Origin of the sequence: Streptomyces sp. NPDC048584 (genome assembly GCF_043199595.1) — a bacterium.
Classification (GTDB): Bacteria; Actinomycetota; Actinomycetes; order Streptomycetales; family Streptomycetaceae; genus Streptomyces; species Streptomyces edwardsiae.
In genome coordinates, this window is the sequence record NZ_JBICWF010000004.1 from 56,784 (window position 1) to 114,454 (window position 57,671).

General features: G+C 69.3%; 53 protein-coding genes (1 of these 53 only partly in view). 48 read left to right on the forward strand and 5 right to left on the reverse strand.

Annotated elements, in window-relative coordinates; all coding sequences use genetic code 11:
• The first annotated feature begins 138 nt into the window (after nucleotides 1-138).
• The 16 genes from ACGFR9_RS10645 to ACGFR9_RS10720 all read left to right on the forward strand — a co-directional run bounded on the left by ACGFR9_RS10645 (nucleotide 139) and on the right by ACGFR9_RS10720 (nucleotide 8,768).
• A complete protein-coding gene (locus ACGFR9_RS10645; RefSeq protein WP_393205393.1) occupies nucleotides 139-330 on the forward strand; it encodes a hypothetical protein in 192 nt (63 codons plus the stop codon).
• A 4-nt stretch (nucleotides 331-334) separates the two neighbouring features.
• Nucleotides 335-604: a hypothetical protein gene (locus tag ACGFR9_RS10650; protein ID WP_393205396.1), complete on the forward strand. Its 270-nt coding sequence runs from the start codon at nucleotides 335-337 to the stop codon at nucleotides 602-604.
• A gap of 164 nt (nucleotides 605-768) precedes the next feature.
• Nucleotides 769-1,680 carry a hypothetical protein gene (locus ACGFR9_RS10655; protein WP_393205398.1) on the forward strand — a complete coding sequence of 304 codons (912 nt, stop codon included), beginning with the start codon at nucleotides 769-771 and terminating at the stop codon, nucleotides 1,678-1,680.
• Between the two features lie 4 nt (nucleotides 1,681-1,684).
• Nucleotides 1,685-2,320, forward strand: a complete 636-nt coding sequence (locus ACGFR9_RS10660) for a hypothetical protein (protein WP_393205401.1) — start codon at nucleotides 1,685-1,687, stop codon at nucleotides 2,318-2,320.
• Nucleotides 2,321-2,361: 41 nt separating this feature from the next.
• Nucleotides 2,362-3,003, forward strand: coding sequence for a hypothetical protein (locus ACGFR9_RS10665; RefSeq protein WP_393205404.1), 642 nt, complete (start codon nucleotides 2,362-2,364; stop codon nucleotides 3,001-3,003).
• Nucleotides 3,000-3,242, forward strand: a complete 243-nt coding sequence (locus ACGFR9_RS10670; RefSeq protein WP_393205407.1) for a hypothetical protein — start codon at nucleotides 3,000-3,002, stop codon at nucleotides 3,240-3,242. The genes ACGFR9_RS10665 and ACGFR9_RS10670 overlap by 4 nt, the downstream gene beginning before the upstream one ends.
• Nucleotides 3,239-3,499, forward strand: coding sequence for a hypothetical protein (locus tag ACGFR9_RS10675; RefSeq protein ID WP_393205410.1), 261 nt, complete (start codon nucleotides 3,239-3,241; stop codon nucleotides 3,497-3,499). The genes ACGFR9_RS10670 and ACGFR9_RS10675 overlap by 4 nt, the downstream gene beginning before the upstream one ends.
• Entirely contained in the window at nucleotides 3,496-4,161 is a 666-nt protein-coding gene (locus ACGFR9_RS10680) for a hypothetical protein (RefSeq protein ID WP_393205413.1), read from the forward strand. Before ACGFR9_RS10675 ends, ACGFR9_RS10680 begins: the two co-directional genes overlap by 4 nt.
• Nucleotides 4,158-4,421: a hypothetical protein gene (locus tag ACGFR9_RS10685; RefSeq protein WP_393205416.1), complete on the forward strand. Its 264-nt coding sequence runs from the start codon at nucleotides 4,158-4,160 to the stop codon at nucleotides 4,419-4,421. The genes ACGFR9_RS10680 and ACGFR9_RS10685 overlap by 4 nt, the downstream gene beginning before the upstream one ends.
• Entirely contained in the window at nucleotides 4,418-4,876 is a 459-nt protein-coding gene (locus tag ACGFR9_RS10690) for a hypothetical protein (RefSeq protein ID WP_393205419.1), read from the forward strand. Before ACGFR9_RS10685 ends, ACGFR9_RS10690 begins: the two co-directional genes overlap by 4 nt.
• Nucleotides 4,873-5,187: a hypothetical protein gene (locus tag ACGFR9_RS10695; RefSeq protein ID WP_393205422.1), complete on the forward strand. Its 315-nt coding sequence runs from the start codon at nucleotides 4,873-4,875 to the stop codon at nucleotides 5,185-5,187. The genes ACGFR9_RS10690 and ACGFR9_RS10695 overlap by 4 nt, the downstream gene beginning before the upstream one ends.
• 65 nt (nucleotides 5,188-5,252) lie before the next feature.
• On the forward strand, nucleotides 5,253-5,402 hold the full coding sequence (locus ACGFR9_RS10700; protein WP_393205425.1) for a hypothetical protein: 150 nt from the start codon (nucleotides 5,253-5,255) through the stop codon (nucleotides 5,400-5,402).
• 54 nt (nucleotides 5,403-5,456) lie between these two features.
• Entirely contained in the window at nucleotides 5,457-5,738 is a 282-nt protein-coding gene (locus ACGFR9_RS10705) for a hypothetical protein (protein WP_358278789.1), read from the forward strand.
• A 168-nt stretch (nucleotides 5,739-5,906) separates the two neighbouring features.
• Entirely contained in the window at nucleotides 5,907-7,910 is a 2,004-nt protein-coding gene (locus ACGFR9_RS10710) for an FtsK/SpoIIIE domain-containing protein (protein ID WP_393205428.1), read from the forward strand.
• Nucleotides 7,892-8,224 carry a hypothetical protein gene (locus tag ACGFR9_RS10715; protein WP_393205431.1) on the forward strand — a complete coding sequence of 111 codons (333 nt, stop codon included), beginning with the start codon at nucleotides 7,892-7,894 and terminating at the stop codon, nucleotides 8,222-8,224. The genes ACGFR9_RS10710 and ACGFR9_RS10715 overlap by 19 nt, the downstream gene beginning before the upstream one ends.
• An 88-nt stretch (nucleotides 8,225-8,312) precedes the next feature.
• Nucleotides 8,313-8,768 (forward strand): hypothetical protein, encoded by a 456-nt coding sequence (locus ACGFR9_RS10720; protein ID WP_358278793.1) that lies wholly within the window; start codon nucleotides 8,313-8,315, stop codon nucleotides 8,766-8,768.
• A 42-nt stretch (nucleotides 8,769-8,810) separates the two neighbouring features.
• Here the strand turns inward: ACGFR9_RS10720 and ACGFR9_RS10725 are convergent, their stop codons facing one another.
• Genes ACGFR9_RS10725 through ACGFR9_RS10735 form a run of 3 tightly spaced genes read right to left on the reverse strand, consistent with a single transcriptional unit; the run spans nucleotide 8,811 to nucleotide 11,213 of the window.
• Nucleotides 8,811-9,305 carry a gamma-glutamylcyclotransferase family protein gene (locus tag ACGFR9_RS10725; RefSeq protein ID WP_393205434.1) on the reverse strand — a complete coding sequence of 165 codons (495 nt, stop codon included), beginning with the start codon at nucleotides 9,303-9,305 and terminating at the stop codon, nucleotides 8,811-8,813.
• Between the two features lie 13 nt (nucleotides 9,306-9,318).
• Entirely contained in the window at nucleotides 9,319-9,864 is a 546-nt protein-coding gene (locus ACGFR9_RS10730; RefSeq protein WP_358278795.1) for a GNAT family N-acetyltransferase, read from the reverse strand.
• A gap of 23 nt (nucleotides 9,865-9,887) precedes the next feature.
• On the reverse strand, nucleotides 9,888-11,213 hold the full coding sequence (locus ACGFR9_RS10735; RefSeq protein WP_393205437.1) for a hypothetical protein: 1,326 nt from the start codon (nucleotides 11,211-11,213) through the stop codon (nucleotides 9,888-9,890).
• Between the two features lie 233 nt (nucleotides 11,214-11,446).
• Between ACGFR9_RS10735 and ACGFR9_RS10740 the strand changes: the two genes are divergently transcribed.
• The 7 genes from ACGFR9_RS10740 (at nucleotide 11,447) to ACGFR9_RS10770 (ending at nucleotide 16,916) form a co-directional block, all read left to right on the forward strand.
• Nucleotides 11,447-12,046, forward strand: coding sequence for a hypothetical protein (locus ACGFR9_RS10740; RefSeq protein ID WP_280843887.1), 600 nt, complete (start codon nucleotides 11,447-11,449; stop codon nucleotides 12,044-12,046).
• Nucleotides 12,046-12,540 carry an ATP-binding protein gene (locus ACGFR9_RS10745; RefSeq protein ID WP_393205440.1) on the forward strand — a complete coding sequence of 165 codons (495 nt, stop codon included), beginning with the start codon at nucleotides 12,046-12,048 and terminating at the stop codon, nucleotides 12,538-12,540. Before ACGFR9_RS10740 ends, ACGFR9_RS10745 begins: the two co-directional genes overlap by 1 nt.
• A 50-nt stretch (nucleotides 12,541-12,590) precedes the next feature.
• On the forward strand, nucleotides 12,591-12,968 hold the full coding sequence (locus ACGFR9_RS10750) for a DUF6415 family natural product biosynthesis protein (protein ID WP_280843889.1): 378 nt from the start codon (nucleotides 12,591-12,593) through the stop codon (nucleotides 12,966-12,968).
• 296 nt (nucleotides 12,969-13,264) lie between these two features.
• Nucleotides 13,265-13,675, forward strand: a complete 411-nt coding sequence (locus ACGFR9_RS10755; RefSeq protein ID WP_393205443.1) for a hypothetical protein — start codon at nucleotides 13,265-13,267, stop codon at nucleotides 13,673-13,675.
• A 192-nt stretch (nucleotides 13,676-13,867) separates the two neighbouring features.
• A complete protein-coding gene (locus tag ACGFR9_RS10760; RefSeq protein WP_393205445.1) occupies nucleotides 13,868-14,812 on the forward strand; it encodes an endonuclease/exonuclease/phosphatase family protein in 945 nt (314 codons plus the stop codon).
• Nucleotides 14,809-15,732: an endonuclease/exonuclease/phosphatase family protein gene (locus tag ACGFR9_RS10765; protein ID WP_393205448.1), complete on the forward strand. Its 924-nt coding sequence runs from the start codon at nucleotides 14,809-14,811 to the stop codon at nucleotides 15,730-15,732. The genes ACGFR9_RS10760 and ACGFR9_RS10765 overlap by 4 nt, the downstream gene beginning before the upstream one ends.
• 281 nt (nucleotides 15,733-16,013) lie before the next feature.
• Entirely contained in the window at nucleotides 16,014-16,916 is a 903-nt protein-coding gene (locus ACGFR9_RS10770; protein ID WP_393205451.1) for a TauD/TfdA family dioxygenase, read from the forward strand.
• Between the two features lie 139 nt (nucleotides 16,917-17,055).
• Here the strand turns inward: ACGFR9_RS10770 and ACGFR9_RS10775 are convergent, their stop codons facing one another.
• Nucleotides 17,056-17,829: a glycosyltransferase family 2 protein gene (locus tag ACGFR9_RS10775; RefSeq protein WP_393205454.1), complete on the reverse strand. Its 774-nt coding sequence runs from the start codon at nucleotides 17,827-17,829 to the stop codon at nucleotides 17,056-17,058.
• A gap of 66 nt (nucleotides 17,830-17,895) precedes the next feature.
• Here ACGFR9_RS10775 and ACGFR9_RS10780 point away from each other — a divergent pair, with 66 nt between their 5' ends.
• The 7 genes from ACGFR9_RS10780 (at nucleotide 17,896) to ACGFR9_RS10810 (ending at nucleotide 25,401) form a co-directional block, all read left to right on the forward strand.
• Complete coding sequence (locus ACGFR9_RS10780) at nucleotides 17,896-19,146, forward strand: nucleotide sugar dehydrogenase (RefSeq protein WP_393205457.1); 1,251 nt, start codon at nucleotides 17,896-17,898, stop codon at nucleotides 19,144-19,146.
• A gap of 117 nt (nucleotides 19,147-19,263) precedes the next feature.
• Nucleotides 19,264-20,580 carry a hypothetical protein gene (locus ACGFR9_RS10785; RefSeq protein ID WP_393205460.1) on the forward strand — a complete coding sequence of 439 codons (1,317 nt, stop codon included), beginning with the start codon at nucleotides 19,264-19,266 and terminating at the stop codon, nucleotides 20,578-20,580.
• Nucleotides 20,577-21,743, forward strand: coding sequence for a glycosyltransferase family 4 protein (locus ACGFR9_RS10790; RefSeq protein ID WP_393205463.1), 1,167 nt, complete (start codon nucleotides 20,577-20,579; stop codon nucleotides 21,741-21,743). Before ACGFR9_RS10785 ends, ACGFR9_RS10790 begins: the two co-directional genes overlap by 4 nt.
• 76 nt (nucleotides 21,744-21,819) lie before the next feature.
• Entirely contained in the window at nucleotides 21,820-22,329 is a 510-nt protein-coding gene (locus tag ACGFR9_RS10795; protein ID WP_393205466.1) for a hypothetical protein, read from the forward strand.
• 41 nt (nucleotides 22,330-22,370) lie between these two features.
• Nucleotides 22,371-22,724 (forward strand): hypothetical protein, encoded by a 354-nt coding sequence (locus tag ACGFR9_RS10800; protein WP_393205469.1) that lies wholly within the window; start codon nucleotides 22,371-22,373, stop codon nucleotides 22,722-22,724.
• The gene (locus ACGFR9_RS10805) at nucleotides 22,724-25,183 is read left to right on the forward strand and encodes a phage portal protein (RefSeq protein ID WP_393205472.1); all 2,460 of its coding nucleotides are present in this window, start codon (nucleotides 22,724-22,726) and stop codon (nucleotides 25,181-25,183) included. Before ACGFR9_RS10800 ends, ACGFR9_RS10805 begins: the two co-directional genes overlap by 1 nt.
• 5 nt (nucleotides 25,184-25,188) lie before the next feature.
• Nucleotides 25,189-25,401, forward strand: coding sequence for a hypothetical protein (locus ACGFR9_RS10810; RefSeq protein WP_393205475.1), 213 nt, complete (start codon nucleotides 25,189-25,191; stop codon nucleotides 25,399-25,401).
• A 9-nt stretch (nucleotides 25,402-25,410) separates the two neighbouring features.
• On the opposite strand, the gene ACGFR9_RS10815 is transcribed toward ACGFR9_RS10810, so the two are convergent.
• Nucleotides 25,411-26,187 (reverse strand): DUF5677 domain-containing protein, encoded by a 777-nt coding sequence (locus ACGFR9_RS10815; RefSeq protein ID WP_358278979.1) that lies wholly within the window; start codon nucleotides 26,185-26,187, stop codon nucleotides 25,411-25,413.
• Between the two features lie 100 nt (nucleotides 26,188-26,287).
• On the opposite strand from ACGFR9_RS10815, the gene ACGFR9_RS10820 reads away from it, so the two are divergent.
• The 18 genes from ACGFR9_RS10820 to ACGFR9_RS10905 all read left to right on the forward strand — a co-directional run.
• Nucleotides 26,288-43,315, forward strand: a complete 17,028-nt coding sequence (locus tag ACGFR9_RS10820; RefSeq protein WP_393205478.1) for a hypothetical protein — start codon at nucleotides 26,288-26,290, stop codon at nucleotides 43,313-43,315.
• 11 nt (nucleotides 43,316-43,326) lie between these two features.
• A complete protein-coding gene (locus tag ACGFR9_RS10825) occupies nucleotides 43,327-43,596 on the forward strand; it encodes a hypothetical protein (protein WP_393205481.1) in 270 nt (89 codons plus the stop codon).
• A gap of 833 nt (nucleotides 43,597-44,429) precedes the next feature.
• The gene (locus tag ACGFR9_RS10830) at nucleotides 44,430-45,035 is read left to right on the forward strand and encodes a hypothetical protein (RefSeq protein ID WP_393205484.1); all 606 of its coding nucleotides are present in this window, start codon (nucleotides 44,430-44,432) and stop codon (nucleotides 45,033-45,035) included.
• Nucleotide 45,036: 1 nt separating this feature from the next.
• The gene (locus ACGFR9_RS10835) at nucleotides 45,037-45,246 is read left to right on the forward strand and encodes a hypothetical protein (protein WP_358278826.1); all 210 of its coding nucleotides are present in this window, start codon (nucleotides 45,037-45,039) and stop codon (nucleotides 45,244-45,246) included.
• Nucleotides 45,247-45,386: 140 nt separating this feature from the next.
• Complete coding sequence (locus ACGFR9_RS10840) at nucleotides 45,387-47,225, forward strand: NUDIX domain-containing protein (protein WP_393205487.1); 1,839 nt, start codon at nucleotides 45,387-45,389, stop codon at nucleotides 47,223-47,225.
• A gap of 226 nt (nucleotides 47,226-47,451) precedes the next feature.
• Nucleotides 47,452-48,741, forward strand: coding sequence for a phage major capsid protein (locus tag ACGFR9_RS10845; protein WP_280843910.1), 1,290 nt, complete (start codon nucleotides 47,452-47,454; stop codon nucleotides 48,739-48,741).
• An 83-nt stretch (nucleotides 48,742-48,824) separates the two neighbouring features.
• A complete protein-coding gene (locus ACGFR9_RS10850) occupies nucleotides 48,825-49,100 on the forward strand; it encodes a hypothetical protein (RefSeq protein ID WP_388535615.1) in 276 nt (91 codons plus the stop codon).
• On the forward strand, nucleotides 49,082-50,344 hold the full coding sequence (locus ACGFR9_RS10855) for a hypothetical protein (protein WP_393205492.1): 1,263 nt from the start codon (nucleotides 49,082-49,084) through the stop codon (nucleotides 50,342-50,344). Before ACGFR9_RS10850 ends, ACGFR9_RS10855 begins: the two co-directional genes overlap by 19 nt.
• Before the next feature lie 115 nt (nucleotides 50,345-50,459).
• Nucleotides 50,460-50,921 (forward strand): IPT/TIG domain-containing protein, encoded by a 462-nt coding sequence (locus ACGFR9_RS10860; protein WP_393205495.1) that lies wholly within the window; start codon nucleotides 50,460-50,462, stop codon nucleotides 50,919-50,921.
• Nucleotides 50,922-51,313: 392 nt separating this feature from the next.
• On the forward strand, nucleotides 51,314-51,847 hold the full coding sequence (locus ACGFR9_RS10865; RefSeq protein ID WP_393205498.1) for a hypothetical protein: 534 nt from the start codon (nucleotides 51,314-51,316) through the stop codon (nucleotides 51,845-51,847).
• An 11-nt stretch (nucleotides 51,848-51,858) separates the two neighbouring features.
• Nucleotides 51,859-52,725, forward strand: coding sequence for a hypothetical protein (locus ACGFR9_RS10870; protein ID WP_393205501.1), 867 nt, complete (start codon nucleotides 51,859-51,861; stop codon nucleotides 52,723-52,725).
• A 19-nt stretch (nucleotides 52,726-52,744) separates the two neighbouring features.
• Nucleotides 52,745-53,077: a hypothetical protein gene (locus ACGFR9_RS10875; protein WP_393205504.1), complete on the forward strand. Its 333-nt coding sequence runs from the start codon at nucleotides 52,745-52,747 to the stop codon at nucleotides 53,075-53,077.
• Nucleotides 53,077-53,607, forward strand: coding sequence for a hypothetical protein (locus ACGFR9_RS10880; protein WP_393205507.1), 531 nt, complete (start codon nucleotides 53,077-53,079; stop codon nucleotides 53,605-53,607). The genes ACGFR9_RS10875 and ACGFR9_RS10880 overlap by 1 nt, the downstream gene beginning before the upstream one ends.
• 40 nt (nucleotides 53,608-53,647) lie before the next feature.
• A complete protein-coding gene (locus tag ACGFR9_RS10885) occupies nucleotides 53,648-53,914 on the forward strand; it encodes a hypothetical protein (RefSeq protein ID WP_393205510.1) in 267 nt (88 codons plus the stop codon).
• Entirely contained in the window at nucleotides 53,914-54,339 is a 426-nt protein-coding gene (locus tag ACGFR9_RS10890; RefSeq protein WP_393205512.1) for a hypothetical protein, read from the forward strand. The genes ACGFR9_RS10885 and ACGFR9_RS10890 overlap by 1 nt, the downstream gene beginning before the upstream one ends.
• A gap of 72 nt (nucleotides 54,340-54,411) precedes the next feature.
• Nucleotides 54,412-55,008 (forward strand): hypothetical protein, encoded by a 597-nt coding sequence (locus ACGFR9_RS10895; RefSeq protein WP_393205515.1) that lies wholly within the window; start codon nucleotides 54,412-54,414, stop codon nucleotides 55,006-55,008.
• A 101-nt stretch (nucleotides 55,009-55,109) separates the two neighbouring features.
• Nucleotides 55,110-55,634, forward strand: a complete 525-nt coding sequence (locus ACGFR9_RS10900) for a hypothetical protein (RefSeq protein ID WP_393205518.1) — start codon at nucleotides 55,110-55,112, stop codon at nucleotides 55,632-55,634.
• A gap of 300 nt (nucleotides 55,635-55,934) precedes the next feature.
• On the forward strand, nucleotides 55,935-57,671 hold the 5' end (the start) of the coding sequence (locus ACGFR9_RS10905; RefSeq protein WP_393205521.1) for a hypothetical protein. The gene runs 2,310 nt beyond the window's last position; 1,737 of the gene's 4,047 nt are visible here — the first part of the coding sequence; it begins with the start codon at nucleotides 55,935-55,937; the stop codon falls past the right edge of the window.

Here is a 57,671-nt window from a genome sequence, read left to right on the forward strand (position 1 = left end):
TCGTGTTGTGGTTCTGACGCGCCGCCAACTTTACCGACAACAATCACAGTTGTTGTCGGCTACTCACTAGTAACCCCGTAGAGTCTTCCTCGAAGGGCGGAGAGCACCGCCCTGAGTCCCGAACGAAGGAGCACCGCCATGGCGGGCTGGATCAGCACGGGCCAGCAGAAGCGCGACCACGAGGGCCTGCGGAACATCTGCGCGGCGGACGGGCACCCGGGCACCGACGAGGACCCGCTGGTGAAGACGACGGACGGATGGCGCGTCCACCTCTCCGACACCACCGACCCGAACAACGGCTTCTACGGCCAGCAGCAGACGGAGGGCTGAACTCATGCTCTCCATTGCGAAGTTGAAGCTCCTCGCGTACGCCTGCGCCCTCCTGGCCCTCGCATACCCCACCCTCGTCCCGCCCGTCCTCGGCACGCTCGGTGTCGTAGTCGCCGCGGTGATCGGCGCCGTCGGATGGGTCCTGGAGAACCTGTCGCTCGCCCTCACGATCGCGGCCGGCCTGCTCCTGGTTCGCGTCTTCCCCGGCGTTCCGCGGTGGTTGGGCCGCGCGCTGATCGCTTCGGTCGCTGCCGTGGCCCCCGTCAAGGCGTAACAACCCGCCCCGTTCGAGCCGTTCGATTCTTCGCTCAGAACGATTCTCCGCTCAGCCTCAGTTTTCGCCGTGCCCTGTCCGCGCGCTCTGGAAGGTCCGTGAGCGCGCCCGTACGGCGCCGTCCGGCGTAGAGCACCGCCGGAGTCCCGAAGGAAGGAACCGCGATGTCCCGTCGCAAGGTCGTCACCATCCTGCTCCCTCCGCCCGAGCCGGAGCCGGAGTACGAGCTGTACCAAGAGCTGAGGCACGAGGCCGAGTTGAGGAGCCGTCCCCCGCTGGGGCCGCACGACCTTCGGCGCATGACGGAGGTGTCCGCGCGCCGCGGCCGCGACTGGTGCACGGCCGTACTGGGGCGAGGCTTCCCCGGGATCGACCGCGTCTCCAGCGTCGACGGCTGGATGCTGGTCGCCGCCGACGAGCTGAACCTCGACCCGCCCCTCCCTCGCCGGATCGTCGAGGAGCGGGAAGCCGCGGAGCAACGGCACAAGGCCGAAGCGACGCTAGCCGCCGTGAAGTTGGAGACGGAGAAGCGCCGTTGGAACCTGGTGGCCGGTAGTGCGCCAGTCGCCCTTACGGTGCACGAGAACACGCGGCACACGGGCCCGAATGGCTCTACCCGGCACGCCGTGCCCCCGGCCGACGTCGTCTCCGGAAAGGCGCGTAAGCATCCCGCGGACAGGGGGCTGTGTGAGACTCCCGGCCGCGCTGACCCGCTGCACCTGGGCGATGCCGTCGACCTCCCGCCCAACTGCGTGCGCTGCCTGGACTACGCAGCCAAGATCCGCGCCGCAGACGCTCCGGCCCCGCCGACGGACGCCGAGGCGGCCCTGCTGCGGCTCATCTCCTCCGGCATGGTCTTCACCTTCAGCGTCCGTGGCTGCATCACGATCCGGGACACCAGCCAGCGCAGCCGCGCCGCCTGGGGGCACCTGGGCCGGAAGGTCGACGTCGCGGTGAAGAAGCTCCAGAAGAAGGGCTGGGTGTCCCAGGACCAGGAGTACGGCGCGACGCAAAAGGGAGTCCGCGGCCACCGTTGGCGACTCACCGAAGCCGGTACCGCCGCACTGGAGGGCTGACGCCATGGTCCGCATCACCGCCAAGCAGTACCGCGAAATCCTGGCGCAACGCCGCCGCGGGGCTCAGCCTCCCGCGGCGGCGGCCGCCGTCCCGAAGAAGCCGGCAGCGGCCCCGGGCCCACCGTCCACCCCGACGCCGCCCGCGGTCGAGCCGCTCCTCGCCGGACTTCCCCACCCGGGACGGCACTGGACCCTGCTCATGCCGTACGCCGAGGAGATGCTGACCAGCAACAAGCGGTACCGGCATTGGAGCGTTGAGCACAGCATCCGCAAGCGGCTCCGCTCGGACGCCACCGGCCTCATCCGACCCATGCAGGTCCCACAGCTCCAACGCGCGGCCATCTTCTACGTGCTGCACCCGCGGAAACTCAACCGCTCCCGAGACCCCGGGAACTGGGCCCCGACCGCGAAGGCGTACGTCGACGGCTTGGTGACCCCCAACCCGGATCTGCCTCGCCTTCGTCACCTTCTCCCGGACGACGACCACGAGCACCTGCTCGGCCCGAACCCCCTCATGGGTGCGCCCGTAGAGACCGGCTTCGCCCGGATGTCCCTCGTCATCGTCGAACTGCACGGCCCGCTGACCAGTGCGAACGGCGAAACCGTAACGGGAACCGGCACTTCGACGTACAGGAACTGAGGGCTGGCCCGCCCTCGCCCTAACCCAGGAGATGCCCCTCCATGAGCACCAGACACCCCGTGTCCCTCCAGATCTACGACCGCAACGGCGTGCCCGAGCACACGCCGATCTGGGACCGGGCGCGCTCCGTCAACACGGTCATCGCCGCGTTCGCCCGCGGCGGCACCCTCCTCGACCGCGACGGCGTCGACGAGCACCTCGCCGAGATCGCCGACAAGGCCGCGTGCTCGCTCCTCCGCGACCGCTGGAAGGACGACTTCCCGGTCGCCGCGTACGGCAAGCTGCTCTGTACCATCGCAGCCCTGCGCGGTCTCCTCGGCTACTCCCCCACGCCCACGGCCGTTGAGGTCTTCGACTGGGCGCGGCAGCAGAAGCAGAAGGCCGCCGAGGCGATCGACGGCCCCGTGCAGGACTTCGTCATCCAGTTCCTCAACGGGCCGTACTCCGGGGTGATCCTGACGTTCCCGGGCGAAACGCAGGGGCCGGGCGGAGGGCCGGGCCTATCCCTCACCGTCCCGATCGCGTGGGGGGACGACAGCGACCCCGGCCGCGGTGAAGCCCGGTACGCGCGGACCGAGGAGCCCACCGGCGAAGGACTGTGGCTGTACCGGCTTGCTGAAGACGTTCCCGACGGCGCCCGCCCGCACATCACCGTCCCGGACCGGAAGGGCGTCCGCGCGTGATATCCCTGCTTACCGCCGTCATCCCGTCCCCGGCCGCCGACGCCGCTCACGACGCCGCGCACGCGACGGCCGCCCGCTTCCGACAGGGCGCCTACTCCGTGCCGTGCCCGGAGTGCCACGTCCCGGCCGGCGTGCTGTGCCTCGCCCGACGCGACGTGCACACCGCCCGTCGGAACGCATACCGGCAGAACCCCGAGACCACCGGCCTCGTGCCCCTCCTCGTGGCGCGTGTCCGATGAGCGAAACCACCGCGGCCGAAGCCGCCCGAAAAGCCGCCACCTGGGCGCACTGCGCCGAGGACGCCAACAAGTACGCGCACGACCATGAGCAGCAGGCGAGGGAGCACGCGGTCCAGCGGGACAGCGGCCAGGCCGCCGCCTACACGTCGCGGGCCGAGGAGTGGGTGCGGCTTCGCGGCACGGCTGTGGACATGGCGAACATGTGGGCCAACGTTGCCGGCGCCCTGCAACTCGCTGACCTGGGTGAGCACTCGTGACGGCCCTCGCGGTAGAGGCCCCAGCAGCCCGGCCCGAGTGGGACGGCCGCCTGGTCGTGCGCGCCGCGGGCCGCCCGCTCCTGCACATCGGCGCCGAGGGCGTCAACGCGCCCACGGTGCCCATGTTCACCGTGGCACTGGAGTGCGCGCCCGACGCCGAACGGGCCCCCGGCGTACGGCCGTGGGACGGACCGGTCACCGAAGCGAACATCTGCCCGGCCTGCCTGCGCTCCCTGCGCGGTGAACCGGAATCCGAGGCGCCCCGCCTCGTCCCCGCCGGCGTCGCCGAGGCCCTGCCCCAACCTGTTCCCGAGCCAGCCCGCGACAACCGCCACCTGCAGGCAGTTCCCGACCTTCCGGTGTACGCCGAGGCGCCTCTGCCCGCCGAGCACGGCGGCCGCCCGATCACCTGGTCCGGTTGGACGACCGCGCCCGTCATCACCCACCACGATCCCTCGTGCGAGTGGTGCGGTGACCGGGGCCCCGGCGAGATGGCCGGCGGCCGCCAGGGCAACCCGATGTCGCGGACCGACCCCTTGCGCCGCTACATCGCCTACCGCTGCACCGCATGCCAGGAGATGACCGCGTACGAGCAGGTCGGCAGCGAGCTCAACACCATCGCACACCACAAGTCGCGCGCCCCGAAGGACTGCAACCGATGAGCACCGCCCTCACCCTCGTTCGCGACACCAGCGCCCTCGAGCAGCGCGTCGCCCTGATCGCGTGCGGTCAGCGTCCCGGTAAAACCCAGGCGTGCGTCACCCACCGCGGCAACGGCGCCGCCCTGCTGAACATCGCCTCCACGGGCGCCGCGGACGCACTCGCAGCGGCGATCTGCGGAACCGGGAAGGGGCCCGCCTGCCACGACTGCAAGGACAAGGCCGCGGAGATCATCAGCGCCTACAACGAGGAGATCCGGTGACAACGGCCGTAGCGCTCCAGGACGCAGAGATCTTCGACGCGGACGGCACGCTCGTCGACGTCGAACCCATCCGCCACCTGATCAAGGGCCCCGGCGGGTTCACCGCGTTCCACCGCGCCAGCATCGACTGCCAACCGCACCAGTACGTCGTCGACGCCGCTCGCGAAGCCCACGCCAAGGGCCGGGCCGTACTCATCGTGACCGGTCGCGATCGACGCTGGGAACGGCTGACCGCCATGTGGCTCGCCCTGCACGGTGTGCCGTCCGACGGGCTTTGGATGCGCGGCCGCGGCGACTACCGCCCGGACTACGTCATCAAGCGGGAGCTGCTGCGCTCCATCCGCCGGAGGTACAACGTGGTCCGTGCCTGGGACGACAACCCAAACGTCATCCGCCTGTGGCACGAGGAGAACATCCCCGTCGAGGTGGTCCCCGGATGGGTGGACGAGCAGTGAGCCAGCCCGGAAACCACGAGATCACCGCCGCCGATCTGGCGACGGGCGAGCTGTCCTACGTGCTCCCCCTCGAAGGCTGGAGCGGCATGACACTGCACTGCCAGGTCGACGCCATCGGCCCGTCCGACCGACACGCCGACCTCGTGAAGCTCGAGGTGTCGTTCCCCCCGGTCGCGCGCGTCGGAACCAACTGCCCGACGTGCGGACCGACGACCCCCGAACAGCATCCCCGACGCCCGGGAGTGCTGCGCTGCTCGAACTGCAAGGAGCACCTGGGGCCAAACCCGCTCGTCGACGGCGCAGCCCTGTGAGGGGCATCTACCACCTGGTCACCGACGGGCTCACCCAGACCACCCCATGTAGGAAGCTGCACCAGGTGCATGAGGTCGTGATCTGGCAGCCGTGGCCGAGCGAACTCGCCCGCGACTGGCTCGGGCTGGAGCTGCGGCCGCTGCCTCTCCTCCCCCCGTATGTGCGGACGCTGATGGAGACCGCCCACCCCCTCCTCTCATCTCGCCGAGATTGAGTAATCTCGGCGAGATCTTCCAATCTCCCCAAAAGATCGTCACAATGAGGGCTGTTGCTGATCACGATGGGAGTGCCGATGCCGGCCGACACCGACTCACCACGAGTCCTACGGCTCACGTTCGAGTTCCACGTCCCGCGCGGCCTGCGGGTCAACATCCGGAACGACCGCCGTTTCACCGCCGTTGAAGCCCTGATCGCCGCGGTGCAGAGCCTCGCCGGTCAGGTCTTCCCGTGGGCCAGCAAGATGACGGTCCGGCACGAGTGGTCCTACGCCTGGTGGGACGAGACCGTGGAACGCGAGTTGCCGACCACGGAGAAGAACACACCGAAGTAGTCGCGGCCGCGCGGCAGACCCACAACCAAACACCTGGCGTCATGGCCAGACCTCACCGGCGGAGAGCACCGCCGGAGTCCCGAACGAAGGATCACCGCGATGCCCTCGCGCACTTCAGCCGCAGCCCCCCGTCGTCCCTCCACCCTCACCCTGTCGAGGTGAGGTGACGTGTTCCGACCTGTAGATACGCACGATCACGTCACCTCGCCCGTCGAGAAGATCCCCACGGGGAGCCGTGTTCGACAGGCCCTGGGCACCGTGTGCCGCCTGTGCGGCCGCCTCCGCTACGAGCTGATCCCGGCCGCGGCCACCGCTGGCATGACGTGCCTGGGCTGGCTGCACCACACCGTCGGCGTCGGCCTGGAGGGCTGGGGTGGCTACGGCCTGGGCCTCGCAGCCGCCGGCGCCCTGACGTACGGCGGACTCAAGTTCAAAAACGCGCCCGCCGCATCCCTCGGCGTCGCCTCCACCGGTGCCCTCGTGAACACTGCGGTCGGCGCCATGACCGGCCCGTCCGTCCCGTCGCTCATCGCGGGCGGAGTCGTCACGATCGCCTCGTACGGCGTCTACGTCCCGTGGCTCATCAAGACCCGCCACGAGCGGATCGCCCTGCAGATTAAGGCCGCCAAGACCGCCCCTCTGCCTGACGGAATGGGCGTCAACGTCACCCAGCCCGGCGTAACCGGCGACAGCGTCGAGGAGACCGCCCTGCGGCGTGCTCTGGTTGCCCTCGGCGTCCCCGCTCAGGACGTCTCCCGCATCGTGTTCACCGACACCGGCTGGCACGCCGCGGTGACGCTCCCGCCCGGCAAGAACACCTCCGCCGAGACTGTCATCGCCAAGCAGACCCAGCTCGAGGCGAACCTCGACCTCCCCGGGAAGCTGCGCCTGGCCGTCGGCGCACAGGCCAACCAGCTCATCGTCCGCATGCAGACGAACGACCCGCTCGCCGAGACGATCGCGTGGCCGGGCCCCGCCATTACCTCGGTGGAGCACGCGCTGCCCATCGGCATCTACCCGGACGGTTCGCAGGTCTTCATCGACCTCGTCGCCGGGCACGTCCTGATCGCGGGCGGCACTGACATGGGCAAGTCCGGCGTCATCAACTGCGTGATCGGCAACCTCGTTGCGTGCGAGGACGCCGAGATCCTGGGCATCGATATGAAGCCCGGTGCGCTCGAGCTGGGCCCGTGGCGCCGCAACATGCTTGCCCTGGCCGACGACGCCGACGGCGCCCGCCAGGTCCTCACCATGGTCAAGGCGGAGATGATCCGCCGCGGCAAGTACCTTGCGACCCTCCGGGGCCCGAAGGGTGAGCCGGTCCGGAAGTGGACGAGCGAGCACGGCCCGTACTGGATTCTGGTCGTCGACGAGCTTGCCGAACTCCTGCGCCAGGCTCCGGACGTGGCCTCGGAGCTGGTCACGATCAACCAGGTGGCCCGCGCCATGGGTATCCGCGTGATCGCGGCCACGCAGTCCCCCAGCGAGCAGGCGTTTGGCGGCAAGGGCACGGACGCCCGGCAGCAGTACAGCACCCGCATCGGGCTGCCCGTGTTCGAGACCGAGCCCATCAACATGATCTTCGGCCGGGGCGCGTACGGCCGCGGATGGCGGCTCGACTGGCTCGACCTGCCCGGCAAGGTCATGGTCTCGTCCCGGCGCTACGCAGACCCTCGTGAGGGCCGCTGCTACTACGTGACGGACCGCGACATCGTCGTCGTCTCCACGGAGCACGCCCGGTACGAGGACGAGGAGCCCGCCGAGCCCGCGTGGCCGCACCCCCAGCACGAGCCGGACCCCCACCCTGAGCCGCCGACTCCGCCACCCGGCAGTGGCGGTGGGGGCCCGCGCGGCGGCCGGCCTCACCTCCGGCCCGTGCCGACCTTCCCGGACGGCTCCCGCATCCCCGACAACCGCATTGCGCTGTGGGAGGCCCTGCAGAAGGCAGGCCCCGACGGCGTGACGAAGCCCGAACTGGTCGCCGACGACATCGTCGGACACGGCTCCAGCGCCACCCAGCCGCTCACTCAGTGGACCAAGAAGGGATGGCTGGACGACTCCGGCAAGCGCGGCCAGGCCAAGGTCTGGCGCTTGGTCGCCGTAGCCCACACACCGCGCCCCGAAGTGACCAGCACCGACGAGGAGAACTCCGCATGTCCCGCAAGCCTGTAGTTCCGACCAACGTCTACCCGGGCATCATGGCGTCCCACATGCCCGTCGAGCAGTACCAAGCGGCGCACGGCTGCACCTGCGAGCACTCGCACGGCCACGGTCAGGCACCCGTCCAGCAGATCATCATCAAGCAGTCCGACCCGTGGGTCCGGTACATGGCGATCGGCTTCGCCGGGGCCAGCATCGGCCTCCTGGTCCTCGCGAGCGTCGTGGCGACACTGATCGCTGCCGGCCTGTGCGCGCTGTGCATCGCGGTCGCCACCTGGGCGATAAGGGCCCTGCTCAGCGGCCGCAAAGACTCCAAGTACCCGTAGCGCGCGCCTGCTTCGGGGAAGGGCCCTGGCCGACCTGCTGGGGCCTTTGGCGTGTCCGTGTCGGATGGCCGTGCGATGATCCTCCGTCATGGGGAGATACACATGGGGGAAGAGGGTCGCCGGGCTGGTCCTGGCCGCGACCATGGCGGCCGTAAGCGGCTGCAGCAGCTCGGACGACGAGAGCGACGCGAAGCCGGCCGCGAAGGCGAAGACGGTGAGCGTGGAGGCCGCGTCCACCACGTTCCAGGATGCGGTGACGAAGTTCGACACGGACGGCGGGTGCCTGGAGAAGGAGCCCGGTACGTGCTGGAAGCAGATGACCGCACTGATGGAGCCCGCGCGCGATCTGCGGAAGGCGATGAACTCGGAGAAGTCCGTGGGCGCGGACTTCTGGACGGACGCGTACGCCCTGATCGACACCATGGAGGACGGCATCGCCGTCGGTGAGGATCAGGGCGCCACCGCGTACGGCACGAACCGGCCGAAGGTCCTCGGGTCCGCGCACGATCTGTCCGACTGGCTCGACGAGAACCCGATCAAGTAGCAGAAACGAAGCGGCATCCGCGCGCGGCCGCGGCCCGCCGGCCTACTCGCCCTTCGGCTTCCCTGCGGCCAGTCCGGGAGCGAGCCGGGCGCACCGCGCGGCGTACACAGACAGGTGCTCGGTCTCGAACTCCGCGGCGTTCCAGTCCTCCTCAAGGACATCGCCGCCCGGCCAGATGTAGGCCCACCCTCTCGCGCCGGTGGACAGGGCCACTTCACGAAGGTCGTACCGCTCGTCCTCGAACGCGTCGAGGATGCGCCACTCCTCGTTGCTCAGGTCGGTCAGGACCACTCCGGACGCGGAGCCGCCGAGCGCGTGCACGACGAGCCCTGGATAGAGGCGGTCTGCGAGCGCGGCCGCGCGGTACCCGGGAGCAGCCGCCGGGGCCTGCTCGGGTATCCGCCCCAATAGGGCCTTGAGGACGGCGTCGAACTGGAGCGTGCCGTAGCAGAACAGCACGTCGGGGCCTTGCGAGAGTCGGTCCCGGCGACCAGAGGTCTCCGGGACCGGGGCGGGGCTGGTTATCGTCTGGATCATTGGCGTTCCGGTCTCAGGGAGAGGGCAGGTACATCGCGTCGTAGACGGGCGACTCTGGGGCGTGCTTGATCTGTCCCATAATCGTGTACCCCCACCGCAGGTATGCATCGTGGGCAGGTTGGTTATCGACGATGCACGTCAGGGCTGTGGCGGTCTCCGCGCGGCCAGCAATGACCGCGTCGTGGATCTGGCGGCCGAGCCCGTTGTTCTGGAACTCGGGGAGCACCATCAGTTCCCGCAGCCAGAAGATTCTGCCGGCGTCGGCCAGGACGACGAGGTCGTTCGGCCGCCGGTTGCCGAGTGACGTCCACCAGGGCTTGTCGGCGGGCAGGGTCGCGCCGTGCACGTACCCGATGATTCGGCCGTCCTGCCAAGCGGTCACGGTCTCGAACCCCGCGGTATCGAACGCCGCCTCCAATCGCTCCCGGAAGGAGTCGGCGGAGAAGAACGGGTCTCCCTTGTACGGCGGGACGTCGTACACGTGGGCGTAGACGTCGACCAGCTCGGAGGTTATGTCCTTCGCCGACTTCGCATCGTGCCGCTGGAACTGCGGTGCCACGGTGTGCACTCTCCTTTTCTCGCTCACGCGACGTGAGCACGGATCTGTTCGAGCAAGTCCCCCACCCCGCGTGCGCGCTGATGGGGGATCATCCCGTTGTGGACGATCTTCAACTGCGAGGCGGTCCGCGTCGAGGACATGCCGGCCTCAACTAGACGTAGGGCTTCGGTGGCGGCAGCGAGGCCGTGGTCGACGTCGCCGTTCTCCACCGCCGCGACCGAGAGCCGCCCGAGGCACATCCCGCGGTTCCGGGAGTGGGCTGCATCCTGCAACGCCTCGGACTGAGCCAGGAGCGCCTGTGCGCGGGCTGTTTGGCCGAGGTCGAGGCGGCACATGCCTTCCAGGCAGGTCAGCTCCGCGAGGTTGAGGAACAGGGCCCAGTCCGGGTCTCGCTCGTCGTTGCCGCGTTCCCACTCCTGCCAGGCCCGCTTGATGGCCGCATCGCAGTTGAAGGTGTCGCCGAGGCGGGCGTACCCCTGCGCCTCTCGGATCGCAAGGAGGGCTATGACGCGGGTGGGCGCGTCCCACAGTTCCGCATGCCGTTGGCCGAGCTTGGCGAAGCGTACGGCCTCACGTCCCTTGTTCAGGTCGACGGCCTGTCGGGACATGTTGCTCAGCGTGCGGCTGGCCAGCACGTCGTCGCTGGTGTAGTTGGCCGCGTTCAGAGCTTCGGAGAAGTACTGGCGGGCCTTGTCCTGGAGGCCGGCGTCGTAGCAGAACCATCCGAGTGACGTGGTGAGCTTGCCAGCAAGAGCGTGGAGCTGCTGACCGAGGGCGTCATCGTAGATACCGCGGTCGATCATGTGGTGCACCCAGAGCAGGTGCGCCCGGGTCGGCCGCCACAGCCTGTTGGCGCCGAACTGCTGGTCAATCGCGTAGTTGTCGTCCGCGGCGGCCGAGAGGAATTCGACCTCTTCTGGCACGATCCGCCACTCGCCGGACCTGCCGGTGCCGGTGCTGGTCTCGGCTAGCCACGGTGGCGGCGCCTCGTCGGCGAGGGGGGCCGGGCTGGTGGCGACCAGCAACGGGCCAGCTGCGGGTTCTTGGCTGATCAAAGGCACCGGTGTGAGGACGACGGGGCCACCACCGCTCTCGGCGACCCGTGGCCGCAGGCCCAGCTCCTCAACGGGACGCCTCCAGTAGGCGGCCAGTACCGCGCGGGTGCCGGGGTGGGGCCACGGAGGGGGCTCCTCGCTTTCCCACTTCGAGAGTTGGCGGACGGTGAACGTCGGGAGCTTCTTGCCAATCCGCCGCTCGTCGAAGAGGCGCTTGGCGAGGGTGGTCAGGGCGTCGACCATCTCCTCTTGCGTCAGGTTCGCGTCCTCGCGTAACTGCTTGAGTTCACGCATCTCCACCGCCTCATCGCGATCCGGTGCGCCTCACGGTAGCGACTCCCGTCGCGGTGCGTGAGGGTTCGTCAATTGAAAGCCCTGGTCAGGAGGAAAGGGCGGGCGAAAGGGCGGGCAAAGGGCGGGTAGGAGGCGGGCAGAGTTCCGTCGAAAAGACCTGTTCACCGCCCGGCGACTTCGCTGCACTGGGTCACGCCGCACACACCGTGTGTGCCGTGATGCCGGGAGGGCTCATGAAGACCCGCGAGATCGCCGAGCACGAGACCGTGTCCGCGTGGCTCTCCGCGGCGACGGCGCACCCGGAGACGGCTACCGCGCTCTGGCATGAGAACCCCCACCTCCCGCGGCGCCTCGGGTGCGGCCAGACCTTTGACATCGTGCTGTCTGACCGATCGTTGGTCGAGGCGGCGTATCAGCTCCTCGACCAGTACGAGCAGCCGCTCGGGCCCGCCGTGCTGTTCTCCAACCTTCGCTCCGCGGCCGTTCTGGTTCCGCGAGGCACGGTGGCGGGCTGGTACGGCCTGATGGCCGCCTCACAGTGGCCCGAACGACTCCCCCGGCCGGCGTGCCTCGGCGAGGGGCACGCGATTCTCGTGCCCGCGCTTGTCCCCCGGCCGACGGCTGGGCTCGTTCGCTGGCTAGTGCCTCCCGACGGCGAGCAGTCCGTCGGCGGAGCGCCGCTGCTCACCAGCCCCGTCCCGCTCGCACGATGCCTCTCCGAGGCGGGTGCCCTTCTCGCGCCCGTAGAGCGGACTCCCCTCAGCAGGGCCGTGTCGGCAGTCAGGTCAGTCCTGCCGTCCCCGTCAGTCCTGCCATCCCCCAAGAGGACGTGATGACGACGACAGCCGTACGACCGTCCCGCGCGGTGCCCCTCCGCGACGCGGACCTGGTGGACCAGTGGGTCGACATCGCGCCCCACTACGGCGGCCCGCTCCGTAAGGCAGACGCCCACCGCGTAGGCGTCCTACGCAGGATCGCCGCCGCCCGAATCCGGCACTATGGCCTGGAAGACCTGCTCGACGAGGTGATGCTCCTCGTCTCCGAGTTGGTGACCAACGCGGTACTGCACAGCAGAACCAGCCGGATCGGCCTGGTGATGGCCGTACGAGATGGCTTCCTGCACATCGACGTCATCGACGGTATGCCGGGCTACGCGACGCTCAAGAAGGTGAGCGCGGACGCCGAGTCGGGGCGCGGCCTCGCCCTAGTCGAAGCCATGGTCAAAGAGTGCGGCGGGAACTGGGGCACGAGCGACGCCGGTAGGAAGACCTGGTGCCGCCTCGCTGTGCCGCAGGAGCCGAAAGGCGAACCGGAGGAGTCGCAGTGACGGCCCTCCAGGCTCTGGCGCCCGGGTGGGAAAATCCCGTGCGTGCGGCCGTGCCCCCTTTCACCGAGGCCGGACTGAAAAGGGTCCTGGAGAAGGTGCAGCGATGGGCGCCGTACGTCGACGGCTCCTTACTCGACGACGTCGCTGCCGTCCTGGACGACTACACGCCCCCCGAGGACGAGGTCGAGGAGCACGCACAGCGGCTCCGCGGGCATCTGATGCGACTCGTCAACCTCGCCGTCACCTCCAAGACGGACCAGAGAGACCAGCGAATAGCCGACCTCGTCGAACGGGGCCGCCATATCCGAGCCGAGGAAGTACCCAGCGACCATCGCCGTGCCGTTGGGCACGTCCGACAGATGGCGTGGACGCTCAACGAACTCCTCGAACTGCTGGTGGAGAACCAGTGCCTTACGGAGGAGCCGTGACCTTCCCGTCCCTCAGACTCGCGTACAACCCTCGGGCCATAGAGCCCCGGGACCCGCGCCTGTCCCTAGTGCCCTACATCACGCAGAGGGCTGGGGAAGACGCAGCGCCGGAAAACCTCTTCATCGTCCGGCACGCGTCCGGCCCGCGGCTGTACTACCGAGATGAGGACCCCAGGGACCGAGACCCGCGAGGCGCCCTGTGGGCCCGGTGCGGCTGGAACCCCGTCGATGCGCAAGGCCGGATCACCGGTGAACCGCAGTGGAAGCTGATGCACCCCCACCGACAGATGGTGTGCATGCAGACGATGCTCTGTCAGATCTGCTCACTCCCTGCCAGGACGCCGCTCGGCTTCATCTTCCTCGCGGGCCCCCGGGACCACGACCCGGCCCAGGCGAGCATTCTCACGAACCAGCCTCCCGTGTGCCGTAAGCACGCCCGTGCAGCCGCGAAACTCTGCCCCCACCTGGAGGACAACCCCATGGTGTTCCTTGCCAGGAGCGCGCCCCTGTACGGCGTGCACGGCACCGTGTACGGCCGCGACGGTGGAGGCGTGAAGGTCGTCGCCCAGCCGGACGCACCGTTGCCCTACGGCCACGCGAACATCGGGACCTTTCTCGCCTCGCAGTTGGTTCGCCGCCTCCAGTCGTTCCGCGCCGTCGGCCTCGACGAGCTGCTCGAGGACCTGGCGGCGCCCGCCGCCGCATAGACCCCTGCCTGGTGACCACACGACCGGCTCTGTGGCCATCAGGCAGGCAGCAAGCTCCGCCCGTACGACAACGGCATTCGGCGCGGGCGGAGGAACGGCGCTGGGGCCCACGTCCCCCATAGGCCCCAGCGCCAGCCGGACGTTCAGAACGGCATCCGAAGACACCTCAAGACCCCGAAGGGGAGGAACCTGTTGAACTCGACCGATGAGTTCCGCGTCGTTTCGTGGAACGTCGAGCACAACGGCATCAGCAACAGCGGTGATGATGCCAAATGGCACCTGGCCATGGACGTCCTCGTTGAACTCCAACCGCACGTACTCCTCCGCCAGGAGATCACCCGCGGGGACATGTTCGGTGGACGAGCGATATGGGCGGAGGCTGCTCGTCTCGGCGGCAACGGCCCGGCGCACACGGCGTTCCTCGCTACTGCCACCCCTGAGTCAGCCAATCCGACCGGTGTCTACACCGACCCGTCTCTGTGTACGCCCGTCCAATACTTCGAGCACGTCACCAGCATGTGGCATCCGATCTGCAACCCGGTCGTACGCCTCAAGGGCGCGCCGTCGACGCTGAGCCTGGCCTCATTCCACCTGTGTTCCTTCGACGCAGCCAAACGGGCGAGCGAAGCGAAGCGTCTTGCCATGTTGGGGCAACCGGGCATGGCGGCGATCATCGGCGGCGACTGCAACTCCTATCCACACCGATCCGACGACGAGACAGCCGCGTTACCCGATTGGGACAAGATCACTGACCGGGCGCACTTTGAGGCCCGCACGATCGAGCGGGGAGGCGAACGCGTCTCCGACACCCGGCCGGACGAAATCCTCGCCGGTGAACACGACGGGCGACCGCCGGTCTTCAAGGACCTGGGGCACCACGCCGCGACCGTGCTCGGCCAGCCGGATGCGCTTGACCCCACGGCATCGCTGTGGCGCACGGACCAAGGCCCGATGCGCCGGATCGACCGCATCTATGCGACCCCGCAGGTAGCCGAGGCCCTGACCAAGCTGGAGGTCATCGTCACCGACGACGTTCGCGAGGTATCCGACCACGCCCCGGTTGTCGCCACCTTCAGCCTCGCCAAGCTGCGCCGCGCCCTGTCTGGGGCCCCTGGTGAGAAGGAGGTTGCAGCATGAGCACCCGAATCACCGTGCTGTCCTGGAACTTTGAGAACAACGGTGGTTGTGACTCCGCCAAGCGCCTTCAGGCGCACGAGAGGCTGGTGTCCCTTAGCCCACACCTGGTGCTTCGTCAGGAGATGTGGCGCGCGGACACCGACGGCAACGCGATCCTGTACGAGCTGGAGGGCGTTCTCGGTATGCGCGGCTGGCTCGGCCCGGAATCGTGCACCGCGATCTTCGCCGACCCGCGCTTCTTCCACCCGGTGCGTGAGTGGCCCAAGCCCGGCCCCATGTGGGTGCTGCCGCCCACAGGGCTGACCATGCGCTACCTGCCCGCAGGCACCGAAGCCACACCGCTCGCCGTGGCCTCGTACCACCTCAACTACGCATCGAGCACCAACCGTGCTGCCGAGGCGGAATGGCTGTCGACGTGGGCCGACAAGAAGTGGACCAACCCACAGGGTGAGACCGTACGGATGCCGTGTCTCGTCGCCGGCGACAACAACAGCTATCCAGTACCCGGCATCGAGGGCGACCCCGCGCTACCGGTGCTGAACGAGATCAAAGGTAGGCCGCACCGCCTACACCGCTCGTTCATAGGCCCGGACGGTGCCCGGGTAATGGATACCCGCCCGGATGAGGCGCTGCGCACCGCCGGCTTGGAGGACGTGGCCCGCCACTGGTCTGCCAAGCACGGAGACAAGGCGGCAGTCTCCCGAACGGTCAACGCCTGCGAGACGCACGGGCCGGACTCTCGCATCGACCGCCTTTACGCCACCACCGACTTGTTGGACGCGGTGACTGGCGTGGATGTGATCGAGGTCCCCGAGGAGGTTTCGGACCACCACATCGTTCGGGTCGCGCTCGACGGCGACCGCCTTTCGGACATCCTCAACCAGCAGCCGAGCGCGCTCGAGTCGCTGGTCGCCCCCTGAGACTGCCGCTCGGTGGGACGAATGCCCGACCTGGCCGCCCGGCGGTAACAAGCTCCGCCCGTACGACCAACGGCATTCGGTGCGGGCGGAGACGAGGCGCTGGGGCTATACCCCCTGAGCCCCAGCGCCGGCCACATCGCACGCGATTCGAAAGTTGATCGGTTCCCCTCGATGCCCCACGGCCCTACGAGACCCACCCGCTGTCGGATCGCCTTTGGCGCCCTGGCGGCAGCAGCACCAGAGCGACACACCTAGGCCCCCAAAAGAGAAGGAAGCTCCGCGTGTTCATCGACATCCCGAGCGAACTCGAAGCCTCTCTGATCGACTGTTCTCTCCCGCCCTGGGAACTGGACGGTTCGTTCCTGGCGCAGTCCACCATGGCGAAGTACCGGACCGAGCTGACGGCCACCCCGCGGTTCGAGGAGATCACCGCGACCCTGCGCCACGCGCTGACCGGAGAGGGTGGCGGATACGCCGTGCTGCGCCTGGGAAACCTCGCCAAGGCGCTGGGGATCGACGATGACCGGTTCCTGCGGCTGGTGACGGGCTTCGCGGCCGAGGTGGCTGTCCCCTTCTCGCCGTTCCCGCGGTGGCCCCTTTGGAAGGACATCGGGGTCAAGGTCGACAAGGACCCCGGCAAGTCCAGCGGCATCGGGTACAACGCGTTTCACATGGACCTGGTGAACGGGACCCTGCCCCCGGACTACACCACGCTCCTCTGCGTTCGCCGCGACCCGCTCGGCGGCGGCCCCAGCATCCTTTCCGACGCCCACGCGGCGGTGGCGCGACTGTCGGAGGACAGCCGCGCTCTGCTGGCCGAGTCGGCCTACCACTACGGGACCTTCTTCGACCTGTTCGGCGTGGGCGAGGAGTACAAGCCGTTTCCGATCCTGGACGGCTCCGACCCGGGCGAGGGGTTCGTCCGGTTCACCGCCAAGATGCTGGAGAGGTCCGAGCTCGGCCAGGCGCACGCCGACGCCGCCAGGGAACTCGCCGAAGAGCTCGTCCGGGGTCAGGTCTCCTTCATGCTTCAGCCCGGGGACTACCTCATCGTGAACCAGCGCCGTTTCCTGCACGGTCGGGAGGCGCTCCACAGCGGCCAGGAAACCGTCCCGGTCTCCGACCGGCGGCTGCTCCTCCAGTTGTTCCTGCGCGCGAGGGCCGGCGATGGCTCGGCCGCGTAGCCGGCCGACGGCACCGGTGACCCACCGAGTCCCGCCCCCGGGTCCAGCCCCGCAGCACGCGGCACGGCCATGGGGCTGGGGCCGGTCGGGCGCCCCCGGAAACCGTCGCGCGCCCGGTTCCCCGGGCCCGTGCACGGATCTAGATGCGCGAGTTGCTCAGCGACTGCCACACAGCGCCAGCCAGCGCCCGCGTCGCCCGCGGGACCGACAGGCGCTCGTGCCGGCGGTACAGGGCCCAGTTGTATTGCACGAGCGACAGCTTGTTGGAGGACAGCGATCCCGCCTGGTGGGCCCTGTAAATCGCAAGTGGCTCAGCCAGGCCACGGGCGTCAGCGCCGTCCCGCATGATCGACAGCCACAGGGCGTAGTCCTGGCGCTTACGCATCTCCGGCATCAGCCTCGTGCCCAGGACATTGCGGTCGTACATGGCGGTAAGGGCACCGATGTGGTCTCGGACCAGCATCGCGCGGTAGTCCACGTGCTCCCGCGCACGGACCACCCGCCCGTTCGGGACCCAGTCGGTGCTCTCGCCGTCGTAGTCGGCGTCCATCTTGAAGTACGAGGTGAACGTCAGCGGCGCATCACCTTCCGCGGCGAAGGCGAGCTGCTTCTCGGTCTTCTCAGGAAGCCACATGTCGTCGCTGTCAAGAAAGGCGATGTAGTCCCCGCGGGCCCGCTCGATCGCGAGGTTGCGGGCCCGGCCCGCACCGCCCCGTTCGGGTGCCGACTGAGGCAGGACGCGCTCGTCCTGCTTGGCGAACTCGCGGAGCAGGTCCATGGAGGCATCAGAGGACTGGTCGTCGGTGACCAGCAGCTCCAGGTCGCTGTGGGTCTGCGTGAGTACCGATCGGACGGCCGCGCCGAGGGTGGCTGCCGAGTTGTACACGGGCATCACGACCGACACCAGGGGCACAGCACTTCTCCTTGCCAGACCAGGAACGACGGTCCATTCAAGCACCGGAATCGAGTAGGAGCTGCCATGCAGATAGTTGTCGCTGGTCAGGGCTATGTAGGGCTTCCCCTGGCCGTACGCGCGGCCGAGGTGGGACACCGTGTCGTCGGCTACGACGTGAACACGGACCGTGTCCAGCAGCTCGCCGCCGGCCAGTCCTACGTGCGGGACGTGGACTCCTCACGGCTGCGCGCAGTGCTGGACTCCGGGGCCTACTCCGCGACCGCCGACGGTGCCGCGCTGGCCGGCTTCGACATCGCGGTGATCACCGTGCCGACCCCGCTGCGGGACGGCGTGCCCGACCTCACCTACATCGAGTCCTGCGCCCGGACACTGGGTGGGCACCTGTGCCCCGGCGCGACGGTGGTCCTGGAGTCCACGAGCTATCCCGGCACCACCGAGGAGCTGCTGCTGCCGATCCTGGAAAAGACCTCGGGCCTCAAGGGCGGGGCGGACTTCCTGGCCGGCTTCAGCCCCGAGCGGATCGGAAACAAGCGGTGGTCGTTCGACAGGACGCCGAAGCTGGTGTCCGGAATCGACGCCAAATCGCTCGACGTGATCAAGGGCTTCTACGACGGCATCTTCGAGACCACGGTGCCGGTGTCAGGGCCGAAGGTCGCCGAGCTGGCCAAGCTGCTGGAGAACACCTTCCGGTTCGTCAACATCTCCATGATCAACGAGATGGCGATCCTGGCCGATGCCCTCGGCGTGAACATCTGGGAGGCGATCGACGCCGCCGCGACCAAGCCGTTCGGATTCACGAAGTTCACCCCGGGGCCGGGGGTCGGCGGGCACTGCCTGCCCGTCGACCCGATGTTCCTCTCGTGGAAGGCCCAGCAGGAGCTTGGCATCCCGTTCCGGTTCGCGGAACTCGCCGCCGACGTGAACCGGCACATGCCTGACTACGTCGTCCGGCGCCTCGTGGAAGCACTCAACAAGCGAGGCATGCCGGTCAGCGGATCGCGGATTCTGCTGCTAGGCCTGACCTACAAGTTCAACGCCACCGACCTTCGCAATTCCCCGTCGGCACGTGTCGCCGAACTTCTCATCGGCCTCGGCGCCGATGTCTGCGGCGCCGAACCCAACATCCCGGACGGCGACGACACCGGGCTGAACGTGCCCCGAGTCCCTGCCACCCCGGAAGAAGTAGCCGCCGCTGATGCGGTGGTTCTTCTGATGGATCATCCGCGATTCGACCTCGCGATGATCGAGGAGCACGCGCCGTACGTGCTCGACTGCCGAAACCGCCTGTCCGGAGCGAACGTCGAGACCCTGTAGCTCCCGAACCCTCCTGGCCTGCTGCTGACTTCAACCCCCGGAGTTCCCTTGCGTGAAGAATGGGAGCACGTCCACACGGACTACGCCCGGCCCGCGCATCGCCCCGCTCCTGCCTCGTTGGCCGAGAGCGAGGGCGACTGGCGCCGCTACCTGGAAGGTGACACCCCGAACGGTTGGCTGATCCAGCACAGCGCGATGGCGGAAGCGCTCGCCAGCGGCCGGCCCATGTACCTGCTGCACACCACCAGGGACATCGCCGCGATTCGCACCAGCGGTGAGCTGCACGTCTCCACCGGGTGCCTGGTCGGGACCCTGTACTGCTCCCCTCTGGTACCTCAGCGTGAAGGAATGCGTCCGCACAATCTCGGCGCCTACCTGATGCAGACAAAGCCCGACACCACGCCCATGATCTTCGAGGTCATCCCGGACGCTCCGATCCCAACCAAGGGTGTGGATTATCTGCATCTCGGTGCCATCCACCTGCGTACCTACCTGCGCTACCGGAGCTTTCTCACCCGGGCCGAGAACGACCAGCTCGACCATGCGGTGCTGGCCGGGCTGGGCTCCGCGGCCGGATTCCTCGACCTGGCCCTGCGCAACGCAGTCGGCCGCACCACGGCGGGCCCCGAGTTCATCGACCAGTTGGCCGCTGCCGTGCCCGCCGTACCGTTTCTCGGCTACCTGTACTTCGAGGTGCTGTCCGAGTACCTGATGCTCAACTCCACGACTCCGGAGACCAAGGGCTACGCCCAGGCCGGAGAGCTGAACAACTGGCTGTACAAGCGACTCGCGTTCGCCGCCGTGGACGGCATGCACCGGTTGTTCGACCTGGCCCGCTTTCATCCGCGCCACCAGCAGCTCGTCCAGCTCATCGCCGGCGTGGAACCGGCGCTCGCTCCGGGAGTCGCCGAGTACGTACGGCAGCGGTTGTCCCATCTCTTCGCCCGGATCGCGTTGCACCCGTCCCAGGACGCGGCCACGGTGACCTTCCGGGGCATTGATCTCAGCGCGCTCCGGTACGTCGCGCCGGGACTGATCGGGCAGATGATCTTTCGCGAGATCCGGTACATGCCGCGCTATCGGCAGCTCTACCACTGCTTCGAGAAGGCCAAGGCGCTGGAGGCTTGGGACTACTGGAACCACGAGGGCATCCCCACGCCCTTCAACGGAATCCTCCCCAAGGGCGAGATCGGGATACACCCCGTCTACCCCCGGTCGGCCGTCAGGGCGTGGACGGCAAAGCAGGACAGCAGAGGTTTCCTGCACCCAGCCCAGGAGATCACCGCGGTCCTCACGCCGCACCTGGCGTCGTGGTGGGCGCCCCCTCGCAGCCGCGGACGGATGATCACCACTGATCCGCAGGTCACAGTGGACCGTAGTGCCCCGTCCTCGGTTCCCGCCCACCGACCATCCATCGAGGGGATCTCCGCGTGACCACGAAACCCTTGACGATCCTCACCGGCATCAACCGCGCGTCCGAGCCTTCGTCCGGCAGCATGATCCTCGTCAGCGACCTCTACCGCGCCATGCCCGACACCCATACGACCTTCCTCGGCCGGACACCGGTCCATCAGGTGTGGAAGACCGCGTTCGATCACCTGATCCCCCTCTCCACAACGAAACGACCCCAGGGCCCCGGCTTCGACACCTACGTGGACGAGCTGACGCAAGAGGTAGGCACGCTCATCGGGCAGATCCGACCGGACGCCATCCACGCCCAGAACGTCGGGTTCGCCCTCAGCCTCGCGTTCAGTCGCACCGCCGGAACCATCCCGATCATCTCCATCGCGCACGGCCCCGAAGTGATGGCGGCCGAGCGCAACACGGCGGAACAAAAGGCCGTGCTCGAAGTCGCCAGCGCCAGCGCCGCGATCGTCACCCCGACCTCCGTCCTCGCCGACCGCATCGACCGCCTCACCGGGCGTCGGTTCACCGACCGCATCGCCATCATCCCGTGGGGCATCCGTCTGGCCGATGCCCATGTACGCGATCAGCCTTCCGCAGGGACCGGACCCCTGTCTCTGGTACAAGCCGGTCGCCTGGACGACAACAAATCCACGATCACCGCCATCGAATCCCTCGCATTCACCGATCAGCCGCACCACTTGACCGTGATCGGCAACGGACCCCTACGGGAGCATCTTCAACAGCGGGCTATCGACCTCGGCCTGCGGGATCGGGTCCATTTTCATCCGTTCCTGCCCCGCGCCGAACTGTGGCACCGCCTGCCGAACTTCGACGCCTGGGTCTTCACAACCACGGGTCTGGAGGCTTTCGGGCTCGTCCTCATTGAGGCTCAAGCCCACGGACTCCCGGTTGTCTACTCCGATCTTCCCGGAGTGAGGGAAATCCTCGGAGGCGCTGGCATCGCCTACACCCCGGGCGACCCGCGCTCGCTTGCTACGGCCCTAGACGAGATGGGCCGGGACTCCCACCAGCGCCGGGCCCTGAACAAGGCGGCTCTCGATAACGCCCGCCGATACGACATCACTACCACCGGCCGCCAACTTCGCGAACTGACGCTCCGCGTTATCTCCCCACGGGGCAGTCATCGGTGGGGCCCGTGCACCAAAGGCCCCACTGATGTTGGGGTGTAACAGAACGCGGTCGTTGACGTTCCTGCTGTGAAGGGGGTTGCGCTTTACGTCAACCCAGCATTGATCCGGAGGAACGGTGACGACCGCTATAGCTGCCCTTTCGTCCACGGCCGGCCGGTCGCACCTGCAGGAGTCTCTGTTCTCCTGGCTCGCCCCGGAGATCACTCCGCCCCTGCCCGAGACCAAGGCCCTGGTGGAGTCCGACCCCGAAGGTCCGCCCGAGCCCCCCGCCGAGGAGGAGAAGGCCGACCTCTCCCACGTCTGGGTTGTGGCCGCGGAGATCGAGGTCATCCCGAAGATTGCGAAGGTGGCCGACTACCGCGGCAGCTTCAAGGCGACCGAGGGCCAGCGCATCGACGCGCTCGAGGTCTACTGCAAGGGATGCCGGCGCCCGTACGACGAGGTCACCGGCCAGGACTGCTCAGCGAAGATCGACAACCGGCACTTGATCGGTGGAGACCAGAGCACCCGGGCTAAGCGGAAGATTCCCGTCCCGCCCCGGAACGCCCGGGTCGTGCCCGGCGGCCGTATCCAGCGCCGCGGTATTGAGGCTTACGTGGGAGGGGTGTCGCGGCCCCCGCGCTGACCACGCGACACTAACTCCGCCCGCTGTCCACTGTGCGCGGTGTGACTACTCAGCGAACCTCCTGGGCGCTCGCGCGTGAAGCCGCCGGCCTGTTCCTCACCGCGTTCGGCCTGCTCGGCGTCCTCGTGGCGTTGGGCGCACTCCACTGGGCCGCCGGACTCTCCGCCGCGATGGCCGGTCTCCTCGCCACGGGCCTGTTCATGCGCCCGAAGCCGAACGCCGCGCCCTTGGCGCACCTTGCCCGTGCCGCCGTCTGCACCATCGGATACGGCGGCCTCACCGGCTGCGCGTTCGCCCTCTGCACCCCCCTGGGCTGGATCGGGGTCGCCCTGGCGATCGTGCTCCTCGGCCTGTGGCTCACCACCCGTGAGAACGAGGACGAGGGGGCCGCCTAATGCCCCGCCAGTTCCTCCCCACGCTCCGGGGACTCCTCGTTCCGCGCTCCGCTGCTCCCCCACCCACACCGACCGCTGAGACCAAGGACCTGCTCGCGGGCAACGCCTACGTGTCGATGACGTACGCCGGCGTCACCAACGTGTGGGGCACGCCCGGCCGCGCGGACGGCTGGGACATGGAACGCGTCATCGTCGAGGGCTACGAGCGCTCCATCTGGACCTTCAAGTCCATCGAGGCGATCAGTAAACATGCCAGCACCCTCCCAATCCAGATCGGCCGGGGCGGAGACGAACGGCGCTTCGAGGAGACGCTCGACGACCACCCGCTGCTGAAGCTGCTCAACAAGAAGGCCAATCCACTCGAGACCGGAGATGTCTTCAAGAAACGGCTGAGCGCACAGCTCCTTCTGTCGAAGAAGGGCGTCTTCATCGAGAAGACCTACAGCTGCGGCGGCAACCTCGTACGCCTCGACCTGCTTCCCCCGGACCGCGTCCAGATCATCCCGGACGACCGTAACGCCGACTACGTGAAGCACTTTGAGTTCACGGACTACAGCGGCCATGTCCGGGAGCTGCTGCCCAAGCATGTCATCTGGATTCGCGACCCCCACCCCCTTGACCCTTTCTGCGGCGTAACCCCGCTTGAAGCGGCGGGCCTGTCCATCGACCTGGACGTCAAGGCCCGCACCTACAACATCAGCTTTATTGACAATGACGGCAGACCGGGCGGAATCGTCGGTATCGACCTGGACGGAGTCGACCAGCGCGAAGTCGACCGCATCCAGAAGCGACTGGCGCCCGGCGCGCACAACGCTGGCCAGCTCACCCTCGTCGGCACCGGGCCCGGCGGAGTCACCTACGTCGACACCTCCGCCCGCCCTCGCGAGATGGCCTACGAGACGCTGTCCGGCACCTCCAAGGGCGAGATCCTGGCCGCGTTCGGTGTCCCCGAAAGCATCGTCGGCAACGCCTCCGAGCGGACCTACGCGAACGCTGACCGCGAGGAATACAACTTCTGGGACCACACGGAGCTGCCCCACCTCAACCTGATCGCCTCCGGGTTCGACCCGGACCTCGATGACGAGTGGATCGTCCGCTTCGACACCTCCAGTGTTCAGGCGTTGGAGTTCCCCCGCCGCCAGGCCCGCGAGGAAGCCCGCAAGGAGTGGGAAGCCGGCCTCATCACGATCGACGAGTACCGGGAGATCGCGGGTCGACCGGCATTCAACGTCCCACAGTCCCGGGCCCTTTGGATCTCTCCGCAGAAGGCCCCCGTACCCGCCAACGACCAGGACGCCGCCGCACTGGGCCTCGGTCCCGACCCGGCCGCGGGCGGAACACCCGGAGCCGCGCCCACCGGTGCCCCGCTCCCGCCGGGCACCGCTCCGGATACCGCGGCCGCCGACGTCGCCGCCGCCCGCGCTCTGGACGCTGGACCGAGCGCCGCCGCGGATGTCGCCGCAGCGCGGGCGCAGGGCACGCCCCTCGCCCTGCCTGCCGGTTCGACGGCTACCGACGCCGTCGCCGCGGCCCGCGCCGCCACTACCGACAGCGGCCCCGGTGACGCGGCTGCCGACGTCGACCGCGCCCGCAGCACCCAGGACGCTGCACTCCCCGGCGACGCCGCCGAGGACGTCGACGCCGCACGCGCCGCGGTCGAGACCAAGGCCCTGCCCGAGGACGACGGATACGAGGTCACTGACGACGACTTCGACGCTCTGTCCATGGCCGTGGCCGCGGCCGTCACCGCGCTCCTCGCACGCCAGGAAGGCGTCATACTCGCCCGGCTCCGCGCCCCGAAAATCCGCAAGTACACGAGGTACTGGGAGCCCGAGAACGACGACGACGTCCGGCACGTCGACGCCGACCTCGACCAGGACCGTGTGGTCAGCGCCGCCCGCTGGACCGAGGAGACCAGCCAATCCCTGACCCCGATCCTTCAGCAGGCGGCCATCGCCACGGCACGCAAGGTCGGCCAGGCCCTCACCGGCACGGACGAGGTCCCGCCGTCCGCGGCCGCGGCCGCCATCGTCACCGCGGCGTACGCCGGCGAGGCCATCACCGGATTCCTCACCGAACTCGCCACCATCCTCCGCGACGCCCAGCACGACGCCGCTGATGTCGGCGACTTGGCGCACGCCGTCGTCAGGTACTACCACTCCGCAGAGCCTGCTCTGATCGCCCGCGTCGCCGAGACGTGCGCCGTGGCGACCATCAACGGCGCAGCGGACGCCGCGGCAGAGCACGCCGGTCCGCACGTCGTCCGGACCTGGGTTACCCGCGCAGACAACCGAGTACGGCCCGCGCACAAGGCCCTCCAGGACAAGACGCTGCCGGTCGGCACCCCGTACACCATCGACGGCGCCAGCCTCCGCTACCCCGGCGACCCCTTCGCCCCGATCGCCCTCACGATCAACTGCCGCTGTCGCCTGCACTACGCCACCGACTCGAAGGAGTGACTGTCATGTGGGCAGCGATTTGGATCGCATGGACCGCCGCGTTTGCCGTGGCAGAGGGCATCGCCCTGGCCAATCGGCGCGACGAGGACACCCTGTCGGAGAACGTCCGTCGCCTGTTCCGTACCCGCACCAGCAGAGCTGGGAGAGCCGCCTTCGCCGTCGGTTGGTTCGGGTTCTCGGGCTGGTTCGCTCTCCACATCCTCACGGAGAGCATGTGAGTGCGGCCGTCACGGGCGCTTCGGAACCAGTTCCTCGGGCAGCCCCAGGTCACGGCATGCCTCTCTGATCAGCTTCTTCATGGGATCGCCCTTCAGAAGGGGGCTCATCACGCTCGCTGCTTGAAGCAGGGGAACGGGCATCCAGCACAGATCGGCGAGCCGATCGGCAGGCGACTGCTCGTACAAGGTGACCTTGTCGTCCTCGACTCCTGAAACGAACGCCGAGGCCGTGAGGTCGGTGGTGTGGGCGTACGAGGACAGGTTCCGGTAAACCGGGTACATCATCGCCGATCCGTACGCCTTCACCATGTTGTCGAAGTTGGACAGCTCGCCGACGAGTCGCCCATGTCGCTTGCGTTCCTCCTCCGTGTTGAAGCCGAAGTCGGGCTTCTCCCCGAGATCGACGCTCTCCGGCAGCTGCCACCCCACACCTTCCAGGTTGGTCAGCAGCTTCTCGCGGGACTTGTACGACTCGGAGACCAATGCCTTGTAGGCATCGTCACCGTTGTCGGCCAACCAATTGATGGCATAGGCGTGCCCCACAAGGTTCCTCATCAAAGGCACTACCTCGACTGTGAAACCCTGGTCGTAGAGGGCGATCATGGCGTCTGCCGTTCGGTTGGTGAACCGCCACCACCCTGCGAGAACCGCAAATACGGACGTCGATGTCTCAGCCGACGCCAACTCCTGCACGTGTAGGGCAGCCCCAGCCCCCGCTGTCAGTTTCGGCACAATCGCCCGGACTCGCTTCGCGGTCTTCTCATCGGCTCGATACGCAAAGGTCATAGCGAGCGACGCTACGCCCCGCGGGAGCAGCACGGCAGCCGAATATGGCCAGGTCGCCGGGGCGCGACGCTAACCACCTGTGCTGTGCATGGTCCGCGCCATGCTGAATCGCCCCAATGCACAGGCTGAGTCGCAGGACCTGAGTCGCGACCTCGAGGTCAAGGTCACGCGTCGGCCGTGGAACCCTGCTCTGCACCCCCGGGACAGCAAGGGCCGCTTCATCGAGACCGGCGGGGTGGTGAGGACCTGGGGCGGCAAGCTCGCGCGCGTCATCCGCGCGCTCCCGCACGACCGCATCCTCGTCCAGGACCAGACCGGCCCGGACGAGTTCCGCGGCCGCAGGCACACCACCAGTGCCAAGTGGGTCAGCATGGTCGCGCGCCCCGACGGCAGCGCACCCACCGACGACGAAGAGAAGGTCGCCGAAGAGGACGAGCGGCGCACCCAGGACCCGCGCCGCGGCAACGGCGTTGCCCGCGACGACGACGGCGACCCCAACACCCCGAACGACCCGCACGACCAGGACGACAAGGGCCGCCCGATCGGCGAGGACGACGGCGACGGCCCGGACGACGATGACGACCAGGACGAGCCCGAGGACGGCGCCCACCCGGTCAACGTCGATGCCCTGCCGAACCAGCAGCACGCCGCCGGGGCCCGGTACGCCGATACCGCCGCCGTCCGCCGCCACTTCATGCAGGTTGCGGCCCAGCCCGGCACGAGCACGGACATGGCCACCTTCCTGCGCTCGGTGGCACACGACGACGACCTGCGGACCACCTCGTCCGGCCGACTCGTCATCCTCCTCGATGACCGGCCCGAGCACGCTGGCCGCTGGAACCTCACTGCAACCGGCTCCGGACAGCGCGTCGACGCCGCCGGCACCTTCGCCACCGCCGAGGACGCCGCCCGATTCGCCGAACACCTCGACAAGACCGCCGTGAACGGTCAGCTCACCAAGTTTCAGCAGCCGTTCGACTTCTCCGACCCGCAACTGGACCGGGAGGCCCGCGACTGGCGCTCCACCAGGGGCGAGAACATCCAGGGCGCTATCCAGCGGGCCCGTAAGGAGTTCGACGGGACGGACACCGCCCCGGCCTCCCCGAAGCCCGCACAGGCCCCCTCCGCCGCTGCCGCGGACGGACGGCGCTTCACCACCCTGCAGGACGTCCGCGCGCACTGGACTGACATGCGTACCCGCCTGAGCCAGGGCGGCCCCGAGACGCAGAACGCCGTGCGGATTCTGGACACCCTGATCAACGACGACCGGCTCAAGCTCGTAGGCCGTGGGCAGCTCGTCACGCGACGAGACGAAAACGGCGACTGGCTCCTCGTCGCCACCGGCAGCGGCTACACCCTGCGCGGGCAGACCCTGCACCCCCGCTTCGAGTCGCAGGAAGAGGCGCAGCGCTTCGGCCGCTTCCTCGTCGCCTCCGGCATCAAGGGCGAGAACGGCGAGCCGCTGGACATGTCCCGCGGTGCCATCAGCCGGTGGCGCTCCGAGGACAACCAGTCCTTCAGCGAGGTCGTCGACGAGGCTCTCGCCAAGTGGCAGAGGGAGCGCGGCGGAGACGCCCCGGCCGGACAGAACGCACCAGCGCCGGACGCGCCGCAGGCCCAGGACGAGACCGGCGCCCCTGCGCAGCCGGAGCCGGAACCCGCACCGGCTCCGGCCGTCCCCGAGGGTGCTGACCCCGTCGACGGGGTCGACGGCTACCACTACGTCAACGACGGCGGATCAATCACCCTGTATGGCCCCGATGGACAGGTCGCCGCGACCAGCGAGCGCGGCTACCCGCCGAAGGCCAAGATCGACGGCGTCACCGTGCCCGTCCCCCAGTACCCGAAGCAGGGCGCCGCGGTGATGGCCCGGCTGCACCGCGCCGCCCAGAACCCGGACCAGCGCGACCGGATCACCGCGGCGTGGGTGATGAAGCCCGGCAAGGACGGCAAGCCCGCCAAGCGGGTCATGGTCTTCCGCGGCACCATCAAGGGCGACGAGCGGGACTACGACGCCGTGGGCTCCACCCGCGCCATCAAGTGGGCCCCGTCCCTGCGGGCGTACTCGACCCAGTCGAACATGACCGAGGCCACGCGGGACGAGCGGATCTCCGAGGTCCTGTCCAAACTCGCCCGCCAGGGCCGCAACATCCACGTCACCGACGAGACCGCCGCGGGCAGCCCCGATGCACCGGCCAACGCCGTCGACGAGACCGAGGCCCTGCGCAAGGCCATCGCCAACGCGGACGACCCTCGCCTGTCGCAGTTGAAGTACGAGCGGTGGGGATCGCTCAACCGCACCCGCTCTGAGGCCAACCGCAAGCGTCTGAACTCTGAGATCGCAATGATCGACGACGAGTTGAAGCGCCGCCGGATCGAGCGGGACGAGGCCGCCGCCCGGGACGCCTCCTCGCTCAGCGACGACGACATCGCCAACCGCATCCGCGAGTCACAGGAGGAGCGCGGTACATACGGTGCCCGCAAGGGCCAGGACGCCAACGACGTCGAGCGGGCCATCTACAGCGAGCGCCGCCGCCGCTCGCAGGCCCTCGTCGACGACGACACCGACCTGACCACGGCCGCCGAGGACGACCTGGCCAAGGCCCGCGAGACCATCGCCGAACGCGTCCGCATGCACCAGGCCGCCGGCGACGACCCCGAGGCCGAGCGCACCATGCGCCAGGCCCTGCAGAACCGGCACGACGCCATCGTGGGCGAGCAGCAGAGCCGCCATGCCCAGAAGATCGCCGATCGGCCGCCGGTCGCCGACCTCACCGACGAGGAACTGTCGCAGGAGTACAACGACTTGCTCCGGCGCGACTTCCGGAAGGCCCCTCCGGAGGCGCAGCAGGTCCTCGAGGGCCGCATGGAGGACGTCAAGCGGGAGCGCCGCGACCGGGAAAAGCGGGCCATCACCGACCGCGATGCCCCCGAGAACCTGAGCGATGAGGACCTGAAGGCGGAGTACACCGAGCTTCGCCGCACGCGCTCCTCGTACACCGGGACCGACGACGTCAAGGCGGCCCGCAAGGAACGCATGGCCGCGCTGGAGGCCGAGCAGAACCGCCGCAGCTCCACGCCGGAGGTCGAGCAGCTCGTCGCCCGCGTCGACAACCCCGACGACAACGGCATGATCAGCATCGGCGGCGGCAGCGATTACGGCTACGTCGACTACCGGGACCAGACGCACGGGCACACGACCCGCGAGATCGGGTGGACCTGGGGCAAGCACAGTTGGGGGCACGCAGACACCGCCTATCCCTCCCGCGCCGCAGCTCTGGCAGCGATGGTCCAGGCGTACGACAACGACCCCGACACCCGAGGTGAGCGCACCTGGGGCCGTAAGCGCCCCGTGTTCGTGCCGAAGATGTTCGTCGAGCTCTACCAGAACGAGCGTCTTCGCGACCGGCTCGCCGGCGCCAGCGAGGAACGGCAGTACCTCTACAGCCTGTTCCGGGACCGGTACGGCTGGGACGACGGCGTGAACCCCCTGGTGCCCAGCAACAAAAAGGGCCACCACATCAAGGGCCGGAAGCTGTGGGTGCCCGAAGGCCTCCTCGCCGAACTGAACCGGGTGACGGAGGAGCTGTCCCGGGACATGTCCGTGCGGGCCGCGGACCGGGACGCGGACAGTTCCGACCGCCAGAAGGCCAAGACCCGGCTCGCGTCCATCAACGTGGCTCTGCACGGCATTGAGGCGCAGCGCGAGTCAGTCCGCAAGAATGGCGGGAACGACGACCGAAAGGTCATCTCCCGCGAGGAGATCGAGGCACAGCAGGCCGCACTCCGTGCAGCGCTGGGAGGCGACGATGACGAACATGTTCAGTCCGATGGTCCGGGATCACTGGCGGACGTACCGGCCCAAGGAGTGGGCGGCGATGACCGATCCGGAGGCGTTCGTCGAGACGAAGGCCAGGGAGATCGAGACTCAGATTCTGAAGGCCGAGGAGGCGCTGGAGAAGACCGTTCCGGAGCCGACGGAGTACGAGGAGCAGGTCGGCCGGCACAAGCAGATCAGGGCGGACGCAACAGCGATGGTCCTGGCGGATCTTCTGCCGGAGCCGGAGCCCGGGGCGGAGAAGGCGCCGGAGCAGACGCCGATGGAGCAGCACCTGCAGGAGATCAGGGACCTGATGTACGACGCGTAGCGCGGTTCCGGCCTAACCCGGCCGACGCGCCCAAGGGCGCCCGCGCGCGTGCGACGGCCAACGTCGAGGCCATCCGCGTCCTCAAGAAGCTGGAGGCCGAGAACCGGCCGGCCACCGACGAGGAGCGCCGCATCCTCGCCCGCTGGTCCGGCTGGGGCTCGGTACCGATCCTCTTCGCCAACGAGCCGAACGAGAAGGAGCCCCGCTACCAGCAGGGCGGCACCCGGTACGGCAAGTTCGCCAAGGACCATGAGCGGTGGTCCGAGTACAGCGACATTCGCAGCGAGCTGCAGCGCGTGCTCACGCCTGTGGAGTTCCGGCAGGCATCCCGCGGCGTGCTGTCCATGCACTACACGCCGCAGCCCATCGCCGAGGCGATGTGGGAAGGCCTTCGGGCATTCGGCTTCGACCGCGGCGACGTCCTTGAAGCCGGCTCCGGCGCGGGCACGTTCTTCGGCGTCGCTCCGGACGGCGCCCGCCTGACCGGCGTCGAACTGGACCCGACCACGGCCCGGATCGCTCAGGCGATTTACCCGCATGCCAACGTCCTCAACGAGTCTTTCGCGGAGACCGACGCCCGGCCGGGCACCTTTGACGCCGCCATCGGCAACGTGCCCTTCGCCCGGGTCCCGTTCGATGACAAGCGGTACCCGGCAGAGAGCCTTCACAACGGCTTCGTCACCAAGGAGATCGCCCTCGTCCGGCCCGGCGGCATCACCGCCGTCATCACCTCCCGCCAGACCCTCGACTCCAAGGGCGACAAGGCCCGCCGCCAGATGGCCAAGTACGGCGACTTGGTCGGCGCCGTGCGCCTGCCCTCCGGCGTCTTCACCGACGCCGGCACCGGGGTCACCACCGACGTCCTCGTGTTCCGCCGCCGCGAGGACGGCACCGAGCCAGCCGACACGTCATGGCTGGACGCCCCTGAGCGGGACATCAACGGCACCGCACACCACATCAACGCCTACTTCGACGAGCACCCCGAGCACATCCTCGGCACGCTGACCACGCAGTCCGGCCCGTACGGGCCCGAGGTGACCGTCAAGGGCGACCCGGCCAAGGCCGCCGAGCAGCTTCGCGCCGCGCTCGACGACATCGCCACCAAGGCGAAGGCCGACGGCCGCGGCTATGAGCCGCACCCCGACGGCGACAACCGGCCTCCGGTACAGCTCCAGACGGCCCGGGAGAAGCACGCGAACGACTGGACCGGCCGCCTCTACGAGGGCGGTGACGGCCAGTTTTACCAGCACGTCAACGGTGCCGAACCGGTCCTGCTGGAGCCCGCCGACGGCAACACCGCCCAGCTTCGCGACCTCATGCAGCTCCGCGACGTCGCCGCCGAACTGCGCGAACTGGACCGGAAGAACGACGAGGAGGAGCGCGCCGAGGCGCTGCGCGCCCAACTCCGCGACCTGCACGCCGCCTACGTCGCCGAGTACGGCCCCCTGTCCAAGCCGGGCCAGCACCGCACCCAGGGCGGCCGCCCGACGGCGTGGGGCTACTTCCGGGCCGACCCGGACGCCGCGGCAGTCCTCGCTCTGGAACGGTGGGACGCCAACAAGGGCGAACCCGTCCTCTCCCGCGTCTTCACCGAGCGCGCCGCGGCCCGTCGACAGCCGCTCTCCTCGACCAACGATCCGAAGGCGGCCCTGGCCGCGGTCGTCGCCGCCAAGGGCGAAGTGGACCTCGGCGAGATCGCCCGGCTTCTCGACGTCACCCCGCAGGAAGCGGTGAAGCGCCTCGGCAACGAGGTCTTCACCGACCCTGAGACCGGCCGCCTCGAGCTGGCCAGCGCCTACCTGTCCGGCGCCGTCCGCGACAAGCTCGACGCCGCCCGCAAGGCCGCCGAGCGCGACCCGGCGTATGCGGTCAACGTGGCCGCGCTGGAGGCCGTTCAGCCGCCGGACCGCACCATCGGCCAGTTCACCCCGGAGATGGGCGCCCACTGGACGCCGCCGGAGCTTCTACAGGGCTTCCTGCGCGAGTACCTGGGCGACCGCACACTCCGTGTCGCGCATGACGACCGGTACGGCTGGATTCTCAACACCGGCCGCGTGCCCGAGGCCAACAACGTCATGTACGGCGTTCCGGCCGTCGAGCCCGACCCGGATAACGGCATCAAGGGCAACAAGGGCAAGAACGCCGTGGAGATCGCCCGCGCGATCCTCGGCTTCGGCTCGCTGACCGTCTACGAGGACGACAAGCGCAAGGAAGTCGACGAGGCGACCTCCCGTCTGATCCGGCAGAAGGCCGACCAGATGCGGGCCGAGTTCGCCAAGTACGCCACGGCGAACGCTGATCGGCTGAGCGTCCTCACCGACTCGTACAACCGCATCATGAACGGGCACATCGTCCGTTCGTACGAGGGCATGTCGCCCACGCTGGAGGGCTTCACCCCCGACCGGAACCCCCACCCCTGGCAGCGTTCCGGCGCGGCCCGGATGCAGTTCGAGCGGGGCGTGATCCTCGCCCACGAGGTGGGCCTCGGTAAGACGTCCACGCTCGTCATGGGTACCCAGGCCCTCAAGGCGTCCGGGCAGATCGAGAAGCCCATGGCCGTGGTGCCGAACCACCTCGCGCGCCAGTGGTACAACGAGGCCCGGTTCCTGTACCCGAACGCCGATATCCACCTGATCACCTCGGCGGACCTGGCCGGCGACCGGCGCGGCAGCACGCTGGAGTGGCTGCGCGCCAACAGGCCGGATCTGGTGATCTTCACTGAAGAGGCGTTCGGCTCGATCAAGATGAGCCCGGAGGCTCAGGACGAGTATGAGTTTCGGGAGCTGGAGGCGCTGCGCGAGCAGCTTGACCGCCAGTACGAGGACGCCGACAACCCGAACCACCCGTTCATCGTCGCGAAGATCGAGCAGCGCATTGCGACGGTCAGCAAGAACATCAACAAGAACGCCGCCCCGATGCGGCGACCGGGTGAGACGTACTGGGACGACCTCGGATTCGACTACTTCGTCGTCGACGAGGCTCACCGGTACAAGGGCGTTGGCTTCCGCTCCAAGGAGGGTGGCGGCGACAAGGCGTCCATCCGCGGCGTCGACCTGCATCAGAAGACGAGCGACCTGCACCGCCGCCGTCAGGGCCGAGCCACGATCACGCTCGCCACCGGTACGCCGCTGTCGAACAGCATCAGTGAGCAGTTCACCATGCTGATGTTCGCGGCGCCGTGGGTGCTGGACGCCTACAAGGCGGGCGCCCCCGACCTGTGGGCCAACACCTTCGGCCGCAAGACCCTGCGCATCGAGAACGCCCCCGACGGCTCCGGCCTGCGCGTCGTGGAGCGGTTCTCCGAGTTCCACAACAAGCGCGCCATGAAGACCATGTGGGGCCTGGTCGCGGACACCAAGCGCGGTGACGACGTCGGCATTCCCCGTCCGAAGCTCAGGGGCGGCAAGCCGAACCTGATCATGGTCGACGCGACGCCCGACCAGAAGAAGCGTCTGAAGGGGCTCGTCGCCCGCGGTCGCGCGATCCACAACGGTGAGGTCGACCGCCACCAGGACAACATGCTCGCGGTGTCCAACGAGGGCACCAGCGTGGCCCTCGACCCGCGGCTCATCGACGCCAAGGCCCCGGCCGGCAACAAGCTGAAGGCCGTCGCGGACCGGCACATCGAGCGCTACCACCAGCACAAGGACCGGCTCTATCCGGTCGCCCTCGACAGCCTCGTCAACCACCCGGTTCCGGGTGCTCTCCAGATGATCTTCCTGAACGAAGGCGTCCCGGGAGGAAAGAACAAGGGCAACTTCGACGCTTACGCCGAACTCAAGCGGCTCATGGTCGCGGGCGGCATCCCCGCGGACAAGATCGCCTTCGTCCAGGACGCCAAGAAGTCCGGCAAGCCCGAGGACATGACGGAGCTGTTCCGGAAGGCCCGCGAAGGCGAAATCGCGGTCCTCATCGGCTCCAGCGCCGTCGCGGGTACGGGCATGAACGCCCAGGACCGCATGATCTCCCTCTCGCACGTCGACCTCGACTGGGGCGCCGCGCAGATGGAGCAGCGCAACGGCCGCATCCTGCGGTACGGCAACCTGAACCCCGAAGTCGAGATCGACATCTACGCGACCAAGGGCTCCATGGACGGCTGGAAGGCCGGATTCGTCGCAGCCAAGGCCGAGGGCTTGATCGACATTCAGCGGCCGGAGCCGGAAGACGGCGACTCCAGCGACGTTGTCCAGGAGATCGACGGCGCCGAGTTCGACTACGAGACGATGGAAGCCGAGATCGGCGGCAACCCCTTCATGAGCCAGCTCATGAAGGCGAAGCGCCGTCTCAAGGATCTGGAGATCGACCAGCACAACGAGGCCGCCGAGCGTATCCGCCGCGCCGAAGCCCTCGATGCGCTGCGCCAGGAATCCCAGGCCACCCGCGACGGCATCCACCGCCGCGAGCAGGCCCTGCCCCGCATCCAGGAGGCCGACGACCGGTTCCGCATGACCATTGGCGGCTCCCCGTACGGCGAGCGCTCCGACGCCGGCAAGGCCCTGCACCGCCAGATCACCTCCCGCCTCCTGGAGCACAACCGCGAGGGCCTGAGTGACTGGCACATCCTTGGCCAGTTCCGCGGCTTGGACTTCGGTGTCCGCACCGAGAAGACAGCGGACGGCAAGCTCGTCGCGCACGTCGGCTTCCCCGACCTGCGGCAGTCCGACTTCGAGCGGACCGTGGAGGACTTGCAGAAGAAGGGCGCCGGGTCGGGCATGATCACCCGCCTCGGCAACGCCCTCGACAAGGCGCCCGCGTTGCAGGAGTCGGACCGGGCCAAGGTGCCGGAGCTGGACGAGCAGATAGCCCTGCTCCAGTCCGCGCACGCGGCCGCGGACCTCACCCCGCAGATCGACCACGCTCGCAAGCGGTCGAACCTGCTCGAGGAGATCGTCGCCCGCGTCACCAACCTGGACGCGAAGCCGGAGATCGACCCCGACGAACTCGACAAGGAGCGGTACAAGAACAAGGACGACCGCGAGAAGATCGCCAAGGGGCGGCGCGAGGAACGCGAGCCGCTGCAGGCCGCCGTCGACGAGGCCGTCGCGAACCTGCACCGCTGGGACGAAGAGAACCCGGCACCGGAGCAGGACGACACGGTCCGCCTCTCCGAGGACGAGGTGCGCGAAGCCCTCGCCCGCCTCAGCCCGGAGCCCAGCACCACCCCGCAGCCGGACGCCCCGGAGACCAGCGACCGCAGTTCCGAGGACGCCGACACCGACGTCGACGAGCCGAACACCGCCGAGACGGAGACACCTGACACCACCGGCGGGGGCAGCAGCGACGAGCCGCCGGCCGACATGCCAGCCGCGGACGACACCGGCGCCCAGAACGACGGCCAGGACCAGGACGACGTCGTTCGCCTCTCCCAGGACGAGGTGAACGACACCCTCGCCAGCATCCAGCCGGACGCCGACACGACCGCCACCGACGAGCCGGACGAGCCCCTGCGGTACGCGTGGGACAAGCCCGAGGACTTCGTCACCCTGACCATGCCGTCCGCACTCGCCGACTTCCTCAACGTCGACGAGACCGCCGCCATGGAGGACCCCGACACCCGGAAGGCCCTCAAGGAAGCCAGGCCCGGCCGCCGCGGCACACTCCAGGTGACCGGCCCGATCGAGGTACACCGCGCCCTCCTCCAGTGGGCATGGACGCTCGAGGGCGGCGAAGGCCTTGAGTCCGACCCCAGCGAAGTCCGGGCCTACAAGGCGTACGCCAAGCGCATCGACGAGGCAGACGCCGACCTGCAGCGCCGTCGCGCCGAGCGGGAGGCGGCGGCCGCCGCGGACACCGACGAGAACAACCCCCCGGACGCCGACAGCACGAACGACGGCGGCAGCGACGAGCCGCCGACCGACGCCCCCAGCACGGCTGAGCCGGACGACGAGGACGACCAGGACCAGAGCACCGACCAAGACACGGAGGCCAGCGACACCGTCACCCTGACTCCGGACGAGGTGTCCGACCAGCTCGACGCTGTACGCCCCGAGGGGTCCAAGGCTCCGTCCTCGATGGACGATGGCGAGATCCGCGACGAGATCGTCGACCTGATGGGCCGGGAGATGGCGGATGAGCTGTCCGGCGCGGACCGCACCCGCCTGCAGGTCCTGGAAGCGGAGGAGGCCCGCCGTGCCGGCCGGGCCCCGAAGCAGGAGCCCAAGCCGAAGAGGACGACCGAGGAGCCCGGCGGACTCTTCGACGTCGACCAGCCCACCACCCAGCAGCCGAGCAGCGCCGCCGACGTCGACAACCCCGAGGACCAGCCCGACGATCTCTTCGGCACGCCGGACATGATCGCCGATGCCGAAGGCCGCAGCACCGAGGGCCTGCGCCCGGCGCGCATGCGCAACGCCGCCGACCTGAACCAGGGCGACCGGTACACCGACGCAGACGGCCGCACGCACACCGTGTCCGAGCCGCCGGTCAAGACGCCTCGCGGCCGGACCCGCATCGTCACCGACGACGGCGAGGAGCGCTTCTACAACGCCGACGCCCAGGTGCGCCTGCGCGACCCCGACGAGGAGATACCCGAGAACGAGACCGACGAGCGGTCCGCCGACGACGATGCCGACAACGCCCCGGACGTCGACGAACCGGAGACCTCCGAGCCGGACGTCGACGAGCCCGCCGCCGACGAATCGGAAGCCACCCCCGACAGCAGCGGCACCAAGGACCGCGCCGACCGCATGACCGGCCTTATCGACCAGGCCACCGACGGGGCAGGCGGTGACGAGCTGCCCGAGGTCAGCGAGGTCCGTGATGCGTTGGGCAGGGCCGAGGACTCCGACGACCCGGACGCCGAGCTCCGTTCCGCCGCCGACCGGCTCGACGACCTCGCGGAGATGTACGAGCTGGGAGGCCCCGAGGGAGAACGCGCCGCAGACCTGTTCCGGCAGGCCGCCCGCATCGCGAGGGGTGAGGACGAGGACGATCGCCGCGGCGACGACGAGGACGATAGCGAAGCCCCCGACGCTACGAACCAGGACTCTGAGGAGGACCAGGACGACGACGAGGAACGCCAGCAGCGTCGGAACGGGGACGCGGACAGCGACGCCGCCGACCCGGACGCCGCCCCCGACGGAGGCGGCGCCGGTACCCCGGACACCCCCGCCGACAACGAGGACGGCAACCCCGACGATGCGCCCGACAACTCCGACGACGAGCAGGACGAGCCGGAGGCCGAGAAAGACGACGAGCAGGACGACCGCAACCGGCGTCGTCGCCGACGTCGCCGCAACGGCGGTGGCGGCAGCGGCGGTCCCGGTGGGCCCGGCCTGCCGCACCTGAACCTGCCCGACCTCAACACGCCGGACACCGGAGGCGCCGACGGCAACGGGGACGGCGGAGACAGCCGCGGCACGCGCGACCGCGGGCGGACCCCTATGCGGCACCGCGACGTCGATTCGCTGCGCCGCGCCTGGAAGAACGGCGATGGGCTCACCCCTGCCGAGGACACTCCGCAGCGGCGCGAGGCCCTGGCACAGGCGGCCGACCGGGACGGCTTGGCTCTGTCCCCGGGCGGGGGCCTGGTGACGTGGCCCGAACAGCAGGAAGACGGCACCACCTTGTGGCGCTTCGCCCAGGCCCGCAACGGCGCCAACCTGACCGGATTGACTCTGACGACCGAAGACCCCGAAGAGGCCCGCGCGCTCGCAGGCCGCTTCGAGGAGATCACCGGTCGCGACAGGCAGCCCTTCGACTGGCAGCAGGCGTGGGGCCCGAGCACCGTGGGGCAGTGGCGCGACGGGGAGGGCCGCAACCTGCAGCGGGCACTCCAGGCCGTCCTCGACGACTTCGAGCAGCAGCGGGCCGCCGCCGCCCAGCCGGAGCCGGCGCCGGAACGGAGGGCGCTGCCGGACGACCTCACCGGCCTGGAAGACGACGAGCTGGTCGACGCGTGGAGCAACGACCTCAGCGACGAGGACCAGAAGCGCCTTATGGCGGAGATGGACCGCCGCGACGGCTACACCGACCAGCGCGTTCGTGACGTGCTGCCGGACACCCCGCCGGCCGACGCCGAAGAGGCCGAGCGCCGCGCGAAGGCCGTCGACGAGGCCCTCGGCTTTGGGGGCGCCGACGTCCCGCGCGTGCGCCGAACCCGTGAGGACATCATCCGTGCGGAGTTCGCCGACTTCGACGAAGCCCGCTACCAGGCCGCCATCGACGCCACGAACGGCTACTTCTACGCCCGGAAGTACAAGTACGGCAGCGGCATCAACGAACGAGACTTGTTCTCCGGTGGTGCACTCGCGAAGCTCAACCTCTGGGAGAAGTACGCCAGCGAGGAACTGAAGGACTGGTACAAGGCCAACGGCGGTCGCATCACGTACAACCAGTTCCGGCAGACCTACCGGGACAACGACCGCCAGGGCCGGCAGCAGTTCGAGGAGGAGCAGCGCCGCCAGGCGGAAGCCGGGCAGACCGAGGAACCCACCACCCCGGAGACCGAGCCGTACGACCCGGCCACGCCGCGCTTCGCGGACGAGGCGACCCTTCGGGACCACATCCGCAGCGGGCAGCTCGACGAGGTGCCCGAGAACCAGCGTGGAGACGTGCCCTCAGCCGAGGAACGCGCGGAGATCGCCGATGCCGAGAGCACCCAGCTCTCCGACGGCGGCCGACTCCTCATCTACGGCAACGAGGCCGGTCGCGCCGGCAGTCGCAGTGGGCGGCGGTTCGACGTGGCCCTTCCGGGCAGCATGCAGCCCCTGTTCCGAAGCGGCTTCCACAGCGCCGCGGAAGCCCGCCGCTACGCCAGCGTCCTCGACGGCATCAAGGACACGGACGGCAACGCGTTCCCGTGGGATGCCCCCGACGTCGCCGACCGCGCCCGCGCGTTCCGGACCGCCGACGGCAACCGCCTGTTCGACGAGATCACGGAACGCCTGTACGGCTTCAACGACCTCTACGAGCCGTGGAACAGCGACCGCGGCCAGGCATTGCACCACCGGACGTGGAGCCAGCAGGAAGCCGACTGGAACACCCTCGAGGAGGAAGCCGGTTACTCGATCCCCATCGACCTGACGGATATCCGTCCCGGTGACGAGATCAGCTTCCCCGTGGCCACGAGCCGCGGACAGAACACGCGGCCGCAGGACGAGTACGTGGGAACCGTGCACGCCACGGTGACCGGCGAGGGAGAGCCCTTCCAGTACCGCTCGCAGTTCTCCGCCTTCGGGAACCAGCAGCTCTACCGGTTCCCGGCCGAAGGCTCCTGGACCAACCAGTACGGGGAGCACACCGAGATCGACGAGGCATTCCCGAACCTGGGTGTCGTCCGCCGCCGCCCGCGGCCCGACGAGGTGTCCAGCACGGCCGACGACCGCGACGACCGTTCGTCCCGCGCGGACACCCCGCAGGCGGAGACGCCGGGCACCGCGACGCCCCCCGCGCGCCAGCAGCCCGCCCCGGACCGCGCTCCTGCAGAGCCGGAGCCCGCCGCGCCCTCGGCGCCGGCCGACCAACCGCAAGGTGAACCCGAGCCCGTGGGCGGTCAGCCCGCACACTGGGCGCGCGTCCGCGACCTGGTGCAGGGCGACATGGTCCGTATGGACGGCCGCACAAGGAACGGCCGCGCCATCACGCGGTCCGGCTACGTCTTCACCGGGCCCGTCGACGTGGAGGTCACCCGCAACGGCCGCACGGAGCGGATGCTGCGCACGTACGTCACGGAGAACCCGGACGGCACCGGGAAGCGTGGCAACGTCTTCACGCCGCTGAACGCCACCGCGGCGCGGGCCGAGACGCCCGACGACGTGGTGCCCGGGTCTCCGACCAGCGGCGCTCAGAGCGCCGTTCAGGCGGGCAGCCTCCCCGACCTGGTCCCCGCGGACCGGAACGGCCGGGGCTTGTTCCCGGGCAGCACCGTCACCGGCGTTGACGGGCTGCGTACCCGTGAGGGCACCGTCACGGGCGCCACCAGCACCACGGTGTCGGTGCGCTGGGACAACGACGACACCGCCGACGGACTCTCTCCGAACACCCTCACCGTGACCGGTGGCGACCGCCCCGACGGCTGGACCTCCTCCGGGCAGCGCGTGACCCCGCGGCACATCGTGACCGACGCCGAGGGCGCTCTCCTCGGGCCCGTCGACGAGGTCAACGGCGACCGCGTCACCATCACCACCGCCGAAGGCACCATCACGCGGAGCGCCGGAGACCTCCGCGTCGCCGGCGAAGTGCGCGACGACGCCCCGGGCACCGACCCCGTCACCGGCATCGACGACCCGGCGGCCGCGGACCTCAAGGAGGACGACATCGTGGTCCTGGACCTCGACGGCACGCCCACCACCGTGGCGGTCATCGGTATCCACCGCGAAGGCGACCGCGTCACCATCGACTTCGCCGACACCACCACCGCCGAGATCGGCCAGATCGACGTGGACGCCTCCCAGGTCATCCCCCGGGCCCAGGGCGCCGACGACACTCCGCCCGACCTCGGGCCGGACGACGCACCGGACGCCCCGGACGACCTGACCGTGCACGAGCCGCCGCACCGCGTCAAACCCGTCACCGGCCCGACCGTCGACCCCGACCTAACGATGGGCGACCGAGACGTCATCGGGGACCTCGCCGACGGCCCGGACGACGACCCCGACGCCCAGCAGGCCGCCGTACGCATCACGGCCGACCTGCCCGTCACCCCGGAACAGGCCGCCGCACTCGCCGCGCAACTCCGCGATTCCGCCGACCCCTCGACCCCGGAGGGCCGCGCCGCCCTGCGCGCCTCCAACCACCTAGACCGGGCCATCGGCCGGACCCCTCCGCCCGAGCTCAACCGGCCGCGGCCGTCGAACGCCGCACAGGTCGCGGAAGACGACACGATCGCCATACCCGACAACCAGGGCAACGGCGTACGCGTCTACCGCGTCCGGGGTGTCGAGGACGGCCCCGGCGGTACCCGCAGCCTCTTCCTGGAAGGCGAGGACGGCCGTACACGCCGCCGCGTCGTCCACGGAGCGATGCCGCTGTGGCAGCTCAGTGAGCCCCATTCGGACGGCGAGAACGGATCAGACGACACCGCCCTTGTACCGGGCGCCCCGACTGCGCCGACCCCGAGCCTGCCGCCCGCCGGTGCTCCGCGGGACCCCAACCCGTCTCCGCAGTCCGACGCCGACCGCATCGTCGCCGACCACCCCCGCGCGGTCGCCGCACGGATCATCGACGCGGCGATTGCGGGCACCGAACCGCCCGGCGACATCCACGCGCTTCGTGAGCAGATCGCCCAGCGCCTCACCGCCGAGGCCCTGCGCGATGCACGTCAGGCCGCTCGCGACGACGCCGTGGCCGCGTTGGACGCTGCGGGTATCACCGGCCGCGACCGTTCCGCAGCGCTGCAGGCCCTCAAGCGGGCACGGCAGAAGGCGCACACCGCGACGGTGCGCGCCGCCCTGCGCACCATCAACGACCTGGAGCCGCTGCCTGACGAGAGCGACGAGGACCTCGCCGCGCGAGCCCGCGACCTCCTCAGCCTCATTCCCGATCAGATGGGAGGCGCCCCCAACGGGCCCGGCAACGGCGGCGATGCAGACGTCGCCCGCACCGTCGCCGGGCACGTCGACGATGCCGTGAATGCGATCATGCAGCAGCTCCAGGCCGCGGGCGTGGACCCGGGCGACGCCGACCGCATCGCCCGCGTCCTCGCTCAGCAGATGAACGGCTCCCGACAGGCCGCCGCCCGGCAGATCGCCCGCCGAGTCACGGCCGTGTCCCCGCAGGCCGGCCGCCAGCCGGGTCTGCTCGCCCGGATCGTGGCCGCGCTTGTCCGTCTCGCCAAGCGCTTCGCGGAACTTGTGCGGGCCGCAGCCCGGAAGATCGCCGAGAAGTACCGCAGTGCCCGCGAGCGCCTGCGTCGCCTGCGCGCCTTCCTCGGCCGCCTCGTCCGTCGCGTACGGGAGTGGCCGGAGTCCCGGCGCCTGGCCCGCCTGCACCGCGCCCTCGACCTGCCCGGAGCCGACAGTGAGTCCCTGGCCGCCCGGATCTCCCACTGGGCTGGCCTGATGCCGGAGGCCGGTCGCTTCGGCCAGGCTCAGCGCCGTGTCACGTGGTGGAGGCCCACGACGTGGGCGCAGCTTGCCGCCGGGCGGCTCCCGGGCCGAAGCGACCGCACTCAGTGGGCGCCGGACCAGGCCGCGGATGGTGGCCCTGGCCTGACCGCGCTCCGCCATCTGGCAGCACTGAGGGCGGCCGGCGGCGACGTCGACCAGGACGTGACGCGCCGTCTGGCCGAAGCTCTCGGCGACGACTTCGGCGGCGACCCTCACGGCACGTTGCAGCGCGCGGACGACTACATGGCGCTCACCGAACGCCGCCTGGTCAACCTCCAGGCCGCGCGGACGGGCGGCACCCTGCCGGATGACCCCGACCTCGAGGTCGAGATCACTGCGGCTCGGGCCGAAGCCACGGCCGCGCGCCGAGAGTGGGCGGACCTTCGGGCCCAGTACGCCGCGGCGGTCCCGGACGCGGTCGCGGCGACCCTCGCCGAGGTCCGCAACATGGGCCCCGAGGGGAGCGCCAGCATCGTGTTCGGCCCGGACTCCACGCCGGACGCCGAGCGGGCCGTACGGGGCGTGCAGCGCCTCGTGCCTCGGGCGTGGCTCAACACCCCTGCCGCGCGCCGCGTGACGGCCGTGGACGGCGACGAGGGCCGGTACGAGCCCGACGGGCAGAGGATCACCGTCGCTGATCTCGCCGACGACGGGCTCGGTACGGCCGGGCACGCCTTGGCGCAGCACCTTGCCCAGCACCTGGGAGACCTGGACGCCGCCCAGCGCGCGTTCTGGTTCAACCAGACCCACACCGGCCGGCCGGGCGCCCGCCGCATGCGGCGCAGCACTCTCAGCCGCATCTTGCGTCGCCAGCAGACGCAACCGGACACCGGTGACACCCTCGCCCGGTCCGTACAGGCGATGTTCAGTGGCGACTGGTACCTGGATGACGACCTGCGGGCGTTCCTCCTGGGCTTGATGGCCACCCGATAAGGAGGCAGACCATGTTCACCGTCACCGGCTCGTTCGCCGACGGTGCGACCTATGTCGTGCAGGTCACTGGGCGGTCGGACCGCCCGGTAATCGGGTCGCACCGGGCCGCGGCTCTGGTGGAGCTCCACATGGGCGAAACGGTCGCCCTGTCACCAATCGGTCCTATAAGGGCCGTTGCCGGGGACGACGGCACGTCCGTCCTCGCCATATTCCGCAAGTACACCAACGTGATCGAGGAGAGCGGGGCCGTACCGCGAAGGGTGCACGTTCTGGGCAACTGACCAAGATCGCTCTAGCGGAATTACGCAAAGAACGATCGTGATGAGCTGTTACCCGCCACACGGTTCCATGTCGGTGGTGGGCCACGTGCCCAGGGACAGGAGGGAAAAGACCACGGCCCCCTCTTGGGTGTCCGGGAACAAAGCGTCCGGCGAAAGCGGGCGAAGGGTACCGTTCGGGCCACGTTCCCAGAGGTTGCCGTTCGCGTCGCTAATGGCTAGGCCTCTCAGTGCCCACCATTGCCCGCTCCGCGAGAAGAGCTGCGCTAGCTTCTCAATTGGCATTTCGACTCGCGTGCAGGGTGGCATCGGTCCCAGGGAGAGGTATGCCCCGTCTTCCTTGACCCAGATGTTTGCTGGGTCCAAAGACCTGTTGACTAGAACGTAGTTCTCCGCTTCGCGCCAATAGGTGATGAGGGCAACCTGCTTCCGTGAATCCTCAACTCTCTGATCTTGAGACTGTGCGAGCTGGTCGTTGGCCAGCTCGGCCGACTTCACAGTCCCCCAAGCTGTGACTGTTAGGCCTACTGCGGCTACGGCAGCAGCAAGGACAGCAGTGTGCTTTGCCCAGTCCACCCCCTGGTACCACTGGCGGATCCTGCGGGCGGGAAGCGCCAGCCATCCCCTTGACCCTGCGGGCGGGCGAGGCGACGGGGCCCTCTGCCTGGTGGGTGGCCGTGGCGGCAGCTGTCGCACTCGTAACCTGGACTGTCGGGGTCGTTGAGGTGTTGGCATCACGCCTCGTCTGCTCGTGGTTAGGCTCGCACAGACGTCATCGGGCTACTCTGTGGTTCCCGCGACAGGACACAAACGATCTGGCGCCGCATCGTGTCGCCGTGACCAGATACGGATTCGCCATCAAGGCTCTCCCCAAGGGCGGTAAGCCGTTCGGGGACGAAGAAGACGACGAGCAGCCCGAGGGCGCCGAGGAGGAGACGCTCGAGGGCGACGACCCCGCAGCGGCGCTCGAGGACCCTTCCGCTGACATGGGCCAGGACCCCGCGGCGCCGCCCAAGGACCCGACCGCGCCCCCAGAGGAACCAGCCGCCGAACCGCCCGCAGAGGGAGCCGATCCCCCGGCCGAGGGCGAGGAGCCGGTCGACGTGCCGGAGCCGCCTGCCGACGACGCCCGGCCCTGGGCGGGCGACATGTACGACGAGGGCGACGAGACCGACCCGGCCGACTCCTTCTCCGCGTACACCGGCAGTAACGGTGAACAGGCTTGGTTGGATCGGGCTCCAGACGGCACACTGACCGGGTGGGTCAGGGACAGTACGGGCCAGGTATGGCGCTACACCGATCCGGACGCGTGGGCGGTCGACGTGGACGGCGCGCACATGACCCGCACCCACAGCCAGGCCGACGAACCCTCCGCCCCGCCCGCGGACGCCCCACTCGGCAACCGCGGCGTACAGGACTCGATGTTCCAGCAAGGGAGCTGACGTGCAGTTGACCCGCAGCACCGCCCTCGCGCTCCAGCAGGAAGGCAAGGCCGCCTTCGAGGCGGGCGACCCCGCTGACTCCAGCCCGTACAACAGGTTCGGCAACGCGGAGCAGCAGTTCGGCTATCAGTTCTGGACCCGCGGCTACATCACGGCGCGTTCGGCCGCTGAGGGCGCCCAGGAACCTGCAGGAGCCAGCGCAGGACGTTAGCCAGACGCGAACGGCACGGTGCCCGGCGGCCCACTGTCCACCGCCGGAGGTTCCCCGCCGTGCCGAGCGCTCCACCCACCAGATCGTCACACCCGAACACCCTGCGAGGCACCAGCCGGGCAATCTACGCCGTCACTGGCGTGGTCGACGAGGTCAACGACCTCATCGTCCCCGGCGCCTTCGCCCACACCCTGGCCACCCGTCGCGTCAAGGCTGTATGGCACCACGAATGGAAGGACGCCGTCGGCGTCGTCCTGCACGTCGAGGAGTGGCTACCTGGCGACCCCAGGTTCGCCGACGTCCCCGACTGGCCTGCCGAGGCCGGCGCCCTGGTCGCAACCGTCGAGTACAACCGGCGTACCAGCAAGGGCCGCGACACCTACGAGCAGGTCAAGCAGTGGTACGAGCACGGCGAAGCCGCGTTCTCCATCGGCTACCGCGTGCCCGCAGACGGAGCCACCCGCCGCGGTGACGGCGTCCGTGTCATCCACCGCCTCGACCTGTTCGAAGTGAGCCCCGTCCTGCACGGCGCGCACCCGATGACCCGGGCGCTCGAGGTCAAGGCCGCAGCCAACCCCGGCATGGAGTACAAGGCGACGCCCAACGTCGTCGAACTCGACGCAGGGAAAGACGAGGACCGCATCAAGGTCGCCGGACTCGTCCTCAAGGCCGAGGACACCGGCCGCGTCCTGCTCATCCAACGCGCCCTCGACGACGAGGACCCGGCCGCCGGAACCTGGGAGTTCCCCGGCGGGCACCTGGAGAAGGAGGAGGACGCGCTCGCCGCGGCACTGCGCGAGTGGCAGGAGGAGACCGGCGCCGAACTCCCCGGATCGGCGAGCGTCGTCGGCTCCTGGACCGCCCCGAACGGCATCTACCGCGGGTTCGTCGCCATAGTCCCCGGCGAGTCCCACATACCGCTGAACCGGCCTCCCAGCGAACGACGGGTGACCAACCCCGACGACCCTCAGGGCGAAACGCCAGAGGTCACCGCCTGGTGGCCGATCACTGCCCTCCCCGACATGTCCCTGCTCCGGCCTGCATGCCGTGAGACCCCCTGGTCCCTCCTGGCAGGCGCCACCCTGCCGCAGGGCCCGGCGGCCAAGAAGCCCAGCGCCGAGGCCGAGCAGTTCGCCGCCGGCGTCATGAACACCTACGCCGCTCTCGGCACCACGGAAGCGAAGTCCGCACGCGCCGCAGTGGCCGCCGCCCGCTCCGTCCTGCCGCGCATCGAGCACAAATCCGCCCGCTCCACGGTCGCCGAGGCCAAGAGCCAACCCTCGCCCCTTCCGGAGGCTTCTGCGATGTCCCCCAACCCCCTGCCCGAGTCCCAGGAGCAGTTCCGCGCCCGTCTCTCGGACAGCGTCCGCGAACTCCTCGACCAGGACGGCCAGACCTGGACGTGCATCGAGGGCACCTACCCGGACCGCGTCATCGTCTCCGTGCACAGCGAGGACGAGCGGCGCAGCAGCCACTACGCCATCCCGTACACGGCCACCGCGAACGGGGAGATCAGCCTCGGCACCCCTCAGCCCGTCGAACTCGCCACCGTCGTACTCCCAGAGGGCGCCAGCGCGCAGCGCACGGCCACCGACTCGGAAGACGTCGACGCCCGCGTCGTGCAGCCAACCGTGGAAGCCCTCGCCGATGCCACTGCCCGCATCAACACCGCTGAGGCCGACCCGGACCAACTCACGGGCGTACGGGACAAGGTGCGCACGCTGATCGCCGCTCTGTCCGCGAAGGGCCTCGACGTCGCCGACGACGACACCGGAGCCCCGGAGGCCGCCCCCCGGGACCGCACGGCTGGCCCTACCGGCATGGACCTGTGGGACGAGTACTCGTTCAACGACGAGGAGGACGAGGACGAAGTGCCCACGGAGGAGGCTCCGCCGCCCGCCGAGGACGACGTCGACGAGGACACGGTCCGGCTCGACGAGGACGAAGTGAAGTCCGCGCTCGCCATGATGCGGAGCTGAGTCGCACGACTCAGTCTCACCCTTGCTCCCGCACCCTGTGCGCACCATCCCGCAAAATCGCAGGTCAAAACCTATGCGCTGCCCACTCTCGACTCCCTGAGCGGGCAGCGCGCGACGTTACCCCCTCTCTCCCTCTTCACTCCCGCCTCGCGTTGAGGCTGTCCCGGTGCTGGCCGGGCGGAGCGACGCACGTCAACCGCACCCCAGCACCAGGGAGAGAGCAGCAATGCCCGACAACGCTCGCATCAAGGAACTGCAGAAGCAGCTCCAGGCCAAGAGCGCCGAGGCCGAGGAGATCAGCAAGTCCTTCAAGGTCGAGGACGGCGGGTTCGTCGTCTCCACCGAGCAGGCAACCAAGTTCCGCAAGGTCTCCAGCGAGGCGCAGGAGATCAAGGCGCTCATCGACGCCGAGCAGGGCCTGGTCGAGATCAAGCAGTACCTCGACGCCCCGGAGACCACGCCGGCCGCGGCCGCGCACTACGGCAAGACCCCGACCATGGAGGAGAAGTCTCTGGGCGACATGTTCGTCGACTCCGACTCCTTCAAGCGCGCCAGCGCTGCGGGCTTCGACGATCGCCCGTACATCCGCGCCGCGATGGAGGGGAAGTCGATCTTCTCTCTGAGCGCCGGCACGGTCACGCACCAGACCCTCGGCAGCGTCCAGAACCTGGGCATCGCCGAGCGGGCCTACCGCAAGTGGCACATCCGGGACCTGTTCCCGAAGTCCTCGACCAAGCAGGCCGTCCTCTACGGCGCCCGGGAGACCGGCTGGACGAACAACGCGAGGCAGGTCAAGGAGCGCTACGGCGCCGACGGCACCAGCCCGGCGACCGGCGCGGACACCGACACCTGGGGCCGCGCGCCTCGGTCGAAGCTGTCCCTGACCCCGGTGATGTACCCGGTCGCCGAGGTCGCGCACCTGATCGACGCGCACAAGAACATCCTGAGCGACGAACCGAGGCTCAAGACGTTCATCAACGGGCGCATGGTCGAGGGCGTCAAGTACCAGGAGGACTGGGACTTGCTCCACTCCGTCGGCGACGGCCAGTCCCTCACCGGCATCTACAACACCCCCGGCGTTCAGCAGTACACCGGGTTGGCGACCGACAAGTACTCGGTCCAGATCCGGCGTGCCATCACCAAGGCGCTCCTCGCCGAGTACGAGCCGACCGGCATCGTCCTGTCGCCCACGATGTGGGAGCACGTCGAGGTCGAAGAGGACGACAACGGGGCCTTCCGCGTCGCCATCGCCGTGGCCATCGGCGCGGAGAAAAAGGTCTGGCGCCTGAACGTCGTCGAGACCACGGCCATGTCGGATGGGGACTTCCTCATCGGCGCCTTCGGCCTCGGCGCGCAGCTCCACGACAGGGAGAACGTCAGCGTCACCGTCTCCTCGGAGAACGCCGACAACTTCGAGAAGGGCCTGATCACCTTCCGCGCGGACGAGCGCCTGGCGCTCGAGGTCCCGCGGCCCGAGTCCTTCGTCATCGGCACCTGGACCCAGCCCACCGGCTGACCCGCACGCGGGTGAGGGGGCGCGCCCCGCCGCGGGCGGGCGCACCCCCTCCACGTACCACCACCACGACCAGGAGGACGCCGGTGATTGAGAAACAACCCATTGGCCTCGCGGAAGAGTTGGACGCGCTCGCCAACGCCCCCACCACCCACCGGGGCCCACAGTGCAGCGTCGGCGCATTCCTGGCCGCCGCGGACGAGAAGGCAGCGGCCTCCCTGCGGGCGGCCCTGGACTCCGACCGCGTCACGGCGAAGTCCATCGCCGACACCCTCAGCCGGTACGGCGACGCAGTCACCGCGTACACCGTCGCCCGGCACCGGCGCCGCGGACAGTCCAACGGATGCCGGTGCGAGCGATGAGCCTCGACAGCGACCTGCAGGCGCTCCTCGAACCGGCCTCCTCCGAGCAGAGCCACCCCACGCAGGCCCAGCGCACGCAGCCGGCCGCCCCCCGAGGCTGGGAGGCAGGAGTGCGGTTCGAGCCCGGCGGCACGATGGTCGTCACAGCCCCGCCCACTGAGGCGAAGCCCGGCGGCGAAGCTGACTGGCGCGAGCGTGTCGAGGCGATGGGACTCGCCATCCCCGATGGGTTCCGCGTCCGTCTCGTGGAGGCCAAACACGACCCGGCCGCCTGGCATCGCGACAACCAGGGCGACGACGCGGTGACCCGGGCTGTGTGGCGCTGCCGCTACGTAATCGAACCGGCCGCTCCCGCCTGGCAGTCCGCCGGCGACGTCGACGCCCTCGTGCGCGATGCAATGCGCCGCCGTCGCAAGACCCGGCCAGCGGTCGACACCGCGGACCGCGCCCTGGTCGTCGTCTACGCAGACGCCCAGGCCGGAAAGGTCGGCCGGGACGGCGGAACCCCCGAGCTGATCGCGCGCGTCGCCGACCGCTTCGACAAGCTCGACGACCACGTACGCGACCTCAAGGCCATCGGCCGCGGCCCCACCGCGGCGTACTGGATGGATGCCGGGGACTGCGTCGAGAACTACGAGAACACCGCCCAGCAGGCGTACACCAACGACCTGACCATGACGGAGATGATCCGCGTCCACCGCCGGATCACCTTCGAGGGCCTGGACCGACTCGCCGGACGCTTCGGCCGTGTCGTCGCCGCAACGTGCGGCTCGAACCACGGCCGAGTGCGGCGCGGCCGTGAGGCCGTCGGCCCGCCCAGCGACGACTGGGGCATTGAGGTCCTGTCGCAGATCGCCGACGCGTACGCCCGCAACGAGGAGGCCTACGGGCACGTCAGCTTCGTCATGCCGGAACGGTGGCGGGAGTCGGTGTCGCTGGACGTCGCGGGCACCATCGTGGGCCTGTCACACGGGCACCAGTACCCGCGGCCCGACAAGGCCCTCGACTGGTGGCGCGGGCAGACCTTCGGACGGCAGCCGATCGCCGACGCGGACGTGTTGATCACCGGTCACTTCCATCACTTCCGGGCCCAGCAGGCGGGCAACGGCCGTCTGTGGATTCAGGCCCCCACCCTCGACAACGGGTCCGACTGGTACACCGCGCGCAGTGGAGAGGTGTCCGCGTCCGGCCTGCTCGTGTTCAGCATCGGCCCCGACGGCTGGGACGACCTTCGGCTCCTGTGAGGGCACCAAGATCGTTCTTGCGCAATTGTGCAAGCCCCGCCCAGGGCGCGACCGTAGCGCTCTCTGCCCTCCATCCTTCCGAGGCCACCACAACGGAAGCAGCGGAAGGAAACCCATGGGGCTCTACCGAGAGAACGGGCAGCGGATCACGAAGGCGGCGTTCCCGGCCGTCACCATCACCGACCCGCCCAAGCGCATCACCGAGAACGTCTACCAGACCGAGCCGTACGGCCGCGGCGACGGCCGCCCCGAGGGCTCCCGCCGTCACCTGCTCTACGAGGCCGGGGACATGGTCCCTCAGTCCGTGATCGACCGGCTGTTCACTGCGGCGACGATCGGCACCGTCACACCGGCCACCGGCCCGGCCGCGGGCGGTACCACCGTCACCATCACCGGCACCGCCCTCGACGGCGTCTCTGCGGTGAACTTCGGCGCGACCGCCGGGACCGAACTCAACGTCGTCTCCGCGACCGAGCTGCGCGTCAAGACGCCCGCGGGCGCGGCCGGAGCGGTGAACGTCGTCCTCGTCGACGACGGCGGCAACGTCACCAAGACGGGCGGCTTCATCTACGCGTGAGGACGAACACGCAAAGAGCCCCGGGGCTTGGGCCCGGGGCTCTTTTGCTGCTTGCGGGTGGCCTTAGAACAGCTCGCCGGCTAGCCAACGCAGGAACTCCCACACAGCCCTGGTCGCCAGACTCACGCCCAGACGACGGACCAGTGACTCCCTGTCCTTCGGTTCGTTCTGCTTTCTCAAGCATCACGCCCCCCTTCCTGAGAAGTACCTCGAGTTCTCGAGGCCTTTTGGCCCCTATCCACAAAGGTCTTCGTCCAGGAGAGCGAGCTGATCGTATCGCCGATCCTCCGTCATCTGACCCGCACTGCAGGGATCGCGCAGGACGCGACACAAGCCGCGTCCGGTGTGCAGGGTGCGCGCCGACCGGACTACCACCCGAGAGGGAGCCACCCATGGCAGGCACCACCCGTACCCGTAAGACCGCCGCGGCGCAGCCCGCGGAGGCCGGCAACACCCCCGTCGCCGAGACCGAGAAGACCACTGCGGAGCCCGCGGGCGATCCGGCCACCGAGGAGACCACCGCCGCGGCGGCCACCGAGGAGTCCCCCGCAGTCGAGACCAGCCCGAAGGCGCCCGACGTGGCCCCGCTGGAGCCTCCGGCCGTCCACGAGGCACCCGAGCCCCCGGCAGAACCCGGTTACGTCTCCCCGACCGAGGTCATCCCCGACGACATCGCTGAGGTCATCCTCGACGACGCCACCAAGCAGCCCCCGACCGACATCGACGCCGTGTTCCAGCCCGTCACCCCGCACGGCTCCGCTTTCCGGTGCACCGTCCGCCTGGTCGAGCGGACCTACGTGGGCCCGCACAGCAACCCGATCGAGCGGCTGCTGCAGCCCAAGGGCGCCCATGTCTCCGAGAGCATCGCCGCCCGCATCCGTGAGCGCCTGGTCGCGCAGGCCGACGCCACCAGCACCGAGAAGTAAGGGGGCCCGGGGTGTCGGTCGTCGACTACGAACCCATGTACGGCGGGGCGCACTACGACCCCGAACCGGCCGGCGGACAGGTCACCAGCCTCGTCCTCTACAACGGCCCGGAACGCACCACCGAAGTCGCCGCGGCAGGGCCGGGCACTCGACTGCGGCCCGGGACGTACCGGTTCGCGTTGCCCGACGTGCCGCCCGGCCGGTACTGGGCCACCGTCGCCTTCACCCCAAGCAGCGGCGCCCAGCCCGTCAAGGACCAGTCCCTACGGCTGGACCTTCCCCTCGGGCTGGGCCTCGCCACCTCCCCGGAAGCCGTCGCCGACGACCTCGGCGTACCGCTCCCGCTCACCCCCGCGCAGCGCGACGCACTCACGACCGCGATCCGCCGGGCGCAAGCCGACGTTGAGGGATACCTGGGACGGTCTCTCGTTCCCCGCGTCGTCACCCGCACCGCGGTCACGCCCTACTGGCGCCCCACCGAAGATCTGGCCGACCCCGAGGCATGGCCGTTCGACATCGACGACGGTTGGCAGGTATCCGCCTACCGCGACCGCGGAGACGGCACGTACGACGTCGACCTCCTCGTGGGGCTGAACGGCGCCGCCGAAGACCCGATCGTCCGCTACGTCACCGCCCACGCCGCGGAGTCCGAACGTAACCGGCCCGGCGGCGTCGGCGCCCAGGGCCGCCGTGTCTCCTCCGTGAGCGCCGAAGGACAGTCGATCTCGTACGACTCAGCGCCCACGACCGGTCAGGCCGGCGCCCTGCCGACCATCGACACCCTGTCCCGGCTGAAGCGCCGCCTGTGGCAGCCGCTCAACATCCCACCGCGCCCTCCGTGGCCGTACTCCTCGACCCGCTACCGCAGCGGCCGCTGACGAAGGGAGCTGCCCCGCCATGGCCGTCGTACTGCCGAACGCCAGGCTGACGGTGTACGTGCTCGCACACCCCTGGGAGCGCGACGCCAACGGCGTGCCGGTACCGCCGAACCCCAACGAGAAGCCGCCCCCGCGCGGCACCTGGCCCGGGTCGGTCCTCGAGCAGAGCGACGGTTCATGGTCGGTGCGCCTCGACCCGCAGGCGTGGCCACTGGAGGCCGGCGACACCATCACGGACGAGACCGGCCGCTCCTGGACCTTGTTTAGCGCCCGGCTCCACGCCGTTCCCGGCTGCGCGGATGCCGACTACGTCCAGGCCGCGGCCACGCTCAACCCTCCGGAGGTCCCCTGATGGCGAAGTTCACGCCCGCGCCGGGCCTCGAAGAGGCGCTCGCCAGGATGGTGGCGCCCTCCGTCCACCGCATCGCTCAGCAGGTAGAGATCGAGGCGAAGCGACTCGCCCCGCCCGTCAAACGGTGGGTCACCGTAGCCGACGACAAGGTGCGCCCGACCCACGTTGCTGCCCAGGGCCAAGAGGTCCCGGGCAATCTGCGGTTCGCCATCAACTCGATGGACTGGGACCGCCGTCACCGCGGCGTTGGAGCGAAGACGTACATGCGGGAGCCCAGGGACCAGTCGTCCCGCGCCGTCGCCAATATCAAGAACTGCCGGTGCACGACCCACAGCGACCCGGACGGCATCGCGAAGAACATCAACACGGGCCAGCCCGTCATCGCCGGGAAGAAGGTCACCGTGACCGTTACCGCTCGCGGCCGCCTGGTCGTCGAGGCCGAAGTGGGCACGGTCTACCCCGGCAACCTCGTCGCCGACGGCGCGCACTTCATGTCCCGCGGCGCCGCCATCGTCGCCGCCCGACGCTGAGCACGCGACACAAGCGGCCCCCGCCCGCACAGTGCGCACCATGGCTACGAACACCACTCCCAGGAAGCCGGCGGAGGAGTCCGCCGAGACCGTTACCGACACCGCCGCGGCCCGCCCCGAGCGCGCCACCCGCCGGGCCCCGGCCCTCGTCGGCCCGCCCCTCGGCGAGGCCCAGGAGCCGGTCACCGTCACCCTGTCGCATCACCTGCGCATCGACGGCACCGACTTCACACCCGGCGCCGAGATCACCGTGTCCCCCGACTACGCCCGCCGCCTCCGCGGACAGGGCTTCACCGCCCGCACCTGATGACCGAACTGACCCTCGCGGACGCCGACCCGGTCTCCGTACTCCTCGCCTGGCTCCAACAGAGCGCCGCGGCCGCCGACGCGCTCGGCGGCTCCGGCCGCGTGTCCGGGATGGCCGAGGCCCCATGGCCGCACCTCGCCATCGGGCACGGCCCCGGCGGAGATCTCCGTGACCTCCGTTGGGCCACAGCACCGGAGGTGACGCTCGAGGCGTACGGAGATCCCGGCGGCTGGCCGGGCAAGGCGGAGCTGCGGCGCATCCTCATCCGCTGCGCGAATGCCGCCCAGGACATCGTAGAGGCGCCCCACACGCCCGACCGGCCGGTCATCAACGGTGTGATGCCCTCCGGCCTCCTCGTCTGGTCGCCGCTCGTCGACGGCCAACCCCGGTGGTTGATGAACCTCTCCGTGACCCTCCACCCGTGACCACGCGACGTTAACCACCCCGGCTCTCCAAGGTGTCCGCGCCCTAGCACCGGACACCTTGGAGAGCACGTCATGGCAGGCGAGAGCGCCAACAACAACGAGATCGTCATCCCGGCGATCACCCGGATCTACCTGGCCCCCGTCGGGTCGCAGGCCCCGGCCGACGCTACGTCGCCGATGCCCGAAGTCCTGCGGAACGTGGGCCTCACCACTGAGGACAGCCTCAAGTTCAACAGCGAGCCGAACTTCGAGCAGGTGCGGAGCGCACAGTCCTCCTACCCGACCCGGACGTTCCAGACGACTGACGCGGCGACGATCGAAGTCGACCTGCAGCAGTGGTCCGGCGCAAACTTCCGGGCCGTGTACGGCGGGGGCGAGATCACCGAGATCACCGTGGCCGGCCAGACCGGCGTCAAGCACTACAAGTTCGCCCCGCCGAAGATCGGCGGCCGCACCGAGGTCATGGCCGTCGTCGAGGTCGTCGACGGTGGCAAGCACTACCGGTACGTCTTCCCGCGCGCGATGCAGATGGAAGGCGTCTCCAAGGACCTCGCCAAGACGAAGGAGGCCGTGCTGCCCTTGCGTCTCGCGGTCCAGGGCGGCGACGAACTCGACGCCTGGTACCTCATCACCGACGACCCGGCCTTCGCGCTGCCGACCACTCCGTGACCCCTCGCGGCAGCGCGCGACGCAAGCCCTCACGGCTTGCCACTGTCCGCGCGCTGCCGCACCACCGCGACTCAGCTACGCAGACACGAGAGGTCACGCACATGTCGTTCGTCATCGACCTGGACGCCGAACGCCGCGAGGTTCAGTACCCCGACGGTATCCCGGTCAAGTTCGGCGGAGAGCAGTTCATCTTCCCCGCGGAGTTGCCGGCCGAAGCCCTCGATCCGATCCTGTCGGACGAGTTGGACCTGGTCGGCCTCCTCGGTGACGTCATCGACTCCGCCGACGGCGACGCCGGTATCTCCGAAGTCGTCACCGCCCTGTTCCGGCGCCCGTCCCTGCCGCGGAAGTTCCTCGCCGCGATCCGGGAGACGTACGCGATCCTCCTCCGTGACCAGCACGAGGACTTCCTCAAGCAGCACCCGTACATCGGCGACTACGTCCGCCTGACGACCGCCCTGACTCGCGTCTACGGGGTTGAGCTGGGGAAACTCTTTCGGTCGGTCGACTCCTCCGCGAACGATTCGCAGACGTCGAATCCGACCTCTCCCGCTACCACGGCATCGACGCCCGACGCGTCTGGCTCCGACCAGGACAGCGCGGATTCCTTGGAGTCCGACGGCTGATCTCCCTCGTCGACGGACTGCCAGACGACTCCCGGGTCCGCTCCGCCCCCGTCGGGGGCTGGACCAAGGTCCTGGAACTTCTGGCGCTGATCGTCGACGAGGTCGGGCTCCTGGCCGCAGACAAGCGGCGTGAGGAGCCGACCCACGTCATCCGCCCGCCTCGCTCCAGCGAGGGCGCCGCACGCCAGCGCAGCGGTTCCGTACCGCAGGCAGCGCAGCCCGCCCCGGAGCAGCAGGCGCCCCGCATGACCGGCCACCGGCAAATGCTCGCGGCCGCCATGCAGAGAGGAATGGTCCGAAGTGGCTGAGGGCCTGCAGGCCGGTCGCCTCGACGTGCCGGTCGTCGCTGACCTTGCAGGCTTCGCCGCGAAGCTACGCACCGAGGTCGAGTCGGCCGCCGAGGGACTGGCCGCCAAGATCAAGGTTGAGATCGACTCCAAGGGCCTCAAGCGCCGCTTGAAGGAGGTCGTCAAGGAGGCGTCCAAGGGCGTCTCCGCCACCGTCCGCGTCAAGGTCGACGAGGAGCGGTTCCGCGCAGATCTAGACGGCATCCGTCGCCGTCTCGATGACGCAAACCTCAACCTCCCCGTGCGCCCCAGTGGTGACGGGGATGGAGAGCGAAGCGGCGGACTGCTCAGCGGACTGCGAAGCCTGATCACCGGCGCCCAGGGCGAGGCCGACCGGAACCCGGTCAACGTGCCGGTCCAGATACGCATGCCCGGCCGCGGCCGGGGCCTGCGCATGCTCGGCGTCGGCGCGATCGTCTCCCTCCTGCAGCCCGCGGTCGCCCTCATCGGCCAGTACGGCGCCGGCCTGACCGCGCTCGTATCGGCGGCCGCGCCCGCGGTCGGTGTCCTTGGTGCGATACCCGGGCTGATCACCGCGGCGGGCACCGCAGCGATCGGCACGAAGATCGCGTTCAAAGGCTTCGGTGAAGCGCTCAAGCAGTCGAACGCGGCGCAGCAGATGCTCGCCACGGACGGCAAGGTCACCGAGGCCCAGCAGAAGAAGCTCAAGGAGGCACTGGACAAGCTCTCCCCCTCAGCCCGCGACGCGGTCAAGGCCGTTTCGTCGCTGCAAGGGGCGTGGAGCAAGGTCCGCATGTCCGTCAGCGACCGTTTCTTCTCCAAGGTCGCCGACGACATCAAGCCCCTGGCGAAGACCGTCTTCCCGCTCCTCGAAGACGCCCTCGGCGACTCCGCGTCGCAGATGGGCTCCCTGGGGGAGCGCGCCGCGAAGGCGATGCAAAGCGGCCCGTTCCGCAAGGACTTCAAGACCGTCGCGTCTTCGAACTCGCGGGTCATCGGCCACCTGACAGATGGCATCGCCAACATGGCCAGCGCCACCGGGGACTTCCTCGTGGCCAGCGGCCCGTTCGTCGAGCGGGTCGCGCGTGGCGGTGAACGGCTGACGCAGTGGGTCAGGGCCTCCGTGAAGGCCGGCCGGGAAACCGGCAGCCTCGCGAAGTTCCTGGACCACGCCGGAGACAAGGCCGCGCAGCTCGGACGGACCACCGGCAGCCTCATCCGAGGACTTGGCGGTGTCGGCCGCGCGGCCATGGACACCGGCAACGCGCTGCTCAACGGTCTCGAAGGGAGCATGCTCCGGTTCGAGCGCTGGGCCAACTCGGGCGTCGGCCAGCGCGCCATGCAGCAGTTCTTTTCGGACGCTGCGCCCGTGTTCCACGAGGTCAACGCCTTGTTCGGCGACCTCATGCGCGGGATGGGCCGGTCCATGAAGGACGGCGGCATTCTCGACCTGGTCCGCCAGATCCGAACCGAACTGATGCCGGCCTTGGGCACCTTCTTCAACGCCCTCGGTCAGACCGTCGGTCCGGCGATCATCTCAGTCATCTCGAACATCGCTACGGCGATCGGGAACCTCTCCGCGGCCGGGTCCGGACTCGGCGTACTGCTCGTGGCGTTCAGCGGCCTGCTCGAGGTCTTCAACACGCTCATGAGCATCATCCCCGGTGCGAACACCGTCCTGGCTACCTTCCTCGGCACGATGCTCGCTCTCAAGGTGATCAGCGGCGTC

Bases quoted from the DNA above. Each gene is read 5' to 3' on its own strand.
- ACGFR9_RS10890 (WP_393205512.1), top strand. From the start codon at position 53,914: ATGACCGAACTGACCCTCGCGGACGCCGACCCGGTCTCCGTACTCCTC.
- ACGFR9_RS10755 (WP_393205443.1), top strand. From the start codon at position 13,265: ATGCAGACGATGCTCTGTCAGATCTGCTCACTCCCTGCCAGGACGCCG.
- ACGFR9_RS10665 (WP_393205404.1), top strand. From the start codon at position 2,362: ATGAGCACCAGACACCCCGTGTCCCTCCAGATCTACGACCGCAACGGC.
- ACGFR9_RS10720 (WP_358278793.1), top strand. From the start codon at position 8,313: ATGGGGAGATACACATGGGGGAAGAGGGTCGCCGGGCTGGTCCTGGCC.
- ACGFR9_RS10810 (WP_393205475.1), top strand. From the start codon at position 25,189: ATGTGGGCAGCGATTTGGATCGCATGGACCGCCGCGTTTGCCGTGGCA.
- ACGFR9_RS10900 (WP_393205518.1), top strand. From the start codon at position 55,110: ATGTCGTTCGTCATCGACCTGGACGCCGAACGCCGCGAGGTTCAGTAC.
- ACGFR9_RS10650 (WP_393205396.1), top strand. From the start codon at position 335: ATGCTCTCCATTGCGAAGTTGAAGCTCCTCGCGTACGCCTGCGCCCTC.
- ACGFR9_RS10715 (WP_393205431.1), top strand. From the start codon at position 7,892: ATGTCCCGCAAGCCTGTAGTTCCGACCAACGTCTACCCGGGCATCATG.
- ACGFR9_RS10645 (WP_393205393.1), top strand. From the start codon at position 139: ATGGCGGGCTGGATCAGCACGGGCCAGCAGAAGCGCGACCACGAGGGC.
- ACGFR9_RS10860 (WP_393205495.1), top strand. From the start codon at position 50,460: ATGGGGCTCTACCGAGAGAACGGGCAGCGGATCACGAAGGCGGCGTTC.
- ACGFR9_RS10765 (WP_393205448.1), top strand. From the start codon at position 14,809: ATGAGCACCCGAATCACCGTGCTGTCCTGGAACTTTGAGAACAACGGT.
- ACGFR9_RS10660 (WP_393205401.1), top strand. From the start codon at position 1,685: ATGGTCCGCATCACCGCCAAGCAGTACCGCGAAATCCTGGCGCAACGC.
- ACGFR9_RS10745 (WP_393205440.1), top strand. From the start codon at position 12,046: ATGACGACGACAGCCGTACGACCGTCCCGCGCGGTGCCCCTCCGCGAC.
- ACGFR9_RS10780 (WP_393205457.1), top strand. From the start codon at position 17,896: ATGCAGATAGTTGTCGCTGGTCAGGGCTATGTAGGGCTTCCCCTGGCC.
- ACGFR9_RS10880 (WP_393205507.1), top strand. From the start codon at position 53,077: ATGGCGAAGTTCACGCCCGCGCCGGGCCTCGAAGAGGCGCTCGCCAGG.
- ACGFR9_RS10675 (WP_393205410.1), top strand. From the start codon at position 3,239: ATGAGCGAAACCACCGCGGCCGAAGCCGCCCGAAAAGCCGCCACCTGG.
- ACGFR9_RS10815 (WP_358278979.1), bottom strand. From the start codon at position 26,187: ATGACCTTTGCGTATCGAGCCGATGAGAAGACCGCGAAGCGAGTCCGG.
- ACGFR9_RS10740 (WP_280843887.1), top strand. From the start codon at position 11,447: ATGAAGACCCGCGAGATCGCCGAGCACGAGACCGTGTCCGCGTGGCTC.
- ACGFR9_RS10845 (WP_280843910.1), top strand. From the start codon at position 47,452: ATGCCCGACAACGCTCGCATCAAGGAACTGCAGAAGCAGCTCCAGGCC.
- ACGFR9_RS10885 (WP_393205510.1), top strand. From the start codon at position 53,648: ATGGCTACGAACACCACTCCCAGGAAGCCGGCGGAGGAGTCCGCCGAG.
- ACGFR9_RS10725 (WP_393205434.1), bottom strand. From the start codon at position 9,305: ATGATCCAGACGATAACCAGCCCCGCCCCGGTCCCGGAGACCTCTGGT.
- ACGFR9_RS10895 (WP_393205515.1), top strand. From the start codon at position 54,412: ATGGCAGGCGAGAGCGCCAACAACAACGAGATCGTCATCCCGGCGATC.
- ACGFR9_RS10875 (WP_393205504.1), top strand. From the start codon at position 52,745: ATGGCCGTCGTACTGCCGAACGCCAGGCTGACGGTGTACGTGCTCGCA.
- ACGFR9_RS10820 (WP_393205478.1), top strand. From the start codon at position 26,288: ATGCTGAATCGCCCCAATGCACAGGCTGAGTCGCAGGACCTGAGTCGC.
- ACGFR9_RS10655 (WP_393205398.1), top strand. From the start codon at position 769: ATGTCCCGTCGCAAGGTCGTCACCATCCTGCTCCCTCCGCCCGAGCCG.
- ACGFR9_RS10855 (WP_393205492.1), top strand. From the start codon at position 49,082: ATGCCGGTGCGAGCGATGAGCCTCGACAGCGACCTGCAGGCGCTCCTC.
- ACGFR9_RS10825 (WP_393205481.1), top strand. From the start codon at position 43,327: ATGTTCACCGTCACCGGCTCGTTCGCCGACGGTGCGACCTATGTCGTG.
- ACGFR9_RS10805 (WP_393205472.1), top strand. From the start codon at position 22,724: ATGCCCCGCCAGTTCCTCCCCACGCTCCGGGGACTCCTCGTTCCGCGC.
- ACGFR9_RS10735 (WP_393205437.1), bottom strand. From the start codon at position 11,213: ATGCGTGAACTCAAGCAGTTACGCGAGGACGCGAACCTGACGCAAGAG.
- ACGFR9_RS10685 (WP_393205416.1), top strand. From the start codon at position 4,158: ATGAGCACCGCCCTCACCCTCGTTCGCGACACCAGCGCCCTCGAGCAG.
- ACGFR9_RS10865 (WP_393205498.1), top strand. From the start codon at position 51,314: ATGGCAGGCACCACCCGTACCCGTAAGACCGCCGCGGCGCAGCCCGCG.